The 56,470-nt window shown below is 73.1% G+C and carries 48 protein-coding genes and 1 pseudogene (1 of these 49 running past the window's edge); 23 read left to right on the plus strand and 26 right to left on the minus strand.

Features of this window, described 5'->3' with window-relative positions:
• The first annotated feature begins 146 nt into the window (after positions 1 to 146).
• The gene (locus ACIGAQ_RS03360) at positions 147 to 596 is read left to right on the plus strand and encodes a hypothetical protein (RefSeq protein ID WP_399778793.1); all 450 of its coding nucleotides are present in this window, start codon (positions 147 to 149) and stop codon (positions 594 to 596) included.
• 193 nt (positions 597 to 789) lie between these two features.
• The gene (locus ACIGAQ_RS03365) at positions 790 to 2,403 is read left to right on the plus strand and encodes a hypothetical protein (protein ID WP_399778795.1); all 1,614 of its coding nucleotides are present in this window, start codon (positions 790 to 792) and stop codon (positions 2,401 to 2,403) included.
• Between the two features lie 278 nt (positions 2,404 to 2,681).
• Here the strand turns inward: ACIGAQ_RS03365 and ACIGAQ_RS03370 are convergent, their stop codons facing one another.
• A complete protein-coding gene (locus tag ACIGAQ_RS03370) occupies positions 2,682 to 3,620 on the minus strand; it encodes an ATP-binding protein (RefSeq protein ID WP_399778797.1) in 939 nt (312 codons plus the stop codon).
• Between the two features lie 140 nt (positions 3,621 to 3,760).
• Between ACIGAQ_RS03370 and ACIGAQ_RS03375 the strand changes: the two genes are divergently transcribed.
• A complete protein-coding gene (locus ACIGAQ_RS03375) occupies positions 3,761 to 5,260 on the plus strand; it encodes an ABC transporter substrate-binding protein (RefSeq protein WP_399778799.1) in 1,500 nt (499 codons plus the stop codon).
• Positions 5,261 to 5,274: 14 nt separating this feature from the next.
• Here the strand turns inward: ACIGAQ_RS03375 and ACIGAQ_RS03380 are convergent, their stop codons facing one another.
• Positions 5,275 to 5,676 carry a RidA family protein gene (locus ACIGAQ_RS03380; protein WP_311681058.1) on the minus strand — a complete coding sequence of 134 codons (402 nt, stop codon included), beginning with the start codon at positions 5,674 to 5,676 and terminating at the stop codon, positions 5,275 to 5,277.
• Between the two features lie 117 nt (positions 5,677 to 5,793).
• On the opposite strand from ACIGAQ_RS03380, the gene ACIGAQ_RS03385 reads away from it, so the two are divergent.
• Positions 5,794 to 6,174 (plus strand): winged helix-turn-helix transcriptional regulator, encoded by a 381-nt coding sequence (locus ACIGAQ_RS03385; RefSeq protein ID WP_399778801.1) that lies wholly within the window; start codon positions 5,794 to 5,796, stop codon positions 6,172 to 6,174.
• Between the two features lie 12 nt (positions 6,175 to 6,186).
• On the opposite strand, the gene ACIGAQ_RS03390 is transcribed toward ACIGAQ_RS03385, so the two are convergent.
• A complete protein-coding gene (locus tag ACIGAQ_RS03390; protein WP_362279196.1) occupies positions 6,187 to 6,948 on the minus strand; it encodes a CDP-alcohol phosphatidyltransferase family protein in 762 nt (253 codons plus the stop codon).
• A 108-nt stretch (positions 6,949 to 7,056) separates the two neighbouring features.
• On the opposite strand from ACIGAQ_RS03390, the gene ACIGAQ_RS03395 reads away from it, so the two are divergent.
• The 5 genes from ACIGAQ_RS03395 to ACIGAQ_RS03415 all read left to right on the plus strand — a co-directional run bounded on the left by ACIGAQ_RS03395 (position 7,057) and on the right by ACIGAQ_RS03415 (position 12,598).
• Positions 7,057 to 8,037, plus strand: coding sequence for a zinc-binding alcohol dehydrogenase (locus tag ACIGAQ_RS03395; RefSeq protein WP_399778803.1), 981 nt, complete (start codon positions 7,057 to 7,059; stop codon positions 8,035 to 8,037).
• A 172-nt stretch (positions 8,038 to 8,209) separates the two neighbouring features.
• Positions 8,210 to 8,608, plus strand: a complete 399-nt coding sequence (locus tag ACIGAQ_RS03400; protein ID WP_010043117.1) for a 6-carboxytetrahydropterin synthase — start codon at positions 8,210 to 8,212, stop codon at positions 8,606 to 8,608.
• Positions 8,605 to 9,840, plus strand: coding sequence for a glycosyltransferase family 4 protein (locus ACIGAQ_RS03405; RefSeq protein ID WP_399778805.1), 1,236 nt, complete (start codon positions 8,605 to 8,607; stop codon positions 9,838 to 9,840). Before ACIGAQ_RS03400 ends, ACIGAQ_RS03405 begins: the two co-directional genes overlap by 4 nt.
• On the plus strand, positions 9,837 to 11,057 hold the full coding sequence (locus ACIGAQ_RS03410) for an SAM-dependent methyltransferase (RefSeq protein ID WP_399778807.1): 1,221 nt from the start codon (positions 9,837 to 9,839) through the stop codon (positions 11,055 to 11,057). The genes ACIGAQ_RS03405 and ACIGAQ_RS03410 overlap by 4 nt, the downstream gene beginning before the upstream one ends.
• Positions 11,054 to 12,598: a lysylphosphatidylglycerol synthase transmembrane domain-containing protein gene (locus ACIGAQ_RS03415; RefSeq protein ID WP_399778809.1), complete on the plus strand. Its 1,545-nt coding sequence runs from the start codon at positions 11,054 to 11,056 to the stop codon at positions 12,596 to 12,598. Before ACIGAQ_RS03410 ends, ACIGAQ_RS03415 begins: the two co-directional genes overlap by 4 nt.
• Here ACIGAQ_RS03415 and ACIGAQ_RS03420 read toward each other — a convergent pair.
• Positions 12,481 to 13,203, minus strand: a pseudogene (locus ACIGAQ_RS03420) (creatininase family protein); the annotation flags it as partial. The gene ACIGAQ_RS03415 and the pseudogene ACIGAQ_RS03420 overlap by 118 nt on opposite strands.
• 41 nt (positions 13,204 to 13,244) lie before the next feature.
• On the opposite strand from ACIGAQ_RS03420, the gene ribA reads away from it, so the two are divergent.
• From ribA to ACIGAQ_RS03435, 3 genes are all read left to right on the plus strand, one after another.
• Positions 13,245 to 13,904 (plus strand): GTP cyclohydrolase II, encoded by a 660-nt coding sequence (gene ribA, locus ACIGAQ_RS03425; protein WP_311681071.1) that lies wholly within the window; start codon positions 13,245 to 13,247, stop codon positions 13,902 to 13,904.
• Positions 13,905 to 14,052: 148 nt separating this feature from the next.
• On the plus strand, positions 14,053 to 15,114 hold the full coding sequence (locus tag ACIGAQ_RS03430) for a saccharopine dehydrogenase (protein ID WP_399778811.1): 1,062 nt from the start codon (positions 14,053 to 14,055) through the stop codon (positions 15,112 to 15,114).
• A complete protein-coding gene (locus ACIGAQ_RS03435; RefSeq protein ID WP_399778813.1) occupies positions 15,104 to 16,261 on the plus strand; it encodes a saccharopine dehydrogenase family protein in 1,158 nt (385 codons plus the stop codon). Before ACIGAQ_RS03430 ends, ACIGAQ_RS03435 begins: the two co-directional genes overlap by 11 nt.
• Here ACIGAQ_RS03435 and ACIGAQ_RS03440 read toward each other — a convergent pair.
• From ACIGAQ_RS03440 to ACIGAQ_RS03450, 3 genes are all read right to left on the minus strand, one after another.
• On the minus strand, positions 16,258 to 17,499 hold the full coding sequence (locus tag ACIGAQ_RS03440) for a serine hydrolase domain-containing protein (protein WP_362279192.1): 1,242 nt from the start codon (positions 17,497 to 17,499) through the stop codon (positions 16,258 to 16,260). The genes ACIGAQ_RS03435 and ACIGAQ_RS03440 overlap by 4 nt on opposite strands.
• A gap of 180 nt (positions 17,500 to 17,679) precedes the next feature.
• Positions 17,680 to 19,038 carry an MFS transporter gene (locus ACIGAQ_RS03445; RefSeq protein WP_399778815.1) on the minus strand — a complete coding sequence of 453 codons (1,359 nt, stop codon included), beginning with the start codon at positions 19,036 to 19,038 and terminating at the stop codon, positions 17,680 to 17,682.
• Positions 19,039 to 19,219: 181 nt separating this feature from the next.
• Positions 19,220 to 19,885, minus strand: coding sequence for a TetR/AcrR family transcriptional regulator (locus tag ACIGAQ_RS03450; RefSeq protein WP_311681077.1), 666 nt, complete (start codon positions 19,883 to 19,885; stop codon positions 19,220 to 19,222).
• A gap of 141 nt (positions 19,886 to 20,026) precedes the next feature.
• On the opposite strand from ACIGAQ_RS03450, the gene ACIGAQ_RS03455 reads away from it, so the two are divergent.
• Positions 20,027 to 20,902, plus strand: a complete 876-nt coding sequence (locus ACIGAQ_RS03455; RefSeq protein WP_399778818.1) for a shikimate dehydrogenase — start codon at positions 20,027 to 20,029, stop codon at positions 20,900 to 20,902.
• Between the two features lie 21 nt (positions 20,903 to 20,923).
• On the plus strand, positions 20,924 to 22,720 hold the full coding sequence (locus ACIGAQ_RS03460) for a bifunctional sugar phosphate isomerase/epimerase/4-hydroxyphenylpyruvate dioxygenase family protein (protein ID WP_399778820.1): 1,797 nt from the start codon (positions 20,924 to 20,926) through the stop codon (positions 22,718 to 22,720).
• On the opposite strand, the gene ACIGAQ_RS03465 is transcribed toward ACIGAQ_RS03460, so the two are convergent.
• Genes ACIGAQ_RS03465 through tkt form a run of 8 tightly spaced genes read right to left on the minus strand, consistent with a single transcriptional unit; the run spans position 22,707 to position 33,342 of the window.
• The gene (locus ACIGAQ_RS03465; protein ID WP_399778822.1) at positions 22,707 to 24,173 is read right to left on the minus strand and encodes a membrane-associated oxidoreductase; all 1,467 of its coding nucleotides are present in this window, start codon (positions 24,171 to 24,173) and stop codon (positions 22,707 to 22,709) included. The genes ACIGAQ_RS03460 and ACIGAQ_RS03465 overlap by 14 nt on opposite strands.
• A 59-nt stretch (positions 24,174 to 24,232) precedes the next feature.
• Positions 24,233 to 24,817, minus strand: coding sequence for a histidine phosphatase family protein (locus ACIGAQ_RS03470; protein WP_311681081.1), 585 nt, complete (start codon positions 24,815 to 24,817; stop codon positions 24,233 to 24,235).
• A gap of 4 nt (positions 24,818 to 24,821) precedes the next feature.
• Positions 24,822 to 25,706, minus strand: a complete 885-nt coding sequence (gene gnd, locus ACIGAQ_RS03475; protein ID WP_362279186.1) for a phosphogluconate dehydrogenase (NAD(+)-dependent, decarboxylating) — start codon at positions 25,704 to 25,706, stop codon at positions 24,822 to 24,824.
• 1 nt (position 25,707) lies between these two features.
• The gene (pgi, locus tag ACIGAQ_RS03480; RefSeq protein WP_399778824.1) at positions 25,708 to 27,372 is read right to left on the minus strand and encodes a glucose-6-phosphate isomerase; all 1,665 of its coding nucleotides are present in this window, start codon (positions 27,370 to 27,372) and stop codon (positions 25,708 to 25,710) included.
• Positions 27,365 to 28,300 carry a glucose-6-phosphate dehydrogenase assembly protein OpcA gene (gene opcA / locus ACIGAQ_RS03485; RefSeq protein WP_399778826.1) on the minus strand — a complete coding sequence of 312 codons (936 nt, stop codon included), beginning with the start codon at positions 28,298 to 28,300 and terminating at the stop codon, positions 27,365 to 27,367. The genes pgi and opcA overlap by 8 nt, the downstream gene beginning before the upstream one ends.
• Positions 28,297 to 30,105: a glucose-6-phosphate dehydrogenase gene (gene zwf, locus ACIGAQ_RS03490; protein WP_399778828.1), complete on the minus strand. Its 1,809-nt coding sequence runs from the start codon at positions 30,103 to 30,105 to the stop codon at positions 28,297 to 28,299. Before zwf ends, opcA begins: the two co-directional genes overlap by 4 nt.
• Positions 30,102 to 31,247 (minus strand): transaldolase, encoded by a 1,146-nt coding sequence (gene tal / locus ACIGAQ_RS03495; protein ID WP_399778830.1) that lies wholly within the window; start codon positions 31,245 to 31,247, stop codon positions 30,102 to 30,104. The genes zwf and tal overlap by 4 nt, the downstream gene beginning before the upstream one ends.
• A gap of 19 nt (positions 31,248 to 31,266) precedes the next feature.
• Positions 31,267 to 33,342: a transketolase gene (gene tkt, locus ACIGAQ_RS03500; protein ID WP_399778832.1), complete on the minus strand. Its 2,076-nt coding sequence runs from the start codon at positions 33,340 to 33,342 to the stop codon at positions 31,267 to 31,269.
• 145 nt (positions 33,343 to 33,487) lie between these two features.
• Between tkt and ACIGAQ_RS03505 the strand changes: the two genes are divergently transcribed.
• The gene (locus tag ACIGAQ_RS03505) at positions 33,488 to 34,375 is read left to right on the plus strand and encodes an AraC family transcriptional regulator (protein ID WP_311681089.1); all 888 of its coding nucleotides are present in this window, start codon (positions 33,488 to 33,490) and stop codon (positions 34,373 to 34,375) included.
• Between the two features lie 51 nt (positions 34,376 to 34,426).
• On the opposite strand, the gene ACIGAQ_RS03510 is transcribed toward ACIGAQ_RS03505, so the two are convergent.
• The gene (locus ACIGAQ_RS03510; RefSeq protein ID WP_399778834.1) at positions 34,427 to 35,824 is read right to left on the minus strand and encodes a glycoside hydrolase family 16 protein; all 1,398 of its coding nucleotides are present in this window, start codon (positions 35,822 to 35,824) and stop codon (positions 34,427 to 34,429) included.
• Between the two features lie 144 nt (positions 35,825 to 35,968).
• Positions 35,969 to 36,226 (minus strand): hypothetical protein, encoded by a 258-nt coding sequence (locus ACIGAQ_RS03515; RefSeq protein ID WP_399778835.1) that lies wholly within the window; start codon positions 36,224 to 36,226, stop codon positions 35,969 to 35,971.
• Between the two features lie 134 nt (positions 36,227 to 36,360).
• Here ACIGAQ_RS03515 and ACIGAQ_RS03520 point away from each other — a divergent pair, with 134 nt between their 5' ends.
• From ACIGAQ_RS03520 to ACIGAQ_RS03535, 4 genes are all read left to right on the plus strand, one after another.
• Positions 36,361 to 36,876 carry an SRPBCC family protein gene (locus ACIGAQ_RS03520; RefSeq protein ID WP_311681093.1) on the plus strand — a complete coding sequence of 172 codons (516 nt, stop codon included), beginning with the start codon at positions 36,361 to 36,363 and terminating at the stop codon, positions 36,874 to 36,876.
• Positions 36,869 to 38,488 carry a phytoene desaturase family protein gene (locus ACIGAQ_RS03525; protein WP_399778837.1) on the plus strand — a complete coding sequence of 540 codons (1,620 nt, stop codon included), beginning with the start codon at positions 36,869 to 36,871 and terminating at the stop codon, positions 38,486 to 38,488. Before ACIGAQ_RS03520 ends, ACIGAQ_RS03525 begins: the two co-directional genes overlap by 8 nt.
• Before the next feature lie 37 nt (positions 38,489 to 38,525).
• A complete protein-coding gene (locus tag ACIGAQ_RS03530; protein ID WP_399778839.1) occupies positions 38,526 to 39,428 on the plus strand; it encodes an SDR family oxidoreductase in 903 nt (300 codons plus the stop codon).
• Between the two features lie 64 nt (positions 39,429 to 39,492).
• Entirely contained in the window at positions 39,493 to 40,368 is an 876-nt protein-coding gene (locus tag ACIGAQ_RS03535) for an oxygenase MpaB family protein (protein ID WP_399778841.1), read from the plus strand.
• Here the strand turns inward: ACIGAQ_RS03535 and ACIGAQ_RS03540 are convergent.
• The 4 genes from ACIGAQ_RS03540 to ACIGAQ_RS03555 form a co-directional block, all read right to left on the minus strand.
• Complete coding sequence (locus ACIGAQ_RS03540; RefSeq protein ID WP_399778843.1) at positions 40,342 to 41,085, minus strand: IclR family transcriptional regulator; 744 nt, start codon at positions 41,083 to 41,085, stop codon at positions 40,342 to 40,344. The genes ACIGAQ_RS03535 and ACIGAQ_RS03540 overlap by 27 nt on opposite strands.
• Positions 41,082 to 42,455: an alpha/beta hydrolase family protein gene (locus tag ACIGAQ_RS03545; protein WP_399778845.1), complete on the minus strand. Its 1,374-nt coding sequence runs from the start codon at positions 42,453 to 42,455 to the stop codon at positions 41,082 to 41,084. Before ACIGAQ_RS03545 ends, ACIGAQ_RS03540 begins: the two co-directional genes overlap by 4 nt.
• Positions 42,452 to 43,741, minus strand: a complete 1,290-nt coding sequence (locus ACIGAQ_RS03550) for an MFS transporter (RefSeq protein WP_399778847.1) — start codon at positions 43,739 to 43,741, stop codon at positions 42,452 to 42,454. Before ACIGAQ_RS03550 ends, ACIGAQ_RS03545 begins: the two co-directional genes overlap by 4 nt.
• A gap of 160 nt (positions 43,742 to 43,901) precedes the next feature.
• Entirely contained in the window at positions 43,902 to 44,327 is a 426-nt protein-coding gene (locus tag ACIGAQ_RS03555) for a MarR family transcriptional regulator (protein WP_311681192.1), read from the minus strand.
• 206 nt (positions 44,328 to 44,533) lie between these two features.
• Here ACIGAQ_RS03555 and ACIGAQ_RS03560 point away from each other — a divergent pair, with 206 nt between their 5' ends.
• From ACIGAQ_RS03560 to ACIGAQ_RS03575, 4 genes are read left to right on the plus strand one after another with little or no spacing between them, the layout of a single operon-like run.
• Positions 44,534 to 45,451 (plus strand): SDR family NAD(P)-dependent oxidoreductase, encoded by a 918-nt coding sequence (locus ACIGAQ_RS03560; protein WP_399778849.1) that lies wholly within the window; start codon positions 44,534 to 44,536, stop codon positions 45,449 to 45,451.
• A gap of 11 nt (positions 45,452 to 45,462) precedes the next feature.
• Positions 45,463 to 46,338, plus strand: a complete 876-nt coding sequence (locus ACIGAQ_RS03565; protein ID WP_362279474.1) for an amidohydrolase family protein — start codon at positions 45,463 to 45,465, stop codon at positions 46,336 to 46,338.
• Positions 46,339 to 46,348: 10 nt separating this feature from the next.
• Positions 46,349 to 47,851, plus strand: a complete 1,503-nt coding sequence (locus ACIGAQ_RS03570; RefSeq protein ID WP_399778851.1) for a long-chain fatty acid--CoA ligase — start codon at positions 46,349 to 46,351, stop codon at positions 47,849 to 47,851.
• 8 nt (positions 47,852 to 47,859) lie between these two features.
• The gene (locus ACIGAQ_RS03575) at positions 47,860 to 48,315 is read left to right on the plus strand and encodes a MaoC family dehydratase (protein ID WP_399778853.1); all 456 of its coding nucleotides are present in this window, start codon (positions 47,860 to 47,862) and stop codon (positions 48,313 to 48,315) included.
• On the opposite strand, the gene ACIGAQ_RS03580 is transcribed toward ACIGAQ_RS03575, so the two are convergent.
• The 5 genes from ACIGAQ_RS03580 to ACIGAQ_RS03600 all read right to left on the minus strand — a co-directional run.
• Complete coding sequence (locus ACIGAQ_RS03580) at positions 48,306 to 49,133, minus strand: PaaX family transcriptional regulator C-terminal domain-containing protein (RefSeq protein WP_311681104.1); 828 nt, start codon at positions 49,131 to 49,133, stop codon at positions 48,306 to 48,308. The genes ACIGAQ_RS03575 and ACIGAQ_RS03580 overlap by 10 nt on opposite strands.
• 25 nt (positions 49,134 to 49,158) lie before the next feature.
• Positions 49,159 to 50,892: a PHP domain-containing protein gene (locus ACIGAQ_RS03585; RefSeq protein WP_399778855.1), complete on the minus strand. Its 1,734-nt coding sequence runs from the start codon at positions 50,890 to 50,892 to the stop codon at positions 49,159 to 49,161.
• Between the two features lie 16 nt (positions 50,893 to 50,908).
• Positions 50,909 to 52,735: a LamG-like jellyroll fold domain-containing protein gene (locus ACIGAQ_RS03590; RefSeq protein WP_399778857.1), complete on the minus strand. Its 1,827-nt coding sequence runs from the start codon at positions 52,733 to 52,735 to the stop codon at positions 50,909 to 50,911.
• A gap of 63 nt (positions 52,736 to 52,798) precedes the next feature.
• Positions 52,799 to 55,723: a glycoside hydrolase family 2 TIM barrel-domain containing protein gene (locus ACIGAQ_RS03595; protein WP_399778859.1), complete on the minus strand. Its 2,925-nt coding sequence runs from the start codon at positions 55,721 to 55,723 to the stop codon at positions 52,799 to 52,801.
• Positions 55,720 to 56,470, minus strand: the 3' portion of a protein-coding gene (locus ACIGAQ_RS03600) for a carbohydrate ABC transporter permease (RefSeq protein ID WP_399778861.1). Its footprint extends 89 nt past the window's final position; only the last 751 of its 840 coding nucleotides appear in the window; the start codon falls outside the window, past its right edge; its stop codon occupies positions 55,720 to 55,722. The genes ACIGAQ_RS03595 and ACIGAQ_RS03600 overlap by 4 nt, the downstream gene beginning before the upstream one ends.

Below are 56,470 nucleotides of genomic sequence, written 5' to 3' on the forward strand. Positions count from 1 at the left end.
TGGGGCCCAACAACGTTTTCTTTTAAATCTCGGGGGGGGGGGGGGGCCGGGCCCCCCCCCCCCCCCCCGGGGGGGGGCCCCCCCCCCCCCCCCGGGCCCCCCCCCCCCGACGCCCCCCCCTGTCCTCCCACCTTTAGGATGAAGCCGTGCTCAAGCCCTCGTCGAGGCCCGCCCGCTGGATCGGCGCCACCCTTGCTCCGCTCCTGCTGTTGACGGCGTGCGCGACCGAAGAGACAGCCAAGGTCCCTGTCGATCGCGTCGTCGGGAATTGGAAGGGGCCCGACGGAGAGCGGCTCTCGTTCTCGGCGGACCGGAAGTTCACCGCCGTCGGTCTGGATTCCGAGATGCTCGCCGAGACCGACTGCCCGGGCGGCGAATCGGCCGGCAGCTGGGGCTTCATGGTCGTCAAGGACAATGGCAGCAGTTTCCGATCTGGCACGGCGACGTCGGGCTCATGGATCGGCCTCGGGTTCGAGCGCCGGCATTTCGGCTGCATGCTGGAACTGGCCGTCGTCGAAGGGGGCGACACCCTGTGCGCCACCGACGACCCCGATGTGCCCTGCGGTCTGGATGTCCGCTTCACTCGCGAGAAGTGATCTTCAACAGTCCGACCCACCGGGCGACGGTATCCGCTGCACCATGTGAGGGACCGGCTGCACACGGCGCACGGTCGTTGAGCGCGCTTGTCGGGGAGGAGAGCGAATGCAGGTCCCTTCGGAGTCCTCGGAGCCCACGGAGAGTGCCGGGTCCGCGCCGAGTGGCAGGAGCGACACCGCCGAACCTCCCGCGGTGGACGGTTCGGCATCGGACCGGCAGGTCGGTCCGGCGACGACGCCGGCCGTTCTGGCAGAGGTGCTGCCGGGGGTCGCCGTCGTACTCGGTGAGGTCCCCGTGGAGCTCCGGCCCGATCTGATCGACTTCGGACTCGTGCCGTCCGCCGACCGCGAGAAGATCTCCACGGTCCTCGCCTCGCTCGGCAACACGGCGACCGCGGCCGGTGGCCTCGCCCACGTGTTCGCCGGTGCGCAAGGGCTCTACAGGATCAGCAGCGCGACGCAGGCGCTGCTGAAGGCCGGCGGGACCCTCGCCGTCAAGGACGGCGCGAACCTCGGAGCAGTGTTCGCCCACGGCAGGATCGTCGCTCAGGCCCGCTTCCTCCCCTTGACGACCGTGAGCACGGCGCAGACCGTGGCCACGCTCGGGCCGGCCCTGGCCATGATCGCGCTTCAGATGCAGCTGAGTGAGATCACGGGCCTCGTGAGGACCAACGTCGCGCTGACGAGCCAGGTGCTCACGACTCTCCGCAACGAGCAGTGGGCCGAACTCACGGGACTCGTCAACACAGTGGCGCGAGCGGTCGACCAGGCGCGAGCGGTCGGGTCCGTCCCCGCGTCCCTGTGGGAGAACGTCGCGGGCCATGAGGCCCCGCTGAGCAAGCAGCTCGACCTGTACCGACGGAACGTCAGGTGCCACGTCGGTCAGCTCGACCAGCCCGGCACACGGGAGCTGCGCGAGTACCTCCAGGCGAACGGCGAGGCGATCCTCTTCGACACCCACGCGCTGCTGTCCTCCCTCCAGGCGTGGACCGGCTATCAGGCACTCCGCGCCGGGAAGGCGAGGAATGCGGGACGCGAAGACGCCGACGAGGCCCGGCTCGTCGGCGTCATCGCGAGCGACACCCGTACGGAGCTGGACTCCTCACTCACCGAGGCGACGCGGCTCGTCGGCGCGCTGACGAGGGAACTGCGCATCATCGCCGAACTTCCCGGACGGGAGACGCTGTCTGCGTCACTGCCGGGGAAACGGAGGGACGCGAAGGCGGTCCGCCACGCCTCCGCCCGTCTGCTGGAGGCGATCGAGCCTCTCGCCGACGCCCTCCGGCCGCCGACTCCTCCGCTGGAGGCGCCGGAGGTCGTCTGTGCACCCGGATCGCTGGACCTGGACCCGTACCTTCGCATCCTGCGCTGGCACGTCGAGGACGGTGAGACCCTGCGCATCCTCGGCTTCGCCGACCAGCTCGACGCCCTGGGCCCGGTGACCGCGATCTTCGGCGGGGCGAAGGAGAAGCTGGCGGCGGCGAGGGACAAGGCCGTGGCCAGGACCCTGATCGCGGTCACGGACCGCCGTGTCATCACCACCGGAACGAACGCGCTCCTCGAGCAGGGCGAGGTCCGTCGGGAGATCCCGATCGACCAGGTGCGCTACGTCCGCGCAGCGACACGGGACGAGGGTGAGCGCCCGACGATCGATCTCATCACGCGGGACGAGAGCATCCGTTGGCTGTTCCGCGCCGACACCGACCGCACCCGGGTGGACGCGCTCGCCGCGGTGCTCGCCGAGTCGATGAGGATTCCGGACGAGGAGCGCGAGGCGCTTCTCGGGCGGCGTCCCGCTGCCGGTTGAGTCCATCGACTCCGCCCCAGGCCCTCGTCGGGGGAGAGGACGCCGACGGCCTGGACTTGGTGTGGAACCTGTCCGCGTACATCACCAGCCTCTCTTCCGACCTGGCGTGTGAGGCCCGCTCCGATGCGGTGGGAGCAGAAAGCGGCGGAGGGTTGTCGGGGAGGTCCTCCGCCTCCAGGCGGTAGACGCCGATGTCGTGGAGCGAGCGTAACGACCGGCGATGCCGCCCGGTCGGGTCAGGCCGGCGTGGGTGCCTTCGCGCGGTGCCCCGCGCCGCGTCAGCGGGCCGCCGGTCCCGGTACGTAATCCGGATCCACCTGTGCCGCCAGGTCCTCGCCCATGCGGTCGTTCGCCCAGGCGTGGGCGTTGCGCAGGTGGAACTCGACCGCGTGACGGTGGAGCCGGGTCCAGTCGCGGACCTGGGCGTCGACCGTCTCGCGCAGGACGTTCAGCGCGTGGTGGTTGTGGGGTTCCAACTCGCCCGCCGCCCGGCCCTGTTCCGCCGCGCGGACCCAGGGGGAGTGCACCAGGTGCGTCAGCAGGTCGTCGCCCACCTGTTCCTTGAGGAAGAGCAGGTCGTCCTCGCACGTGACCTTGTTGCCGACGACCGCGACGCGGATGCCGAACTGCTCGGCGTGGTCGCGGTACTGGCGGTAGACCGACACGCTCTTGCGGGTCGGCTCCGCCACCAGGAACGTGAGGTCGAAGCGGGTGAACAGGCCCGACGCGAAGGCGTCCGCGCCCGCTGTCATGTCGACCACGACGTACTCGCCGGGGCCGTCCAGCAGGTGGCCCAGGTACAGCTCGACCGCGCCGAGTTTGGAGTGGTAGCAGGCCACCCCCAGGTCGGACTCGTCGAACTCGCCCGTCACCATCAGGGGTACGCCGCCGGCCCGGCCCACGTGGCGGGCGTGCAGCGCGTCGTCGCCCAGAGGGCGCAGGAGGCGGGAGCCGCGACCCGGCGGGGTGGTCTTGAGCATCGACCCGGCCGAAGTGATGCGCGGGTTGTCGCCCCGGAGGAAGTCCTTGATGCCGGTGAGGTGCGGGCCCAGCGGGACGGCGGGCCGTTCCTCGGGGCCCAGCGCCTCGGCCAGGTGCTGGTTGATGTCGCCGTCGACGGCGAGGACCGGGGCGCCGGAGCGCGCCAGGTGGCGGGAGAAGAGCGCAGACAGCGTGGTCTTGCCGCTGCCGCCCTTGCCGACGAACGCGACCCTCATGACCGGCCCGGCAATTTGAAAATGGATGTCATGTGACTAGGTTTTAGGGAGTGACCGTCGCCACTGTCAAATCCCGTGCGGCGATCGGGGGTGCCGGTCGGCGGCCGATGCTTGATGCGTAGGGTGTGCAGGTGCGTTACATGAGCAGTAAGGGTCCTTGCCGGTTCCTCGCCGTCCTCGTCCTCCTGCCGGGACTGGCCGGCTGTTTCGTCTCCCCCGACGGGCAGTCGTCGCCGGACGGGGGGCCATCCGGCTCCCGGCTGCGCGTCGCCCTCGCCTTCCCGCCCGCCGAGAACTTCTCGCCGTACGGGGCCGACGCCACGCTGCTCAGCCGTCTCGGTGTCACCGAAGGGCTGACCGCCCTGGACGCCAACGGCGCCGCGACCCCCGCACTCGCCCGGTCCTGGAGCCGCGAGGACGACCGCACCTGGCACTTCACCCTGCGCGAGGCCACCTTCCACGACGGCACCGAGGTCACCCCGTCGGCCGTGGCCGGGGCACTGACCCGGGCCACGAAGGCGAAGCCCGTGCCCGCCCCCCTCGCGGGCGTCACGCTCAGCGCGCGGCCCGACGGGGACGACGGCGTGCGCGTCACCACCGCCGAGCCCGACCCCGTCCTGCCCATGCGCCTGGCCGGCCCGAGCCTGGCCGTCCTGTCCCCGAAGGCGTACGCGAAGCGCGGCAACCCCACGCCGGTCGGCACGGCCACGGGCCCCTTCGAACTCACCCGCGTCGACGGCGGCACCTCCGCGACCCTCGACCGCTACGACGACCACTGGGGCGGCCGCGCCCAGGCCTCCGGCATCGACGCGCGTTTCGTCACGGACGGCACCGCGCGCGCCAACGCCGTCCGCACCGGCGACGTCGACATCGCCGAGGCCGTCCCGGTCGCCCAGGCCGCCACGCTCGACGCGGACACCCGCCGGGAAGCCGGCACCACCCGGACCACCAGCCTGCACCTCAACACCAGGACCGGCCCCTTCAAGGACCCGGAGCTGCGTGCCGCCGCCCGTGCGGCCGTCGACTCCTCCGCCCTCGTCGAGGGCGTCTTCGAAGGACACGCCGACCCCGGCGCCGGAATCTACGGCCCCGCCGTCACCTGGGCCGAGGGCAGGAGGGTGAAGCCGTCGGGGCGCGCGAAGGCCGCCCGGCCCGACGGGACTCCGCTCACCCTCGCCACCTACGACAACCGGCCCGAACTCCCCGAAGTCGCCCAGGTCGTGCAGCAGCAGCTCGAACAGGCCGGATTCGAGGTCCGGTTGCAGGTGCGCGAGTACGCGCGGCTGGAGAGCGACGCGCTGGCGGGGAGGTTCGACGCCTTCATCGGCGCCCGCAACAGCCTCCTGGACACCGGCGACCCCGTCGGCATCCTGGCCGCTGACTACACCTGCGACGGCGGTTACAACCTCGCCCTGCTGTGCGACCCGAAGGTCGACCGGGCCGTCGAGCGGGCCGACCGGGCCGACGGCACCGGGGAGCGGCAGGACGCCGCCCTGGCCGCCGAGGCAGTGATCCTCGGCACGGACGCGGTCGTGCCGCTCGCCCACCAGCGGATCGTCCTCGGCGTCTCCGCGAAGGTCCGGGGCGTGCTCCTCGACCCGTACGAGCGGACCCTGGTGGGGCCCGGCACGCGCCGCTGAATGCACCTCCTGCGTCAGGCCGGCAGCCGCGTGTCGACCACGCAGCTGATCTCGACCGCCTGCCCGGGGAAGGTCAGTTCGGTGACGCCCAGGGCCGTGCTGACCGGGCGGTGGGCACCGAAGTAGGCCCGGTTGGCCTCCGCCACCACCTCCGCGTTGCGCACCAGGTCCACCACGTACAGCGTCTGCGAGACGATCTGGTCGCGGGTGGCGCCGTAGTGGGCCAGGACCTTGTCGAGGTTGACGTAGGTGCGCGCGAGCTGCGCGGCCACGTCGTCCTCGGGGCTGAAGTCGCCCGCGTCGTCGAAGGAGAGCTGGCCGGAGACGTGGATCAGCTCGCCGGACCTGATCGCCTGCGTGTAGCCGAAGTGCTTCTCGGCCGGGATGCCGTGGTCGTAGAGGTCGAGGGTGGTCATGGTTCCCGTCCTTCCGTCGAGCCCGGATCCGTCCGTGCTCTCTTGTGGTTACTCAGGAACCGTAGGAGAGTGAACGCCGGCCTGGAAGAACGCACTTTTCGGTGACAGGGGAACCAGATGGTGACCAAGCAGCTCAGGGACGTGCCGGAGAACGCGGACCTCCGGCGGGCGGACTCGCTGGCGCGGGAGATCTTCTCCGACGTCGCCAACAAGTGGGCGCTGCTGATCATCGAGGCCCTCGGCGAACGCACGCTCCGCTTCAGCGAGTTGCGCGACGAGGTCGAGGGCGTCAGCCACAAGATGCTGACCCGGAACCTGCGGATGCTGGAGCGCAACGGCCTGGTCGACCGCAAGGTCCACCCCACCGTTCCGCCCAAGGTCGAGTACACGCTCACCGAACCGGGCCGGGCCCTGCGCGCCACGGTCGACCTGATCTGCGGCTGGACCCATGAGCACCTCGGTCACATCGAGGCGGCCCGGGGGCGGTTCGGCACCTGACCGGGCCGGGCGTCAGCCCGCGACGAGTTCCCGGACGGGGCGCGGCGCCGGGGCCTCCTCGACCCGCGAGGTCCGGTACAGCCACAGCACGTCCCGGCCGAACGACCACACCAGCAGACCCAGGGCCAGGGCGGCCACGGCGAAATTGGCCGCGTACGGCAGCAGACCGGAGCCCGCCAGCAGCAGCAGCACGCCCTGCAGCGCGGCGACCGTCTTGCGGGCCGTGCTGGGCGGAAGCGCCGCGGTCAGCCAGGGCCACACCCGGGCCGCGGCGACGAAGACGTACCGCATGCCGCCGATCAGCAGCACCCACGGGCCCAGTTCCGTCGAGACGTACACACTGAGCACCAGGATCAGGAACGCGTCGACCTCCATGTCGAAGCGCGCGCCCAGCGGGGTGGAGGTGCCGGTGCGGCGGGCGACCTTGCCGTCGACGCCGTCGAGGATCAGTGCCACCGCCGTCAGCCCGACGAACAGCGACACCGGCGGCGAGCTCTGGAAGGAGTCCGCGACCAGCGCGGTGACACCGCCGACGAGCGTGGCCCGGCCGAGGGTGACCCGGTTCGCCGCGCCGAAGGAGCGCAACCGGGAGCGGTGCAGAGCCCGGGAGAGCACCGCCCAGGTGGCGATCGCGAACGCGAGGCCGCTCAGCCAGCCCGCCGGGCCCATCCCGATCGCCGTGCCGATCAGGGCCAGCAGCAGGACCTGCACCCCCGCCCCCACGGCGGTCTCCTGCTGTACGAGCCTCGCGTCGTAAGTGTTGTTCAGGGCCACCGAACACCCTCCGGCCGTGTGACAGAGTCGATCAACGCCGCTACCTTGTGCGCGGCCTGTGCACCCCTCGGTACGCAAGCAGCTTCCCGATCGTTCAGGAGGACTTCGATGAAGCACACCGGACGCGCTTTCTGGATCGACTCGCCTGGCCGAGGCGTGATCCGGGACGTCGCCCTGCGCGCACCCGCTGAGGACGAGGTGCTGGTGCGTACGCTGTTCTCCGGTGTCAGCCGCGGCACCGAGACACTCGTCTTCCGCGGCGGCGTGCCCGAGAGCCAGCACTCGGTCATGCGGGCCCCCTTCCAGGAAGGCGACTTCCCGGGCCCCGTGAAGTACGGCTACCTCAACGTCGGCGTGGTGGAGGAGGGACCCGAAGCGCTCGCCGGCCGGACGGTGTTCTGCCTCTACCCGCACCAGACGCGGTACGTCGTGCCGGCGAGCGCCGTGACGCCCGTCCCGGACAGCGTGCCCGCCGAACGGGCCGTGCTCGCCGGGACGGTGGAGACCGCCGTCAACGCCCTGTGGGACGCCGCGCCCCTGATCGGCGACCGGATCGCCGTGGTCGGCGGCGGCATGGTCGGCTGCTCCGTCGCCGCCCTGCTCGCCCGCTTCCCCGGCGTGCGCGTCCAGCTGGTCGACGCCGACCCGTCCCGCGCGAAGACGGCCGAGGCACTCGGAGTGTCCTTCGCCACCCCGCAGGACGCCGACGGCGACCGCGACCTGGTCGTCCACGCCAGCGCCACCGAACAGGGCCTCGCCCGGTCGCTGGAACTCCTCTCCGCCGAGGGCACCGTCGTCGAACTGAGCTGGTACGGCGACCGCAAGGTGAGCCTGCCGCTCGGCGAGGCCTTCCACTCCCGGCGTCTGACCATCCGCTCCAGCCAGGTCGGCACCGTCTCCCCGGCCCGCCCCGGCCGCAGCCACGCCGACCGCCTCGCCGTCGCCCTCGACCTGCTCGCCGACCCGGCGCTCGACGCCCTCGTCACGGGCGAGTCGGCCTTCGAGGACCTGCCCGGCGTGCTGCCGGGACTCGCCTCGGGCGAGGTCCCCGCCCTGTGCCACCGCGTCCGTTACGACGAGAGCGATTGACGCATCGGCTGACGATTCGTTCCATCCGGTACGACATCGGCGGAGCAAGAGCGCCTGACCTGAGAAAAGACGTAGCCGACACTGAACGGGGGAAGGGAAGCAGCCGTACTACTCGGCATCCCCGGCAGCCATCAGCGGGGGAGCAGACGCGCCGCACCTGGAGGGTCGTCCGTTGTTCAGCATCACCGTCCGCGATCACATCATGATCGCCCACAGCTTCCGCGGCGAGGTCTTCGGACCGGCGCAGCGCCTGCACGGCGCCACGTTCCTGGTGGACGCCACGTTCCGGCGCGAACAGCTGGACGAGGACAACATCGTCGTCGACATCGGGCTGGCCACCCAGGAACTCGGGGCCGTCGTCAGCGAGCTGAACTACCGCAACCTCGACAACGAGCCCGATTTCGCCGGAGTCAACACGTCCACGGAGTTCCTGGCCAAGGTCATCGCCGACCGGCTCGCCGAGCGCATCCACAAGGGCGCGCTGGGCGAGGGCGCCAAGGGCATCGCGGGCCTCACCGTCACCCTGCACGAGTCGCACATCGCCTGGGCGAGTTACGAGCGTGCGCTGTGACCGACACGACCATCGAGCGGCCCGGACCGGCCGGAGCGGTACCCGCGCCGCCCGGGCCGGCCGGAGCGGCACCCGCGCGCCTCGACTACGTGCCCGTGCAGCACGCCGCCCTGAAGAACGCCGAGATCATCCCCATGTCCCTGCGCACCGTGCACTTCGTGCTGCCGGGCGGCGTCGACGACCCGGCGACCCCCAGCGGCGGCAACGCCTACGACCGGCGGGTCTGCCTGGACCTGCCGGGCTTCGGCTGGCAGGTGAACAAGCACGCGGTGGCCGGCGTGTGGCCCCGGCCCGCGGCGGCCGCCCGGACGGAACTCGCCCGCACGCTGGCCGCGTTGCCCGACGGCGCCGTCGTCCTGCTCGACGGGCTCGTCGCCTGCGGCGTGCCGGAGATCGTGGTGCCGGAGGCGGAACGGCTGCGCATGGCCGTGCTCGTCCACCTCCCGCTCGGCGACGAGACCGGGCTCGACGCCGCGGTCGCCGCCGAACTCGACGCCAGGGAGCGGGCGGTGCTGCGGGCGGTGCCCGCGGTGATCGCCACCAGCGACTGGGCGGTCCGCCGTCTCGTCGCCCACCACGGCCTGCCCCCGGAGCGGGTGCACGTCGCCGCTCCCGGCGCCGACATCGCACCCCTCGCGCCCGGCACCGACGGTGTGTCGCGGCTGCTGTGCGTGGCCGCCGTGACCCCGCGCAAGGGGCAGCACCGGCTGGTGGAGGCGCTGGCCACGGTGACCGACCTGCCGTGGAGCTGCGTGTGCGTCGGCGCCCTCACCCAGGACCCCGAGTACGTCGCCCATCTGCGGTCCCTCATCGCACGGCACGGCCTGCGGGACCGGCTGGAGCTGGCCGGACCGCAGTCCGGCGCCGCCCTGGACGCCAGTTACGCCACCGCCGACCTGATGGTCCTCACCTCCTACGCCGAGACGTACGGCATGGCCGTGACCGAGGCACTGGCCCGGGGCATCCCGGTGCTGGCGACGGACGTCGGCGGGCTTCCCGAGGCGGTCGGCCGCGCGCCCGACGGCGGGGTGCCCGGCATCCTCGTGCCGCCGGAGAACCCCGCCGCCATCGCCGCCGAACTGCGCGGCTGGTTCGGCGAGGCGGATGTACGACGCCGGCTGAAGGCCGCCGCCCGCGGCCGTCGCGCCGCCCTCGACGGCTGGGCGACGACCGCACAGAGCCTGGCGGCTGTTCTGCGCCGGCTCCCGACCGAACCCCGGAGGGCCGCATGACGAACCCGGCGACGACGAAGCCGAGCGGAGCGATCCCGGCCCGGCCCGGGCCCGCCCGCGCCGCGGAGTCCACGGGCGGCGTGCTTCCCGGGCCCGTGCCCGGCGGCGCCGCGGGCCCCACGGACCCCGCGGGCGTGAGGGCCGGCGGCAACACCGGAGCGGGCCGGGCGCCGGCCACGGGTACCGGGTCCGTGACAGGCCGGCCCGCCGGCGGGGTGGACGCGAGTGCCGGTCCGGGCGGCCTCGCCGGCACGGTCCCCGCGCGGACCGGTCCCGGCGGCCCGTCCGGACCCGCCCACGCCCCCGGCGCGGTCATCCCCGGCGCGGGCCCCACCGCCGCACCCGGCTCCCGGCCCACGGTGAAACTGCGGGAGGCCGCTCCCGACGACCCGCCCCGGTACGCGCCGGAATGGCTGGAGCTGCGGGAACCGGCCGATGCCGCCGCGCGGGCGCACGACCTGCTCGACCCCTTGCGGATCCGGCTCGCCAACCTGCCCGGAAAGTCGGGTGTCGTCATCCACGACCTGGGCTGCGGCACGGGTTCGATGGGCCGCTGGCTCGCCGCCCGACTGGACGGCGCGCAGCACTGGATCCTGCACGACCGCGACCCCTACCTGCTGCACTTCGCCGCCGTGGCCTCCCCCCGCTCGGCCGCCGACGGCAGCCGGGTCAGCGTGGAGACGCGGCGCGGTGACGTCGCCCGGCTCACCGCGGACGCCCTGCACGGTGCCTCCCTGGTGACGGCGTCCGCCCTGCTGGACGTCCTCACCCGGGAGGAGATCGACACCCTGGCCGCCGCCTGCGCAGGAGCCGGCTGCCCCGCTCTGCTGACGCTGTCCGTCGCCGGACGCGTGGAACTGACCCCGTCCCACCCGCTCGACGCGGAGATCACGCGGGCGTTCAACGACCATCAGCGCCGCGACGGCCTCCTCGGCCCCGACGCGGTCACGGTGGCGGCCGAGGCGTTCTCGGCGCACGGCGCGACCGTACGGTTGCACCCGAGTCCCTGGCGGCTCGGGCCCGAGCAGGCCGCGCTCACCGAGCAGTGGCTGCGCGGCTGGGTCGGCGCCGCAGTCGAGCAGCGTCCCGAGCTGCGGGCCGAAGCGGAGGTCTACCTGAACAACCGCCTGCGCCAGTGCGCGGAAGGCGAGTTGCGCGTCACGGTCCACCACACCGACCTCCTGGCCCTGTGCCACCCGGTGGACGGAGCGTCATGACCCCCCAGGCGACGGGCACCCGCCCCCGACCCCACGGCACACCGGACGCCCCGCCCCCGCCCCCGGCGCCGGCGGCTCCGGTCACGGGGGCCCAGGCGGTCCCGGTGATTGCCGCGACCGCCGCGGCATCCGGGCCGACGCACCGCCGCCCCGCCGACCGGGCCGGGGCTCCGGCGGCCGCCGCCACGCCTGTCCCGGCCGCGCCCGGCATCGGGGACCGCGACTCGCAGTCCGGGGTCGTGGCCGAGCTTCCCGGCGTCCCGTCGCCCACGGCCGCCACGGAGACACCCGGTGACCGCACCGGCGCCCCCGCGCCCGGCCGTCCGCGTCCGCTGCTCGCCAGGCTCGGTTCCCGCAAGGCCCGTACGCGCCTCGGGACCGTCGTCGGTGCCGCCATCGTCGGGGTGCTGTTCTGGCGGTTGGGTACGGGTGCCTTCCTTGACGGGCTGCGCCGGATCGACGCCGTGACGCTGCTGCTCGCGCTCGGGATCGGCGCCGTCACGACCGTGTTCAGCGCGTGGCGGTGGGCGCTCGTCGCCCGCGGCCTGCGCATCCGGCTGCCGTTCGGGCCCGCCGTCGCCGACTACTACCGCGCGCTGTTCCTCAACGCGGCCCTGCCCGGCGGCGTCCTCGGCGACGTCCACCGGGCGGTACGGCACGGACGGAGCGAGGGGGACCTGCGGCGCGGCGTGAAGGCCGTCGTCCTCGAACGGACCGCCGGGCAGCTCGCACTGTTCGCCGCGGCCGCGGTCGTCCTGCTGACCATGCCGTCCCCGGTGCTCGCCGAGGCCCGGCACCTCGCCCCGCTCGCGGCCCTGGCCGGACTCGGCGCCCTCGCCGTCGTCCTCGCCCTGCGCATGAACCGGGCCACGCCCGCGCGCCGGGGCGGGAGGGTCCGCGCGCTGCTCGCCGAGGCCCGGGAAGGGCTGCTGTCCCGGCGCAACGGACCCGGAGTGCTTGCCTCCTCCGTGGTCGTCCTGGCAGGTTACGTCGCCATGTTCGTCCTCGCCGCCCGTGTCGCCGGGACCACCGCCTCCGTGGCCGTCCTGGTGCCGCTCGCCGTCCTCGCCCTGCTGGCGATGGGACTGCCCCTGAACGTCGGCGGCTGGGGCCCCAGGGAGGGCGTCACCGCCTGGGCCTTCGGCGCCGCCGGTCTGGGCGCCGGCCGGGGACTCGCCGTCGCGGTCGTCTACGGGGTGCTCAGCCTCGTGGCGAGCCTGCCCGGCCTGATCGTGCTCGTCGCCCGCTGGTACACGGGCCTGCGCGCTGCCGACGGCGCCCGGGCCACCGACGGCGCCCGGGCCACCGACGGCGCCCGGGCCACCGACGGCGCCGGGGCGACCGACCGGACCGGCGCCGCCGACCGCACCCGCGCCGCGGGCGCGGACCCGGGCGCCGGCCCCGCGCCCCGGACGACCTACGCCTCGGAGGTCAGCATCGAGAAATACGCCCCGAAGGAATCCGCGAGGCTCGCCAGGAGTTCCTTCCCCTTTTCCGCCGATCCCAGCGAAGGACGGCCGATGACACCCGAATCGGTATAGCCGGACATGCCGAGGGTGAGCAAATGACGCCGGTCGTCAGCGACGAAATCGGAGGTCTCATAACCGGGTCGGAGCATTTCGGGATGAGCGTGCAGAAGGATGGAGGTTTCTATTTCCCCCGCGTGCATGTCGGTGAGCAGCGAGGTGACCACACCCGCCCGCTCCCGCGCCGCCTCCCAGTCCTCCGCGGCCGGGAAGAGCGCCATCCGCTCGCCGCGGGCGGAGGACTCCTGAACGACGTTGCCCAGCACGTAGTTCCCGCCGTGCCCGTTGACCACCACCAGGGCGTCGACCCCGGACCGGCGCAGCGAGGCCGCTATGTCCCGTACCACCGCATGAAGGGTCACCGAGGAGATGCTGACGGTCCCCGGCCAGGCCGCGTGCTCGTGCGAGCACGAGATCGTCACCGGAGGAAGGAGGTGCACCGGGTACGCGCCGGCTATCTCCCGCGCGACGGCACAGGCGACGAGCGTGTCGGTCGCCAGGGGAAGATACGGACCGTGCTGCTCGAAGCTCCCCACGGGAAGCACCGCGACCTGCCGTGAGACATCGGCGCCCCGCGTCCGTACGTCTTCCGTGGTGTCCGCCGGCACCAGATCATTCATCACGTCACGGCCTTTCGTCTCTGCTTAGGAACTCGAGAATCATGACAGAAAAAATAGGCGTACTCGGCAAGAAGTCACCGCAGCGCACCGGCGTGGAACGCGTCGTGAATGCACCCTTGCCCACCGTGTACGGCGCATTCCAGGCGATCGGCTACATGGACCACGACCGCGGTGACGAACAGGTCGCGCTGGTCCACGGCGAACTCGCCACCGACGACGTTCTCGTCCGGCTGCACTCGGAGTGCCTCACCGGGGACTCCTTCGGCTCCCAGCACTGCGAGTGCGGCGACCAACTGGACGCCGCCCTGCGCGCGGTGGTCGCCGAGGGCGCCGGTGTCGTCGTCTACCTCAGAGGGCACGAGGGCCGCGGCATCGGCCTGCTCGCCAAGCTGCGCGCGATGGCGCTGCAGGCGGAGGGCCTGGACACCGTGGAGGCCAACCTCGCGCTCGGCCTGCCGGTCGACGCCCGCGACTACGGCGTGGCCGCCCGCATCCTGGACGACCTGGGCGTGCGCTCCGTGCGCCTGATGTCCAACAACCCGCGCAAGCGCGAGGCACTGGTGGACCACGGCATCCGCGTCGCCGAGCAGGTGCCGCTGCTGATCCCGCCGTGCGAGAGCAACATCACCTATCTGCGCACCAAGCGGGAGCGCCTCGACCACCATCTGCCCCATCTCGACGCGGTGGTCAGCTCCTCCTGAGACGCCCGGCCCGGTGCCGGTGCCCCACGACGTGACCTGGGCGAATCCGTACGCGACCCGTGGTCGGGCCGCGTACGCTTCGTGAACGTCCGCCCCTTGAGCGCCGGCCCGAGACGGCCGACGCCTCACGTCCGGAGGCTCACCCGGTATGACCGAGCTCCATCTGTGGCTGCGCCACGAGGCCCGAACGACCGAGCGCCGCACGCCCGTCGTGCCCGACGACGCCCGGCGCCTCGTCGAGAACGGAGTGGAACTGACCGTCGAGGAGTCCCCGCAGCGGGTCTTCCCGATCGAGGAGTACGAGGCGGCCGGCTGCCGCGTCGCCCCCGCGGGCTCCTGGGTGTCGGCCCCGCGGGACGCCGTCGTGCTCGGCCTGAAGGAACTGCCCGGGGAACCGGCCGCGCTGACGCATCGGCACGTCTTCTTCGGCCACGCCTACAAGGGCCAGCCGGGAGCGGCGGAATTGCTGGGCCGCTTCGCCGCCGGCGGCGGGGCGCTGTTCGACCTGGAGTACCTGGTGGACGACTCCGGGCGGCGCCTGGCCGCCTTCGGTTTCTGGGCCGGCTACCTGGGCGCCGCCCTGGCGGTGCTGCGGCACCGGGACCGGCTGCGGGCGCCGCTCGTGCCCACGACCAAGGCCGAACTGGACGAGGCCCTCAAGCCCGCCGACGCCGACCCCGACTTCACGGGCCTGGTCGTCGGCGCGCTGGGACGCAGCGGCCGCGGCGCCCGTGTGGCCTTCGCCGCCGCCGGGGTGGACCCGACCTGCTGGGACCTGGCCGAGACCCGCGACCTGGACCGCGCCGCCCTGCTGCGGCACGACGTGATGGTGAACGCGGTCCTCGCCACCAGCCCCGTCCCGCCCTTCCTGCGCGAGCAGGACCTCGACGCGCCCGGCCGCCGCCTGCGCACCCTGTGCGACGTGACGTGCGACGTCGGCTCGCCGCTCAACGTCCTGCCGGTGTACGACGAGACCACCAGCTGGGACGAGCCGGCGCGGCGGCTGCGCGCGCAGCCGCCGCTTGATCTGATCGCCATCGACAACCTGCCCTCCCTGCTGCCGCTGGAGTCCAGCGCCGACTTCTCGGCCGCCCTGCTGCCCCACCTCCTCGACTTCGGCGTCACCGGGCCCTGGGGGCGCTGCCTGGACCGGTTCCGCCAGGCCAACCGCGAGCACGGCTTCGACAAAGGGGATCTCCGTGACCACTGATCCGGTACCCGCGAGCGGCACCGTCCACTGGATCGGCGCGGGCCTGTCCACCGGCAGCGGACTGGCCGCGCTGTGCGACAGCGCCGAGCACGTACGGCTGTGGCACCGCACCGAGGGCCGTGCCGCCGACGCCCTCGGCCGGCTGGGCCTGGCCGGACGGGTCGAGCCCCGCGCCTACACGCTGTCCGCGCTCACCGCCGAACTGGCGCCCGGCGACGTGGTGGTGTCCATGCTGCCGGCGCCGGAGCACGCGCCGCTGCTGGCGGAGTGCGTGCGGCTGGGGGCGCACTTCGCCTGCTCCAGCTATGTGTCCGAGGCGGTGCTTGAGCAGGTGCCCGCCGCCGAGAAGGCCGGGGTCGTCGTGCTCACCGAGGCCGGGCTCGATCCGGGCATCGACCACCTCTTCGCGCACGACCTCGTCGCCCGGGCCCGCGAGGCGATCGGCGACGGAACTCCCGCCTCGTACGCCCTCACGTCGTACTGCGGCGGTGTCCCCGCCGAGCCGAACGACTTCACCTACCGTTTCAGCTGGGCACCCGCCGGCGTCCTCAACGCCCTGCGCTCACCGGCCCGTTACATCGACGACGGCGCCGAGACGGTCGCCGAGCGCCCCTGGGAGGCGACCCGGCGGCACGTCGTCGACGGGGAGACGTTCGAGGTCTACCCCAACCGCGACAGCGTGCCCTTCGTCGCGCAGTACGGACTGCCGGACACCTGGTCGCCGCGGACGTTCGTCCGCGGCACCCTGCGTCTGGAGGGCTGGCTGCGGGCCTGGGACGCCGTGTTCGAGGAACTGAGGCGGGGTGACGACGAGCGGATCGCCGAGCTGGCCCGGGAACTGGCCGCCCGGTACCCGACCACGGAGGACGACCGGGACCGGGTCGTCCTCGCCGTCTCCCTGGACGTACGGTCCGAGGCGGGGCAGAGCTGGTCCGGCGGCTACCTGCTGGACCTGGTGGGGGACGCCGGGGAGAGCGCGATGGCCCGCTGCGTCTCGCGCACCCTCGCCCTGGGCGTCCGCCACGTCCTGGACGGCTCCCTGCCGCCGGGCCTGAACCGCGCGGCCGAGACGGCGGCCCGGTCACAGCAGTGGCTGAGCGAACTCGCCCGCGACGGAGTGGAGTTCACGCTCCGCGTCGACCGCTAGCCGGGAACGGGGCCCGTCAGGGCCTCGTGCACCAGCCGCTTGAGGTCCTTGAAGACCGTGTGCGAGGTCCTGGGCCGCACCTGCGTCATGAACTGCACCGTCAGGTCGCGGCCCGGGTCCACCCAGAACGTCGTCGTCGCCACCCCGCTCCAGCCGAACGCACCGAGCCCGGACGGCACCTGCGTCCGGTCCGGGTCGATCACCACCGAGCAGTTGAAGCCGAAGCCCATCCCCTCGTTGCCGGGCTCGTCGTGGGCGGGGCGGCTGCCGAAGGAGCGCAGGTCGGCGCCGCCCGGCAGGTGGTTGCGGCTCATCAGGTCCACGCTCCGCGCAGTGAGCAGCCGGACGCCGTCCAGTTCGCCGCGGCGCCGCAGCAGCTCCATGAAGCGGTGGTAGTCGTGGGCCGAGCACACCATGCCGCCGCTGCCCGACAGGAACCGCGGCCGCCCGCGCAGCGGCAGCCCGGGGATCGGCTCGATGCCGCCGCCCTCCTTCTCGCCGTACATCTCGGACAGCCGCGGCGCCTGTTCGTCCGTGACGTGGAAGCCCGCGTCGGTCATGCCGAGGGGCCCGAAGATCCGCTCGGCACAGAACGCGTCCAGCGGCCGGCCGGAGACGACCTCGATGAGGCGGCCCAGGACGTTGCTGGCCACCGAGTAGTTCCACTCGGTGCCGGGTTCGAACTGCAGGGGCAGGCTCGCGTACACCTCGATGGTCTCGGCCAGGTCCGCGCCCGGCGGCACGGACGATTCCAGACCGGCCCGGCGGTACAGAGCGTCGACGGGGTGGGAGTGGTAGAAGCCGAAGGTGAGACCCGCGGTGTGGGTCAGCAGGTGCCGGACGAGTATGGGGCCCGCCGCCGGGCGGGTCCGCACGTCCTCGCCCGAGCCGCCGGCGTACACCCGCGGCTCGGCGAAGGCCGGCAGATGGTCGGCGACCGGGTCGTCCAGCGACAACCGGCCCTCCTCCACGAGCAGCAGCGTGGCGACGGCGGTGACCGGTTTCGTCATGGAGTAGACCCGCCACAGGGTGTCGGGCTCGACGGGGAGCCCGGCCGCGATGTCGCGTGAGCCGTGGGTGGCGAGGTGGGCGACGCGTCCGCCGCGGGCGATCGAGACGAGGAAGCCGGGCAGCCGCCCCTCGTCGACGAACCGGGCGAAGTGCCGGTCCAGGCGTTCCAGCACGCGCGGGTCCAGCCCCGCCTCGGCCGGTTCGATCTCTTCTCGCAGTGGTGCCATGGCTCGTCCTCCGTCGCGCTCGTCGAGGTGAGATCCGGCATACCCCGCCGCCTCCGATCCCATCCTGCTGCAGGAACGCTTCATGATCGCGCAGGGACGGGTGCGCGCACGCGACGACGGTGCCAGGGGGCGTGGGAGCCGCGCTCACGGCCCCCACGCCCCACCCGGCGGCACAGGCCGTCAGACGGTCACCTTGCCGGGACGGGGCGCCGGACGCACGGCGCGCTCGCCCAGTGCCTCGGTCGGCACCCGGTGCGTCTCCCGCGCCGTCACCGCCGCGACGACCGGCGGCACGCACAGCGCCGCCGTGAACAGAGCCACCGCCGACCAGTCGTCCCCGTCCGGCCCGGCGATCCGCGCCGCGAACGTCACCGCGAAGCCGGCCGCCGCGAACCCGATCTGCGTGCCGATGGCCACACCGGACAGCCGCACGCGGGTCGCGAACATCTCGCCGTAGAAGGCGGGCCACACGCCGTTCGCCGCGCTGTAGACCACGCCGAAGCAGAGGACGCCCGTCAGGAAGGTCAGCGGGTAGGAGCCGGTGGAGAGCGCCCACAGGTACAGGAACATCGTCACCGCGCTGCCGGCCGCGCCGATCAGGAACACCGGACGGCGGCCGATCCGGTCGGAGAGCGTGGCCCACAGCGGGATCGCGGCCAGCGCGACCACGTTGGCCAGGGCACCCACCCACAGCATGGCCGTACGGGACATGCCGACCGCGTCGCTCGTGGCGTACGCCAGCGCCCACACGGTGAAGATCGTGCTGACGGAGGCGATGAGCGCCCCCGCGATCACCCGCAGCACGTCCGCCCAGTGCTCGCGCACCAGCACCAGCAGCGGCATCCTCACGACACCCTCCCGGGCCGCCTGCCGGGCGAACGCCGGCGTCTCGTCCAGCTTGCGCCGGATGACCCAGCCGGCGACGGCGACCGCGACGCTCAGCCAGAACGGCACCCGCCAGCCCCAGGACAGCAGCTGCTCCTCGGGCAGCGTGGCGACCGGGATGAAGACCAGCGTGGCCAGCAGCTGTCCGCCCTGGGTGCCGCTGAGGGTGAAGCTGGTGAAGAAGCCGCGCCGGTGCGGCGGCGCGTGTTCCAGCGTCATGGAGTTGGCGCTGGCCTGCTCGCCCGCGGCCGAGATCCCTTGCAGCACCCGGCACAGCACCAGCAGCACGGGGGCGAGGGTGCCGACCTGGTCCCGGGTCGGCAGACAGCCGATCAGGAACGTCGACAGGCCCATCAGCACCAGCGTGAACACCATGATCTTCTTGCGGCCGAGCCGGTCACCGACGTGACCGAGCACCAGTGCGCCGACCGGGCGGGCCGCGTAGGCGACGCCGAAGGTGGCCAGCGACAGCAAGGTCGCGGTGGCCGGGTCGGACTCGTCGAAGAACACCTCGGGGAAGATCAGCGCGGCGGCGCTGCCGTAGATGAAGAAATCGTAGTACTCCAGCGCGCTGCCGATCCAGGCGGCGGTGGCGGCCTTCTTCGGCTGGCCGGGTGGGGCGGCGGACCCTCGGGGCATGGCGGGGACGGACACGGCGGCTCCTTAGGGGGCTCCACCTCGGGCGGAGCGGAAACATCGACGAGCACGGACGAGCACGGACGAGCAGAGGGGGACGTGCCGGATCGCGGCTATTTAACCCACTGGGTAGTTAGTAGGGATGGCCAGTGATGCTGCGCCCGCGTGCCGCCGGTGTCAAGGGTCGTGTGCGGGGCGTTCAGTCCGCCGTGCGCTCCGCCGTCAGGTAGGCGATCACCATGTCGCCGAGCATGGCCCGGTAGTGGGCGCGCTGCGCCTCGTCGAGCAGGTCGCGGCCGAACAGGGCGCCGAAGGTGTGCCGGTTGGAGACCCGGAAGAAGCAGAACGAGGAGATCATCGCGTGCAGGTCGACGGCGTCCACGTCGGCCGTGAACAGGCCGGACTCCCGGCCCGACGCCAGGATGCGGCGGATCACGTCCAGGGCCGGTGAGCCGATCCTGCCGAGCTTTTCGGAGCCGGCGATGTGGTGCGCCTCGTGGATGTTCTCGATGCTGACCAGGCGGATGAAGTCGGGATGCTGCTCGTGGTGGTCGAAGGTCAGCTCGGCCAGGCGCCGGATCGCCGCCACGGGGTCGAGGTGGTCGACGTCGAGTCGCTGCTCGGCCTCCCGGATCACGCCGTACGCCCGCTCCAGCACCGCGGTGAACAGCTGCTCCTTGCCGCCGAAGTAGTAGTAGATCATCCGCTTCGTGGTGCGGGTGCGGGCGGCGATCTCGTCGACCCGGGCCCCGTCGTACCCGGCCCGGGCGAACTCCTGCGTGGCGACGTCGAGGATCTCGGCCCGGGTGCGGGCGGCGTCACGGATGCGCTCGCCGGGACGTGCCGGTTCTTCGACGCTGGTCATCAGGTTCCTTCGGGCGGAGGGTCCGGTGCCGGTGATTGTAGAAGCAGGGGTCCCGCCGGCCGCTGGGTCTTCCCGGGCCTGTGCTCGGCTGATATAGCTAACGTACTGGTTCGTACATCAGGAGCCGCTCGGGAGGCGCGCGTGCCCAAGCAGTCGTATCTGGCCGGACTGATCGGTTCCGGGATCGGCCCGTCGCTCAGCCCGGCGCTGCACGAGCGGGAGGCCGACCGTCAGGGGCTGCGTCTGGTGTACCGGCTCATCGACCTCGATCCCCTCGGGATGCCGCCCGAGGCCGTGGGCGACCTGGTGCGGGCCGCCCGCGACCTGGGGTTCGACGGCCTCAACATCACCCATCCCTGCAAGCAGCTCGTCCTGGAACACCTGGACGCGCTCGCCCCGCAGGCCGAGGCGCTCGGCGCGGTCAACACCGTGGTCTTCGAGGACGGCCGGGCCGTCGGCCACAACACGGACGTCACCGGCTTCGCCGCCTCCTTCGCCCGCGGCCTGCCCGACGCGCCGCTGGAGCGGGTCGTGCAGCTCGGCGCCGGCGGCGCGGGCGCGGCCGTCGCGCACGCCCTGCTCACCCTCGGCGCCGGGCACGTCACCGTCGTCGACGCCCTGCCCGATCGGGCCGCGGCCCTCGCCGGCGCCCTGAACCGCGCCTTCGGCGAGGGCCGGGCCGCCGCCGCGCCCCCGGACCGGCAGGCGCGACTGCTCGCGCAGGCCGACGGCATCGTCCACGCCACCCCCACCGGCATGGCCGCCCACCCCGGCCTGCCCCTGCCCGCCGGACTGCTCCACCCCGGACTGTGGGTCGCGGAGGTGGTCTACCGCCCGCTGGAGACCGAACTGCTGCGCACGGCCCGCGCGCTGGGGTGCGCCACCCTCGACGGCGGCGGCATGGCCGCCTTCCAGGCCGCCGACGCGTTCCGCCTGTTCACGGGCCGGGAACCCGACGCCCCGCGGATGCTGGAGGACCTGACCGAACTGGCCGGCGCCGTCGGCGCACCCCACTAGTCCTCAGAAGGGACACCGACGTTGCGTACGTCCATCGCCACCGTCTCCCTCAGCGGATCCCTCACCGAGAAGCTCGACGCCGCCGCCCGGGCCGGTTTCGACGGGGTGGAGATCTTCGAGAACGACCTGCTGGCCAGCCCCCTCACTCCCGAGGAGATCCGGGCCCGCTGCGCCGACCTGGGCCTGGGCATCGACCTGTACCAGCCGATGCGGGACGTCGAGGCCGTCCCCGAGGCCGAGTTCGCCCGCAATCTGCGGCGCGCACGGCACAAGTTCGAGCTGATGCGCAGGCTCGGCGCCGGCACGGTCCTCGTCTGCTCCAGCGTCTCCCCGCACGCGGTGGACGACGACGCCCTCGCCGCCGAGCAGCTCAGCCGGCTCGCCGACACCGCCCGGGAGTGCGGGGTCCGGGTGGCCTACGAGGCCCTGGCGTGGGGCCGGCACGTCAGCACCTACGACCACGCCTGGCGCATCGTCGAGACGGCCGGGCACCCGGCGCTCGGCACCTGCCTCGACAGCTTCCACATCCTCTCCCGCGGTTCGGACCCCCGGGGCATCGAGGACATTCCCGGCGAGAAGATCTTCTTCCTGCAGCTCGCCGACGCCCCACTGCTCGCCATGGACGTCCTGCAGTGGAGCCGCCACTACCGCTGCTTCCCCGGCCAGGGCGGCTTCGACGTCGCGGGCCTGGTACGGCACGTCCTGGCCACCGGTTACGACGGGCCGCTGTCCCTGGAGGTCTTCAACGACGTGTTCCGGCAGGCCGAGGCCGGACCCACCGCGGTGGACGCCCGGCGCTCCCTGCTGCTGCTCCAGGAGACGGTGGGGCGCGCGTCCCTGCCCGGGCCCGTCGTCCCCACCGGCGTCGCCTTCGCCGAACTGGTCACGCCCGACGCGGAGCCCCTCACCGCCCTGCTCGGGGCCCTGGGCTTCACCCGTACCGCGCGGCACCGCGGCAAGCCCGTCACCCTGTGGGAGCAGGGCGACGCCCGGATCCTCGTCAACACCGGCCCGGCCGGCCGCCGCGAGGGCGCCCGGCTCGCCGCGATCGGGCTGGAGTCACCGGACCCGGCCGGGGCGGCCCGGCGGGCCGAGGCGCTGCTCGCGCCCGTGCTGCCGCGCCGCCGGGCGGCCGGGGACGCGGCGCTGGAGGCGGTCGCCGCCCCGGACGGCACGGAGCTGTTCCTCTGCGCCACCGGCCGGCCCGAACCGGCCGGGTGGCGCGCCGACTTCGCGGAGGCCGGCCGGCCCGCCCCCGGCGTGGGCGTCCGGGGCATCGACCACCTCGCCCTCACCCAGCCCTGGCACCACTTCGACGAGGCGGTCCTCTTCCACCGCGGCGTGCTCGGCCTGGACGCGCGGGAGAGCGTGGACGTCGCCGACCCCTACGGGCTGCTGCGCAGCCGGGCCGTCACCAGCGCCGACGGCGGCGTCCGGATCGTCCTCACCGTCGGTGCCGCGCCGGCCGACGACACCGTCCACGCCCAGCACATCGCCCTGGCCACCGACGACGTGGTCGCGGCGGCCCGTGCCTTCCGCGCGGCGGGCGGCGCTCTGCTGCCCGTCCCGGCCAACTACCACGACGACCTCGCCGCCCGCTTCGAGTTCGCCGACGGTGAGCTGGAGACCTACCGCGACCTCGGCATCCTCTACGACCGCGACGCCGGGGGCGTGTTCCGGCACTGCTACACGCGCACGGTGGGCCGGGTCTTCTTCGAACTGGTCCAGCGCGACGGCGGTTACCGGGGCTACGGCGCCGCGAACGCGCCGGTGCGGCTGGCGGCGCAGCACGCGGTGCGAGGGCTCACTGGCGGCTGACGGTCCGGGTGACGCCGGTGACGACGGTGGTGGCGAGGATCCAGCCGGTGAGGACGAGGGCGTAGGAGAGCCACTGGTACCAGCCGGTGGGGGCGAACGCGCCCTCCTGGCCGAAGGAGATCACCGGCAGCAGCAGGTCGAGGGTGTAGAAGACCGGGTTGAACTCGGGTGCCTCGCCCGGCTTCAGCGGCTCGGGGTGGTGCAGGGCATAGGCGACGGAGCCCGTCAGCAGCAGTGACACCAGCCAGCCCGCCGCGCGCAGCGGGCGGAAGCCGTAGCCGAAGGTGGCGTCCTGCACGCGGCCCCACAGCCTGCCGTACCAGGGCAGGGTGGCGCGCCGGCGGCGCTGTTTGGCGAGCTGGACGAGGCGGGCTGCGTCGTCGTCGCCGATCCGGCGGTAGGCCGCGGTCAACTGCTCGTAGGCGTGCGGGACATAGCCCTCACGGTCCCGTTCCAGCATCGCCAGGCGCCGCTCGGCGGGTTCGTGCGGGGTGAGGGAGGTGTAGACGAGGCTGTCGAGGAGGACCTCCCCGGGCACCACGTCCGGGTCCAGGAACAGCACGTCCACGTGGGCACGGCGCAGGTTGAGCGCGCCCGACACCGGCGGGCCGCCGCGCAGCCACAGCTCCCCGATCGTGCAACTGCTCGCCCGCAGCGCGGTGTCACCGGGATGGGCCAGGCGGGCGCGGGAGAAGTCCAGCCGGCCCGCTATACGGGCGCCGCGCAGGCCGATCCAGCCGTGCACGTCCGCCTCGCGCAGCAGGACGTCGCCCTCCACCGTGAGGGTGACCGCGTCGAGCGCGGCCGTGTCCGGCCCGGAGTCCAGCCGCGCCCCGCTGAGGTCGACGGTGCCGGCGGTCGACGTGCCGGTGAGGCGGATCTCCCCGCGTGTGCGCAGGCCCGGCGCGGACAGACCGTCGCCGATGGTGACGTGGTTGAGCTGGAGCGCGGGCTGCCCCGCGGGCGGTGCGCCCACGTCGGCCCCGTCCAGGAACAGCGCCCCGGCGATCTGCGCCCCGCCGAGCCGGACGGGCCCCTCGAACCGGCAGTCCGTCAGGCGCAGGACGCCGTCCACACGCAGGTTCTCGGCGCTCAAGCCGGGCAGCGCCGAGCCGCGCAGATTGAGCTGACGCAGCCGCGCCGCGTACAGCAGGGGCGGGTCCTCGAAGAAGCAGTCGCTCAGACGCACCGCGTGGTCGATGTCCGCGTACTGCAGGCGGAGTTCGCCGGTGATCCGCGCCCCCGCCAGCCGCAGCGCGGCCGTCTCCCCGTCCTCCTGCGGGGCGCTCAGCAGCAGGGCCCGCAGCACGGACGCCCGTACGGTCCGGTCGGGTCCCCGGCCGGCGCCCCGCGCCGGGTCCTCGTGCGCCGCCGCGCGGAAGTCCACGTCCTCCCCGCGCGGGAAGGCGTCCCATACCCGCTGCTCGGCGGGTGTCATGTCGTCGATCTGCATCGACGGGGACTCTGGTGGTCCCGGCCGGAGGCTGTCAACTCACCTCCGGCCGGGGCCGGTCACGCCCTGATGTTCCACTCCTGGATCACCGGCCGGCCGTGCTCGGTCGACAACCGGGAGACCGTGCCCGTCTCCAGCCGGAACAGCCGCCCCTCCGACGGCGGCAGGCCCAGCCGGCGGGCGGTCAGGACGCGCAGGAAGTGGCCGTGCGCCACCAGCGCCACGTCGCCCTCGGGCAGCGCCCCGGCCACCCGGGCCAGCACCCGGTCGGCGCGCTTGCCGACCTCCTCGGGGGACTCCCCGGGCCCGTCCGGACCGGGCGGGGCCCCGTCGGTCCACAGGTCCCAGCCGGGACGGGTGCGGTGTATCTCCTCGGTGGTGACGCCCTCGTAGGCGCCGTAGTGCCACTCGTGCAGATCGGGGTCCTCCCCGCTCGCCCTCAGGCCCGCGAGCGCGGCGGTGCGCACCGCGCGGGCGAGAGGGCTGGTGAGGACCAGGGCGAAGGGACGGTCCGCCAGGAGCGGAGCCAGCGACCCGGCCTGCTCCTCACCGCGCGGGGTGAGGGGCAGGTCGGTGAAGCTGGTGTGCTGTCCGCTCCGGCTCCACTCCGTCTCGCCGTGGCGGACCAGCAGCAGATCACCCACAGTGCTACGCCTTCTTCGCGGACTCGACGGCGTGACCGCCGAACTGGTTGCGCAGCGCCGCGATCATCTTCATCTGCGGCGAGTCGTCCTGCCGGGAGGCGAACCGGGAGTACAGGGAGGCGGTGATGGCGGGCAGCGGCACGGAGTTGTCGATCGCCGCCTCCACCGTCCAGCGTCCCTCGCCCGAGTCCTGGGCGTAGCCGCGCAGGTTCTCCAGGTGCTCGTCCTCGTCTAGGGCGTTCACCGCGAGGTCGAGCAGCCACGAGCGGATGACGGTGCCCTCCTGCCAGGAGCGGAACACCTCGCGGACGTTGTCCACCGAGTCCACGGCCTCCAGCAGCTCCCAGCCCTCGGCGTAGGCCTGCATCATGGCGTACTCGATGCCGTTGTGGACCATCTTGGCGAAGTGCCCGGCGCCCACCCGGCCCGCGTGGACGAAGCCGTACGGGCCCTCCGGCTTGAGCGCGTCGAAGATGGGCCGCAGCCGGTCGACGTACTCCTTCTCGCCGCCGACCATCAGGGCGTAGCCGTTCTTCAGGCCCCACACGCCGCCGGAGACGCCCGCGTCGACGAAGCCGATGCCGCGCTTGCTCAGCTCCTCGGCGTGCTTCTCGTCGTCCGTCCAGCGCGAGTTGCCGCCGTCGACCACCGTGTCGTACGGCTTGAGGAGGTCCGCCAGACGGTCGATGACGTGCTGGGTGGGGTCGCCGGCCGGGACCATGACCCAGACCGTGCGGGGCGCCTCCAGCTCGTTGACCAGGTCGGCCAGGCTGGCGACGTCCGACTTCTCGGGGTCGGTGTCGTAGCCGATGACCGTGTGGCCGGCGTTGCGCAGGCGCTCGCGCATGTTGCCGCCCATCTTGCCGAGACCCACAAGACCGATCTGCATGTCAGCTCACTTCCCGAAGATTGCGGTAGGCGGCCACCAGCGCGGCCGTGGACGGGTCGAGACCGGGGACGTCCGCGCCCTCGGTCAGGGCGGGCTCGACGCGCTTGGCGAGGACCTTGCCGAGTTCGACGCCCCACTGGTCGAAGGAGTCGATGTTCCACACCGCGCCCTGCACGAACACCTTGTGCTCGTAGAGGGCGACGAGCTGGCCGAGGACCGACGGGGTCAGTTCGGTGGCCAGGATCGTCGTAGTCGGGTGGTTGCCGCGGAAGGTGCGGTGCGGCACCTGCTCCTCGGGCACGCCCTCGGCGCGCACCTCGTCGGCGGTCTTGCCGAAGGCGAGCGCCTGGCCCTGCGCGAACAGGTTGGCCATCAACAGGTCGTGCTGGGCCTTCAGGTCGTCGCTCAGCTCGGCGACCGGCCGGGCGAAGCCGATCAGGTCGGCCGGGATGAGCTTGGTGCCCTGGTGGATCAACTGGTAGTAGGCGTGCTGGCCGTTGGTGCCGGGCGTGCCCCACACCACCGGCCCGGTCTCCCACTCCACCGCGTTCCCGTCGCGGTCCACCGACTTGCCGTTGGACTCCATGTCGAGCTGCTGGAGATAGGCGGTGAACTTGGACAGGTAGTGGCTGTAGGGCAGGACGGCGTGCGACTGGGCGTCGTGGAAGTTGCCGTACCAGATGCCCAGCAGGCCCATGATCAGCGGGGCGTTGGCCTCGGCGGGGGCGTTGCGGAAGTGCTCGTCGACGATGCGGAAGCCGTCGAGCATCTCCCGGAAGCGGTCCGGGCCGATCGCGATCATCAGGGACAGGCCGATCGCGGAGTCGTACGAGTAGCGGCCGCCGACCCAGTCCCAGAACTCGAACATGTTGGCCGTGTCGATGCCGAACCCGGCGACCTTCTCGGCGTTGGTCGACAGCGCCACGAAGTGCCGGGCCACCGCCTTCTCGTCACCGCCGAGCCCCGCCAGCAGCCAGGAGCGCGCGGACGTGGCGTTGGTGATGGTCTCGATGGTGGTGAAGGTCTTCGACGCGACGATGAACAGTGTCTCCGCCGGGTCCAGGTCGCGCACGGCCTCGTGCAGGTCGGAGCCGTCCACGTTCGACACGAAGCGGAACGTCAGCGAGCGGTCCGTGAAGGGCCGCAGCGCCTCGTAGGCCATCGCGGGGCCCAGGTCGGAGCCGCCGATGCCGATGTTGACCACGTTGCGGATGCGCTTGCCGGTGTGGCCGGTCCACTCGCCCGAGCGGACCCGGTCGGCGAAGGCGGCCATCCTGTCGAGCACGGCGTGCACGCCCGGCACGACGTTCTCCCCGTCGACCTCGACCACCGCGTCCCGCGGGGCCCGCAGCGCGGTGTGCAGCACGGCCCGGTTCTCGGTGGTGTTGATCCGCTCGCCGCGGAACATGGCGTCCCGCAGCCCGAACACGTCGGTGGCGGCCGCCAGCTCCTGGAGCAGGGCCAGCGTCTCGTCGGTGACCAGGTGCTTGGAGTAGTCGATGCGCAGGTCACCGACGCGCACGACGTAGCGTTCGGCGCGGCCCGGGTCCGCCTCGAACAGCCGGCGCAGGTCCGGCTGCGGCAGCGCGTCCGTGCGGTGGTCCTCCAGGGCGGCCCATTCGGGCCGCCGGGTGAGCCGGGGCGAGCCGGCGGGGGAGTCAGACATGAGCGGGGGTCTCCTCGGTTGCCTCGCCGTTCAGGGCGATGGCGTACATCTCGTCCGCGTCGAGGCGCCGCAGCTCCTCGGCGATGAGTTCTGAGGTGGCACGGACCTTCAGTGCCAGGGTCCGGGGCGGCTGGCCCGGCAGGGTCAGCGTGGCCAGCGGGCCCTCGGGGCGGTCGATGACGATCTCGCCGTTCCCGGTGCCCAGGCGCACGGCCGTCACGACCGGCCCGGCGGTGACCACGCGGTCCACCCGGACGTGCAGCCGGGCCTCCAGCCAGCGGGCCAGCAGCTCGGCGGCCGGGTTCTCGGCCTCCGCCTCCACGGCCGCCGAGGTCACCTTCACCCGGGCCTGGTCCAGCGCCGCCGCCAGCATCGAACGCCAGGGCGTCAGCCGGGTCCAGGCCAGGTCCGTGTCGCCGGGGGCGTAGGAGCGGACCCGCCGCTCCAGGGTCCCCAGCGGGTCCTCGACGGCGTACAGGTCGGTGATCCGCCGCTGGGCCAGGGCCCCGAGCGGGTCCTTCGAGGGCACGTCGGGGGCGTCCACCGGCCACCACACCACCACCGGCGCGTCCGGCAGCAGCAGGGGCAGCACGACCGAGTCGGCGTGGTCGGACACCTCGCCGTAGGTCCGCAGGATCACCGTCTCGCCGGTGCCCGCGTCCGCGCCCACCCGTACCTCGGCGTCCAGCCGGGAGGACTGGCGGTCGCGCGGGGTGCGGGCGTGCCGCTTGATGACCACCAGGGTGCGCGAGGGGTGCTCGTGCGAGGCCTCCTCGGCGGCCTTGATCGCGTCGTAGGCGTTCTCCTCGTCCGTGACGATCACCATCGTCAGGACCATGCCCACGGCGGGCGTGCCGATGGCGCGGCGGCCCTGCACCAGCGCCTTGTTGATCTTGCTTGCCGTGGTGTCGGTCAGGTCGATCTTCATGGCCTGCGCCAGCTCCGTCCGTCTCGTGCGAGCATCTCGTCGGCTTCCGCGGGTCCCCAGCTGCCCGAGGCGTACTGCGCGGGCCGGCCGTTCGTGGCCCAGTACCGCTCGATCGGGTCGAGGATCTTCCAGGACTCTTCCACTTCCTGGTGACGCGGGAACAGGTTGGCGTCGCCCAGGAGGACGTCCAGGATCAGCCGTTCGTACGCCTCGGGGCTCGATTCGGTGAACGACTCGCCGTAGGCGAAGTCCATCGTCACGTCCCGGATCTCCATCGACGTGCCCGGCACCTTGGAGCCGAAGCGGACCGTCATGCCCTCGTCCGGCTGGACGCGGATGACGATGGCGTTGGCGCCCAGCTCCTCGGTCGCCGTGGAGTCGAAGGGGGAGTGCGGGGCGCGCTGGAAGACGACGGCGATCTCCGTCACCCGGCGGCCCAGCCGCTTGCCGGTGCGCAGGTAGAACGGCACGCCGGCCCAGCGGCGGTTGTCCACCTGGAGCCGGACCGCGGCGTAGGTGTCGGTCGTGGAGGACGGGTCGATGCCGTCCTCCTCCAGATAGCCGCGCACCTTGGCGCCGCCCTGCCAGGCCGCCGCGTACTGCCCGCGCACGGTGCCCTGCCCCAGGTCCTGCGGCAGCCGCACGGCCTTGAGGACCTTCAGCTTCTCGGTGAGCAGCGACGGGGCGTCGAAGGCGGCGGGCTCCTCCATGGCCGTCAGGGCCATCAGCTGGAGCAGGTGGTTCTGGATGACGTCGCGGGCGGCGCCGATGCCGTCGTAGTAGCCGGCACGGCCGCCGATGCCGATGTCCTCGGCCATGGTGATCTGCACGTGGTCGACGAAGGACCGGTTCCAGATCGGTTCGAACATCTGGTTGGCGAAGCGCAGCGCCAGGAGGTTCTGGACGGTCTCCTTGCCCAGGTAGTGGTCGATGCGGAAGACCTGCTCCGGGTCGAACACGTCGTGCACGATCCGGTTGAGCTCCTCGGCCGACTCCAGGTCGTGCCCGAACGGCTTCTCGATGACCGCGCGGCGCCAGGAGCCCTCCGGGGCGTCGGCCAGCTTGTGCTTCTTCAGCTGCTGGACGACCTTCGGGAAGAACTTCGGCGGCACCGAGAGGTAGAAGGCGTAGTTGCCGCTGGTGCCCCGGGAGGCGTCCAGCTCCTCCACGGCGGAGCGCAGCTGCTTGAACGCCGTGTCGTCGTCGAAGTCGCCCGGGATGAACCGCATGCCCTCGGCGAGCTGCTGCCAGACCTCCTCGCGGAACGGGGTCCGGGCGTGCTCGCGCACCGCGTCGTGGACGACCTGCGCGAAGTCCTGGTCCTCCCAGTCCCGGCGGGCGAAGCCCACCAGGGAGAAGCCCGGCGGCAGCAGGCCCCGGTTGGCCAGGTCGTACACGGCCGGCATCAGCTTCTTGCGGGACAGGTCGCCGGTCACGCCGAAGATGACCAGCCCGGAGGGGCCCGCGATCCTGGGCAGCCGGCGGTCGCGCGCGTCGCGCAGCGGGTTGTCGAATTCGGCGTCCCCGCGGTTCCCACGCGCGGCGGCGTCCGCCGAGCCGCCGTCCCCGGCCTGCTCGCCTCCGGCCGCCTGGCCCGTGCCGGCGTCGCCGGTCCGCTCGCTCCCGGCGGCCTCGGCCGCGCCGGCGTCGCCGGGCTGGTCGCTGTCTGCCGCCCCGGCCGTGCCGTCGACCCCGGTCTGCTCCACCGCGGCCGCCTCCTGCGCCGTCCGGGCCTCCTTGTCCTCCTTGGTCTCCTTGGTCTCCTTCGTCTCCTGCTCGGCCGTCCGGTGGATGCCCTCGCTCATTCCGCGTCAACTCCCTCGCTGTTCAAGGACTTGGTGACCGCGTCCAGCAGGTCCTGCCAGGCCACCTCGAACTTGGCCACTCCCTCGTCCTCCAGTTGCCGCACCACCTCGTCGTACCCGATGCCGAGCCGTTCCACGGCCGCCAGGTCCGCCCGGGCCCGGTCGTACCCGCCGGTGACCGTGTCGCCCCGGACGTCGCCGTGGTCGGCGACGGCGTTCAGCGTGGCCTCCGGCATGGTGTTGACCGTGCCGGGGGCGACCAGTCCGTCCACGTACAGGGTGTCCTCGTAGGCGGAGTCCTTCACACCGGTGGAGGCCCAAAGGGGGCGCTGGCGGTTCGCCCCGGCCTCCTCCAGGGACTGCCAGCGCGGCCCGGCGAAGACCCGCTCGTACGCCTCGTAGGCGAGCCGCGCGTTGGCCAGGGCCGCCCGGCCCCTCAGCGCGAGGGCCTCGTCCGTGCCCAGCAGCGTCAGCCGCTTGTCGATCTCGGCGTCGACCCGGGAGACGAAGAAGGACGCAACCGAGTGGACCGCCGACAGGTCCAGGCCCGCCGCCCGCGCCCGCTCCAGGCCGGCGAGGTAGGCGTCCATCACCTCGCGGTAGCGCTCCAGGGAGAAGATCAGGGTCACGTTGACACTGATACCCGCGCCGATCACCTGCGTGATCGCGGGCAGGCCCGCCTTCGTCGCCGGGATCTTGATCATCACGTTGGGGCGGTCCACCAGCCAGGCCAGCTGCCGGGCCTCGGCGACGGTCGCCGCCGTGTCGTGGGCCAGCCGGGGGTCGACCTCGATGGAGACCCGGCCGTCGCGGCCGCCCGTCGCCTCGTACACCGGCCGCAGCACGTCGGCGGCGGCCCGGACGTCGGCCGTCGTCATCATCCGGACGGCCTCGTCGACGGTCACGCCCCGCACGGCCAGGTCGGCGAGCTGCTCCTCGTAGCCCTCGCCGGAGCCGATGGCGGCCTGGAAGATCGACGGGTTGGTGGTGACGCCGACGACGCCCTTGGTCCGGACGAGCGCGGCCAGGCCGCCGGACTCGATCCGCCGGCGCGACAGGTCGTCCAGCCAGATGGACACGCCCTCGTCGGACAGGCGCCTCAGTGCTCCCGCGCTCGCGGTTGCTTCGGTCACAGTGATCATCTTCCTTCGTGCGGTCGGATCAACCGCGTGCGGCGGTGAGGGATTCCCGGGCGGCCGCGACGACGTTCCCGGGCGTGAAGCCGTACTCGGCGAACAGGGTCTCGGCGTCGGCGGAGGCGCCGAAGTGCTCCAGGGAGACGATGCGTCCGGCGTCACCCACGAAGCGGTGCCAGGTCAGGCCGATCCCGGCCTCGACCGCGACCCGGGCCTTCACGGCCGGCGGGAGCACGCTGTCGCGGTAGGCCCGCGGCTGCTGCTCGAACCACTCCACCGACGGCATGGACACCACCCGCGTGCCCGTGCCCTCGGCCTCCAGCGCCTCGCGCGCGGCGACGGCGAGTTGCACCTCGCTGCCCGTGGCGACGATGACCACCTCCGGCACCTCCGTGGAGGAGTCCGCGAGGACGTAGCCGCCGCGGGCCGCGTCGGGATTCACCTCGTAGGTGGGCACGCCCTGACGGGTCAGCGCCAGGCCGTGCGGGGCCGGGTCGGTGGTGTGCCGGCGCAGGATCTCGGCCCAGACGACCGCGGTCTCGTTGGCGTCGGCGGGCCGTACGACGTTCAGGCCGGGGATGGCGCGCAGCGCGGCCAGGTGCTCCACCGGCTGGTGGGTGGGACCGTCCTCGCCGAGTCCGATGGAGTCGTGCGTCCACACGTACGTCACCGGCAGCTGCATCAGGGCCGACATGCGTACGGCGTTGCGCATGTAGTCGGAGAACACCAGGAAGGTGCCGCCGTAGACGCGCGTGTTGCCGTGCAGGGCGATGCCGTTCATCTCCGCTGCCATGGAGAACTCGCGAATGCCGAAGTGCACCGTCCGGCCGTACGGGTCCGCCTCCGGCAGCGGGTTGCCCTGCGGCAGGAACGACGACGTCTTGTCGATGGTGGTGTTGTTCGAACCGGCCAGGTCGGCGGAGCCGCCCCACAGCTCGGGCAGGACCGCGCCGAGCGCCTGGAGCACCTTGCCGGAGGCGGCACGGGTGGCGACGGCCTTGCCCGGCTCGAACACCGGCAGGGCGTCCTCCCAGCCCTCGGGCAGTTCGCCCTTGCTGACACGGTCGAAGGTCGCGGCCCGCTCCGGGTGCTCGCCGCGCCAGGCGGCGATCCGCTTGTCCCAGGCGGCGTGCGCCTCGGCGCCCCGGTCCAGAGCCCTGCGGGTGTGGGCCAGCACCTCGTCGGCGACCTCGAAGCTCCGCTCCGGGTCGAAGCCGAGGAGGCGCTTGGTGGCGGCGACCTCCTCCTCGCCGAGCGCCGAGCCGTGGGAGGCCTCGGTGTTCCGCGCGTTCGGGGCGGGCCAGGCGATGATCGTGCGCATCGCGATGATCGAGGGGCGCCCGGTCTCGGCCCGCGCCGCCCGCAGCGCCGTGTACAGGGCGCGCACGTCGATGTCGCCGTCCTCGCGCGGGGCGATCCGCTGCACGTGCCAGCCGTAGGCCTCGTACCGCTGCAGCACGTCCTCGGAGAACGCGGTCGCGGTGTCGCCCTCGATGGAGATGTGGTTGTCGTCGTAGAGGAAGACCAGGTTGCCGAGCTTCTGGTGGCCGGCGAGGGAGGAGGCCTCGGCGGAGACGCCCTCCTGGAGGTCGCCGTCGGAGACGATCGCCCAGATGGTGTGGTCGAAGGGCGACTCGCCCTCGGGGGTCTCCGGGTCGAACAGGCCGCGCTCGTAGCGGGCGGCCATCGCCATGCCGACCGCGTTGGCCACGCCCTGGCCCAGCGGGCCGGTGGTGGTCTCCACGCCGGCGGTGTGACCGTACTCGGGGTGCCCGGGCGTCTTCGAACCGTGCGTGCGGAACGCCTTCAGGTCGTCCAGTTCCAGCTCGTAGCCCGCGAGGTACAGCTGCGTGTAAAGAGTCAGCGAGGTGTGGCCGGGGGAGAGGACGAAACGGTCACGGCCCGTCCACTCCGGGTCGGCGGGGTCGTGCCGCATCACCTTCTGAAAGAGCGTGTAGGCGGCCGGCGCCAGGCTCATCGCGGTGCCGGGATGCCCGTTGCCGACCCGCTGGACGGCGTCGGCCGCCAGGATCCGGGCGGTGTCGACGGCACGCCGGTCGAGTTCGGTCCATTCGAAGCGGTCCGCTGTCTGCGTGCTCATCTTCAAGAAGTCCTCGATAGGAACGAAGGGGCTGGTCTGACGCGTTCAAAATTAAAAGTCTGACTTTTTCTTCGGAAGGTCACCGTGTGCCAGCCTGTGGTGAAAGTGGGACACCGACAGGGGGCGCGAGGCGGACATGGCGGGCATGGCGGACAGAAGCATCCGAGGCGGCGACGGGATCAGAACGTTCCCCTTCCCGGTCGAGTTGAGCGTCGGCGGTGTCGGCATGCAGATCGGCCCGATGGGGACCGGCCGCACCTGGCACGCCGACGCGCCGCTGGAGCGTGTGCACCGCATCGACTTCCACGTCGTGATGCTGTTCGGCGAGGGCCCGGTCCGGCACATGGTCGACTTCACCGAGTACGAGGCCGGCGCCGGGGACCTGCTGTGGATCCGCCCGGGGCAGGTCCACCGCTTCTCGCGGACGAGCGAGTACCGCGGAACGGTGCTCACCATGCAACCGGGCTTCCTGCCCCGCTCCACCGTGGAGGCCACCGGCCTGTACCGCTACGACCTGCCGCCGCTGCTGCACCCCGACCCCGCCCGGCTCGCCGGACTGCGCGACGCCCTCGGCCAGTTGCGGCGCGAGTACGAGGACACGGCCACACTGCCGCTCAGCCTGCACACCGCTGTCCTGCGTCACACCCTGACGGCGTTCCTGCTGCGCCTCGCGCATCTGGCGGCCAGTTCGGCCGAGGCGCAGCGCCAGCGCGCCGACTCCACGTTCACCCTCTTCCGGGACGCCGTGGAGCGGGACTTCGCCACCAACCACAGCGTCAGCGCGTACGCCGACGCGCTCGGCTACTCCCGCCGCACCCTGGTCCGCGCGGTACGCGCCGCCACGGGCGAGACCCCGAAGTCCTTCATCGACAAGCGCGTGGTCCTGGAGGCCAAACGCCTCCTCGCCCACACCGACCTGCCGATCGGCCGGGTGGGCGCGGCGGTCGGCTTCCCGGACGCCGCCAACTTCTCCAAGTTCTTCCACCAGCACACGGACCAGACCCCGGCCGCGTTCCGCGCGGAGTTGCGCTGAGGGCGGCGAAAAGGGGCTCCACGCGCGCGTGGAGCCCCTTCCCGGGACGGGTCAGCGCCCGAAGGTGAACCAGTTGACGTTCACGAAGTCCGCCGGCTGCCCGCTGGTGAAGGTGAGATAGACGTCGTGCGTGCCCGTCACCGAGGCGATGTCGGCGGGGATCGTCCGCCACGACTGCCAGCCGCCGGTGTTGCCCACCGCGAAGCTGCCGACGGGCGCGTTGCTCCGGCTGTCCAGCCGCACCTCGACCAGCCCGCTGACGCCGTTCGCCGCGCCGCTCGCGACCCGGGCGCTGAACTGCCGGACCGCCGTGGAGCCGAAGTTCACGCCCTTGAACTGCAGCCAGTCGCCGTTGGCCAGCGCGCCGACGTTCCGGCCGCCGCCCGAGTCGGTGGTCGTCTCGGTCATGGCGCCGGACTGACCGTCGAACGACTCGGCCTGGATGGTGCCGTAGGCGTCACGGTCGCCGGTGGGCGGGGGCGTGGTGCCGCCGCCTCCCGAGGACAGCACCTGCACGTAGTCGACGACCATCGCGTGGCCGGGCTGGGTGCCCGCGTCCGGGCCGCCGCCGAACGCGTCCGGGAAGCCGCCGCCCATCGCCACGTTCAGGATGATGAAGAAGCCGTGGTCGGTGGCGTTGCGCCAGGTCGTCGCGTCGACCTGGTTGGCGCGTACGGTGTGGAAGTTGACGCCGTCGAGGTAGAAGCGGATCTCCTCGACGCCGGTCGAGCGGTCCCACTCCATCCGGTAGGTGTGGAAGCCGGCCTGACAGGTGGTGCCCTGACACGTGGTGGAACCGCCGATGCCGCTGGTCTCGTTGCAGGGCCCGCCCGGCGAGGTGCCGCAGTGCATCGTCGCGAACACCGTGTTCATGCCCTGGGTGTTCTCCATGATGTCCAGCTCGCCGACCGCCGGCCAGTTCCAGTAGTTGCCGCGGTAGGGCGCGCCCAGCATCCAGAACGCCGGCCAGTAGCCCTTGGCGGCGGCACCGGTGACGTTCGGCACCTGGATGCGTGACTCGACCCGCAGCTTGCCGCCGGCCGGGGGCTGGAAGTCGGTGCGGTTGGTCTCGACGCGGCCGGAGGTCCAGTTGCCGGCGGCGTCCCGGCGGGGCGTGATGCGCAGGTTGCCGTTGCCGTCGAGCGAGACGTTGTCCCTGCTGTTCGTCATGGTCTCGATCTCGCCGGTGCCCCAGTTGGCGGGGCCGCCCGGGTAGCCCTTGCCGGTGGCGTACTGCCAGTTCGAGGTGTTGACGCCGCTGCCGGCGGGGCCGTCGAAGTCGTCCAGGAAGACCTGCGTCCAGCCGGACGGGGGAGGCGGGGCCGAGGCGTCGGCCGACGGGGCGACGACCGCGGCGGCCGCCGCAGCGAGCCCGAGCGTGCTCACGACGGCGACGAACGCCCGCCGCAGCGGGCGGGGTCTGCGGGAGGTGCTTGAGGTGTCGCTCATGTGGGGGCCTCTCGGGGAAAGGGGTGAGAGCGCTCTCAAAGTGCCGCCAATGTGCTCCACCGCACCCGGGCCGTCAAGGGACGAAGCCAGGAAAGGTACGTCGGGAGCCGGTGGTTGCGGAGGGTGAAAGCGGCGGGCCGGGCGTCAGCCGGAGGACCGCTCGCCGCCCGGCCGGTCCGGTGCGGCGGACCAGCGCTTCACGTACCAGGCCATGCCGTCGTCCATGGCGAGCCCGAGAACGATGCCGATCCCGAGCGTCCACTCGGGGAGGCCGGCGAAGTGGGCAAGGGTGACGACGATCATCATGACGACGGCAATGATCAACCACCGCAACACGTGCTGCCACACCCGGTGCGCCGCCAGCCACCGAGCCCACCGCCGCGCCCTGTCCGACTGTGCCATCCCGGTCTCCCCCCGTTGAGCACCTCACAGGGTTCGACTCCCGCCCGGCCGTGACGGTTGCCCTCCGCGTTGTTGAAACGGGCCCGGCGGGGCACTCGGGACGCATTACCCGGTCGAGGCAGCAGGAGGCATCCGTGGCCGTACGCCATCACCTGATCCGAGTCCCGCCGAGCGCGGTGTGGGACGTCCTCGCCGACGGCAACCGCTACGCGGAGTGGGTGGTGGGGACCTCCGAGTCCCACCCGGTGCGCGGGCACTGGCCGCACAAGGACGCCGCGATCCGCTATCAGGTCCGGATCGGGCCGGTGCAGCTGGACAACGAGACGACCGTCCGCCTCTGCGAGGAGGGCAGCCGACTGGAGCTCGAGGCCCACGCCGGCGCGCTCGGCACCGCACGCATCGCCATCGAGCTGCGGCCCTGGGGCGAGCACTGCCTGGTGATCGTCGACGAGCATCCCCTGCGCGGGGCCGGCGGGCGGTTGCACAACGTCGGTTTCGAGGCGCTGATCCAGCTCCGCCACCGCGCCATGCTGGCCCGGCTGGCCCGCCTGTGCGAGGGCGAGGCCGGAGCGGGGAACGCGCGGGGCGGTCACCGCCCCCTGGGCCACGTCACCGTCGGTTCCGACGCGGACGGTTCCCGCCATGCCTGACGCCGTGGTGATCGGCGCGGGACCCAACGGCCTGGTGGCCGCGAACCTCCTCGCGGACGCCGGGTGGAGCGTGGAGGTGCTGGAGGAACAGCCCGAACCGGGCGGTGCCGTGCGCCACGACCAGGGGGTCGACCCCGCGTTCGTCAACGACCTGTTCAGCTCCTTCTACCCCCTGGCGGCCGCCTCGCCCGTCCTGGCCGGGCTGCGGCTGCAGGACCACGGGCTGCGCTGGAGCCACGCGCCCAGCGTGCTGGCCCACCCCCTCACCGACGGCAGCTGCGCGGTCCTGGACCGTGACGTCGACGCCACCGCCGCGTCCCTCGACGCCTTCGACCCGGCCGACGGCGACGCCTGGCGGAGGCTGCACGAGGTGTGGCAGGGCCTGCGCCCCGACCTCCTGGACGCTCTGTTCACGCCGTTCCCGCCGGTGCGCGCGACGGCCCGGCTGGCGCTGAGGCTGCGGGCGGCGGGCGGTCTGCGCATGGCCCGCTCCCTGGTCCTGCCGGTGCGGCGCCTGGGCGAGGAGGAGTTCCGCGGCCAGGGCGGCCGGTTGCTGCTGGCCGGCAACGCCCTGCACGCCGACCTCGCCCCCGAGTCGTCGGGCAGCGGCGGCTTCGGCTGGCTGATGGCCATGCTGGGGCAGACCTACGGCTTCCCGGTGCCGGCGGGCGGCTCCGGGGCGCTGACCTCGGCCCTGGTGCGCCGTCTGGAGAGCCTGGGCGGACGGGTGCGCTGCGGGCAGCGCGTCGAACGGGTCGTGGTCCGCGGCGGGCGGGCCGTGGGGGTGCGCACGGCGGCCGGTGACGCGGTACGCGCCCGCAGGGCGGTGCTCGCGGACGTCTCGGTGCCGGCCCTGTACGGCGAGCTCGTCGAGCCCGAGCACCTGCCCGCGCAGCTCCTGGAGGACCTGCGGCGCTTCCAGTGGGACTTCGCCACCTTCAAGGTCGACTGGGCGCTGGACGGCCCGGTGCCCTGGCAGGCCGAGCAGGCGTCCCGGGCCGGGACGGTGCACCTGGCGGACGGCATGGACGAGCTCACCCGCTTCGCCGCCCAGATCGCCATGCGGCAGGTCCCGGACCGCCCGTTCACGATCTTCGGCCAGATGACCACCTCGGACGCCACGCGCTCCCCGCAGGGCACCGAGTCGGCCTGGGCCTACACCCACATCCCGCACGACATCCGGGCCGACGCGGGCGACGAGGGCATCACCGGCGACTGGACGGCCAAGGACCAGGAGCTCTTCGCCGACCGGGTCGAGCGCCAGGTGGAACGGTTCGCGCCGGGCTTCCGCGACCTGATCCGGGCCCGCCGCATCCTGGCGCCCCCGATGTTGGAGGCCATGGACGGCAATCTGGCGGGCGGCGCGATCAACGGCGGGACGACCGCGATGCACCAGCAGCTCGTCTTCCGCCCCCTGCCCGGCACCGGCCGCCCGGAGACCCCGGTGCCCGGCCTGTTCCTCGCCTCCTCGGGCGCCCACCCGGGCGGCGGGGTGCACGGCGCGCCCGGGTCCAACGCCGCCCGGGCCGCACTGCGCCGCAACCTGCCGCCCGGCCTCGCCCGGGCGCAACGGCTCCTGGCGCGGCGCGACCGCACCGGGACCAGGCGCTGAACCCCGCGGCCTGCGCGGCCGGGAAGGAGGGCGTCCCATGGGCCGCACCCCGCTCGCCGGCCGCGGCAGTCCGCTCGCCGGCCGCACGGTCGTCATCACCGGAGCCGCCCGCGGCGTGGGCGCCGCGCTGGCCCGCGAGACCGCCCGGCGCGGCGCCCGCGTGGCGCTCCTGGGGCACGAGAAGGCCTCCCTGGAGGCGGTGGCCGCGTCCCTGCCGGGCCCGGCGCTGGCCGTGGAGGCCGACGTCACCGACCTCCCCGCCCTCCAGGCGGCGGCCCGGACCGTGCGCGAGGGCCTGGGCCGGCCCTCGGCGGTGGTGGCGAACGCCGGGATCGCCGAGGGCGGCGCCTTCCTGGACACCGACCCGGACGTCTGGCGGCGGGTGATCGACGTCAACCTGACCGGCAGCGCCCACACCGCCCGGACGTTCCTGCCGGACCTTCTCGACACCGCGGGCTACTTCCTCCAGGTGGCCTCGCTGGCGTCCATCGGAGCCGCCCCGCTGATGAGTGCCTACTGCGCATCCAAGGCGGGCGTCGAGGCTTTCGCGCACGCCCTGCGCGCGGAGGTGGCGCACCGCGGCGTGGGCGTCGGCATCGCCTACATCAACTGGACCGACACCGAGATGATCCGCGACGCCGACCGCTACGCCGTGCTGCGGGAGCTGCGCGCCCACATGCCGCCGCCGGCCCGCCGCGTGCACCCCGTGGACGAGGTCGCCGCCCGCCTGGCCGGATGCCTGGAGCGCCGCCGCACGGCGGTGTACGCGCCCGCCTGGCTGAGGCTGGCCCAGCCGGTCCGCTCGGCCCTGCCGCCCGTGGTGCTGCGCGTGACCCGCCGCGCGCTGCCCCGTCTGGAGGCCGAGGGTCCCCTCCGCCGCACCGGGCCGCTGGGGGCGGGCGGCCGGGCCGACAGCGAGGCGGCGAAGCACCGGACCTGACCCCGGCGGCCCACGACCGCGCTCGCATGACGGACACTGGTCGGCAGGGGAAGGGAGGCCGACCGTGCTGACCGGAGTCCGAGAACACCTGGGCCGGGCCCTGTTCCACCGTGTCGCGGGACCCGGCGGGCCCGAGACCCGGGCCCGCATCCACCACACGCCCGGACCGCGCTGGTTCGGGCCCGACCGGCCGATCCGCGCGGTGCACGGCGACGCGTCGATGTTCATCGGCGGGCTGGCCGCGCTGCTGCTGCAGTCGCTGCACCCCCTCGCGATGGCGGCGGTCGCCGGGCACTCCGGCTACCGCGGCGACCCGTGGGGCCGCCTGCAGCGCACCAGCACCTTCCTGGCCGTGACGACCTACGGAACCGCCGAGGACGCCCGGCAGGCGGTCGACCACGTGCGCGGCATCCACGAACGGATCCGCGGCACCACCACCGAGGGCGAGCCGTACCACGCGGCCGACCCGCACCTGCTCGCCTGGGTGCACGCCGCCGAGACGGACAGCTTCCTGCGCGCCCACGAACGCTACGGTGCCCGGCCGCTGGACGCCGCCGGCTACGACGCCTACGTCGCGGACACCGCCCGCGTCGCCGAGGCGCTGGGCGCCGAGGACCCGCCGCGCGACCGCCGCGAGCTGTCCGAGCGGCTGACCGCCTACCGGCCGGAGCTGCGGGCCACGCCCGAGGCCAGGGCCGCCGCCCGCTTCCTGCTGTTCCAGCCGCCCCTTCCGCTGGCGGCCCGGCCCTTCTACGGAGGGCTGGCCGCCAACGCCGTCACGCTGCTGCCGCCCTGGGCGCGCGGCATGCTGTGGCTGCCCCGGGTGCCGGTCGTCGAGTCCCTGGCCGTCCGCCCCACCGGGCAGGCCCTGACCCGCACCATCCGCTGGGCGATGACCCCGGGCCGGGAGGCGTCAGGGCTGCCATCCCAGCGCACGTGAGATCCCCCGTGCCGCCAGCCGCACCGCCGGGACCAGCACCGGGACCTGGGCGTCCGCGTACGGCACCACCACGGACACGGCGGCGGTGACGGTACCGTCCGCGCCGCGCACCGGCGCGGCCACGGACAGGGCGTCCTCGGTGACCTGACGGTCGCTCACCGCGACATCCGACCGCCGCACCTCGGCCAGCACCCGCCGCAGCCGCACCGGGTCGGTGATCGTGTACGGGGTGAAGGAGGCGAGGTCCCCCGCGCAGTACTCGTCCTGGAGTTCCGCCCCGCCGTGGGCCAGCAGGACGAGTCCGACGCCGGTGGCGTGCAGGGGCCAGCGGGCGCCGACGCGGATGTGCACCCCGACCGCGGACCGCCCGGACAGCCACTCGGTGTAGACGACGTCCCGGCCGTCCCGCACGGCCAGTTGCACGTTCTCGTGCGTCGCCTCGTACAGGTCCTCCAGGTACGGCAGGGCGATCTGCCGCAGGGCGAGTCCGCGCGGGGCCAGCGCGGCGAGCTCCCACAGCCGCAGCCCCACGTGGTAGACCCCGGAGTCGTCCCGTTCCAGGGCGCCCCAGTCGGTGAGCGCCCCGACCAGCCGGTGCGTGGTGGTCAGGGTCAGCCCGGCCCGCCGGCTGATGTCCGTCAGGCTCAGGGCCGGATGCTCGTGGTCGAAGGCCGCGAGCACGGACAGCAGCCGGCCGGACGCGGTCGGGGCGGTCATGGCCGGGCGTCTGACGGGTGCGCGAGGTCGTGGGGACGGGGGTAGGCGGCCGGGCGGTAGGCAACGAAGCGCGGCTCGGCCGCCGGATCCTCCTGCCGGGCGCGGGAGTTGAGCGCGCCGGGCGAGGCGTCCCAGCGGCCGGTGTCCAGGCGGTGTTCCAGGGTGCGCAGGGCGGCCAGCGTCTCGCCCGTGGTGAACGTGCAGTGGCCGGGGCCGTCGACGTACGCCTGCCGGAGCAGGCGCGCGGAGCCCGCCGCACCCGCCGCCCGCCGGTAGGCGCTCTCGGCCTCCACCGGGATCAGCGCGTCGCCGGTGGTGTGGATGTTCAGCTGCGGGTCGGTGAGCCGGCCCGAGAGCGTGCTGGTGTGCCGCATCCACCGCACGGCCGGCGGATCGGCGGAGATCCGGGGAGCCCGGTTCAGGGCCGACAGGTCGGTGCGCAAGGACAGTCCCGCCTCCTTGTAGAGCTCGGTCACCTCTTTGTACAGCGGCGACCGGGCCAGCAGGGCGGTGTAGTCGACGCCGGTGTTCCAGGACGGGTTGCCGCCCGCCCGGGCCTCGGCCTCCTGCCGCCAGCCGAACGCGGGCAGCTGCAGCAGCCCTCGCACGGCGGTGTACTGGTTGGCCTGCCGTGCCTGCCAGTCGGTGGGGCCGGGCTCGGGCTGGGACGGGTCGTTGTGGCCGGGGATGCCGTGCAGGGCGGCGGCGAGGGCGATGCGGGCCCGGCCTTCCGGAGTGTGCTGGGCGGCCTCCACCTTCGAGGTGAGGGACGTGGCCGCGGCGACCGCCTCCGCCTGGTCCGCGAACCCCGCGAGCCGGATGCCCGAGCCGGGCGCGAGCAGGGTGCGCAGCGCGAACACCGGGTCCAGGGTGCTGTTCCAGTTGGCCACGCCGCCCTGCACCAGACCGCACATCGACACCGACCCGTCGAACCGGGCGGCGTGCCGCTCGGCGAGCACGGTGGTGACGAAGCCGCCGTACGACGTGCCCCAGGCGAGGGTCCGCCGGGCCGCCCCGAACCGCTCGGTGAACAGCTCCAGCGTGGCGAGCTGGTCGGGCACGGCCTCGGTGACGGCCCAGCCGGTCGTCGCGTAGGAGGAGCCGATCAGCGCGTACCCCTCGGCGAGCAGGGTGTCGCGCACGGCCGGACCGGGCGTGTTCTGGGCCGGGTTGGGGGCGCCCGCCGGGGTGTAGCCGTGGCTGTAGAGCAGCACCGTGCCGTTCCAGGACGCCGGGACGTCCATCACGTACGCGGCTCCCGAGGGGAGCCTGCCCTCCAGGTGGGTGTCATCGGGGGCCGTGGCCCGTGCGGGCAGGGCGGTCGCCGCGAGGGCCAGGCAGGCGGTCAGCAGGGCGAGGCGGATCCTCAACGGCGCGTCCCTTCCAGGGCGGTGGCGGTGGCGGGGGAGTCCAGGGCGTCCGTGTGCGTCTCGCGCAGCCGCCACACGGTGAGGGCGGTGATCGCTGCGCCCGCGCACAGCAACAGCGACACCGGGGTGCTGCCGCCGCCGGCGGAGGCGACGAGGCTGCCGGCGATCAGCGGGGAGAACCCGGCGCCGATCAGGGTCGCGCCCTGGTAGCCGAGGGAGGCGCCGGTGTAGCGGACGCGGGTGCCGAACATCTCGGTGAGCAGGGCGCCCAGCGGCCCGTACATCGTCGACTGGGCGACGCCGTGGCCGAGGGCGAGCGCGAGGATCAGCAGTCCGGGAGAGCCGGAGTCGACCAACGCCAGCACGGGAAAGGCGAGCGCGGCCGAGGCGACGGCACCGGCGAGGACCACGGGCCGGCGGCCCACCCGGTCCGACAGCGCGGACGCGGCGGGCAGCACGGCGAGGGCCACGCAGGAGGCGACCGTCACCGCGGTCAGCACCTGCGGACGGGTGTACCCCTGGTCGACGGCGTAGGAGATCATGAAGCTGGTCAGCAGCGACTGGGCGGTGAACGCGCCGATGCCGACGCAGGCGGCCAGCAGGACGGGCTTCGGGCGGCGCAGCACCTCCAGGATCGGCGGCCGGTCCACCGGCTCCCTGCGCACCTGTGCGAACAGCGGGCTCTCGGCGACCCTCAGCCGCACGAACAGGCCGACGGCCAGCAGCACGATGCTCAGCAGGAACGGCACGCGCCAGCCCCACGAGCGGAACTGCTCGTCCGGCAGGGCGGCGACGAGGGTGACGACACCGGCCGACAGCACGGACCCGAGCGGGGCGCCGAGCTGGGTGAAGCTCGACCACAGACCGCGCCGGGAGCCCTGCGCGTGCTCGGCGTGCTCCACGACCATGAGCATGGCGCCGCCCCACTCGCCGCCGATCGCCAGGCCCTGCACCACGCGCAGGGCGACCAGCAGCACCGGCGCCCAGACGCCGATCGCGTCGTAGGTCGGCAGCAGGCCGATGAGGAAGCTGCCCGCCCCCATCAGCACCATGGTCAGCAGCATCATCGACTTGCGGCCGAGCCGGTCGCCGAAGTGCCCGAAGACGATGCCGCCGAGGGGACGGGCGAGATAGCCGGCGGCGAAGGTGCCGAAGGCCGCGATCGTGCCGACGGCCGGGTCGGCCCGGGGGAAGAACAGGTCGCCGAAGACGAGCGCGGCGACCGTGCCGTAGACGAGGAAGTCGTAGAACTCGACGGTCGTGCCCAGCAGGCCGGACACGGCCACGCGGCGCAACTGCCGTGGATCGGGAGCGGGTTGGCCGGATCGGGTGGCTGACGGGGATGACTGCACGGTGGGCTCCCTGGGGACGGGGCGCGGTTGGTCCGTGAAGTTATGCATCCGCCGTGCGGCCGTCAATCATTTGCACAACATCAGTTGCGGCCGGTCAGGCCAGGCCGTCCTCCGCGATCCGCAGCAGCAGCGCGTGCAGCGTCTCGCGTTCGGCGGGGTCCAGTGGGCCCAGCAGTTCGCCGGTCACGCGCAGGCCGGCCTCGTCGGTGTCGCGCAGGAACGCGCGTCCGGCCCCGGTCAGGACGACGATCCGGCTGCGGCGGTCGTCGGGGGAAGGGCGGCGCTCGGCGAAGCCCAGCTTCTCCAGGTCGTCGACCAGGCCGACGATCGCGCTCGGGTCGTATCCCAGCCGGGCGCTCAACTCGCGTTGCGGTGCGCCCTCGGTGGTGGCGAGGAAGCGCAGCACCGCGTAGTGGCGCAGGCGCAGCCCCGACTCCTGCAGGCAGGCGTTGAACAGCTGCCCCGAGCGCAGGCCCAGGCGGTACAGCAGGTAGCCCGTGTCGGCGTGCAGTCCCCGCATCCAGGGCTCGTCCGCGTCGATGGGCTTCGGGGTGGCGTTCTGGCGTGTGATGGCGGGCTCCCTGTGCTCGGTGCGTCCTGGAGATTCCAGCATCCCGCACCCGTGGATCACAACAACTATTGACGTCAACAATTATTGCTCTTAGCTTCGACCTCGCACGCCGACCCGTGCGCCCGCACCGACCCCCCCGGGTGAAGGGACCCCCCGTGCCCAGCATCGATCTCTCCGGCAAGGCCGCCGTCGTCACCGGCGGCGGCCGGGGCCTCGGCCTCGCCTACGCCCACGCCCTGGCCGCCCACGGCGCGTCCGTCGTCGTCAACGACATCGACGAGGCGGTGGCCGCGGCGGCCGTGAAGTCCATCGAGGAGGCGGGCGGCAGGGCCGTCGCCGAGGTCGTCCCGGTCGGCACCTCGGAGGCCGCCGAGCGGCTGGTGAACCGCGCCGTCGAGGAGTTCGGCCGGCTGGACGTCCTGGTCACCAACGCGGGCATCCTGCGCGACAAGGTGCTGTGGAAGATGTCCGACGAGGACTTCGACGCGGTGCTCACCACCCACCTCAAGGGCACCTTCACCTGCGCCCGTGCCGCCGCCGTGCGGATGCGCGAGCAGGGCGAGGGCGGCACGCTGATCCTGGTCGGCTCCCCGGCCGGCCAGCGCGGCAACTTCGGCCAGACCAACTACGCCGCCGCCAAGGCCGGCATCGCCGCCATGGCCCGCACCTGGTCGATGGAGCTGGGCCGGGCGGGCATCACCGTCAACGCGATCGTGCCGGTCGCGGCGACCGCGATGACCGAGACCATCCCCGCCTTCGCCCCGTACATCGACGCGATGAGGAACGGCGAGCCACTGCCCGGCTTCCTGCGCAAGGGCGAGGGCTTCGGCACCCCCGAGGACTGCGCGGCCCTGGTGCCCTTCCTCGCCTCCGGGGCCGCGCGCGGCGTGACCGGCCAGTGCATCGGCATCGGCGGCGACAAGGTGGCACTCTGGTCGCATCCGCAGGAGATCAGGGCGGCCTACGCCGACGGCGGCTGGACCCCCGACGCCCTCGCGGACGCCTGGCCCACCTCGGTCGGTGCCGAGCTCCAGTCGGTCGGCATCCCGGCGCCCCGGCTCCCGGAGGCGTGATGTCCCGCTCCATGAAGGTCGAGGACCTGGTCGCGATCGACGTCCACACCCACGCGGAGGTGTCCTCGAAGGGCCACTCCTCCCTGGACGACGACCTGCACGACGCCTCCTCCGCCTACTTCAAGGTCGAGGGCAGGCGGAAGCCGACCCTTCAGGAGACGGCCGCCTACTACCGGGAGCGGAACATGGCCGCCGTGATCTTCACGGTCGACGCCGAGTCCGCCACCGGCACCCCGCCCGTGCCGAATGAGGAGGTCGCCGAGGCGGCCGCCGCCAACGCCGACGTCCTCATCCCCTTCGCCTCCGTCGACCCCTTCCGGGGCAGGGCGGGCGTGCAGCAGGCCCGGCGGCTGGTCGAGGAGTACGGGGTGAAGGGCTTCAAGTTCCACCCCAGCATCCAGGGGTTCTTCCCCAACGACCGCGCGGTGGCCTACGGCCTGTACGAGGTGATCGAGGAGACGGGCGCGATCGCCCTCTTCCACACCGGGCAGACCGGCATCGGCGCCGGCGTCCCCGGCGGGGGCGGCATCCGGCTGAAGTACTCCAACCCGCTCCACGTCGACGACGTGGCGGCCGACTTCCCGCACCTGAAGATCATCCTGGCGCACCCGTCCTTCCCCTGGCAGGACGAGGCGCTGGCCGTCGCCACGCACAAGCCGGGCGTGCACATCGACCTGTCCGGCTGGTCCCCGAAGTACTTCCCGCCCCAGCTCGTGCAGTACGCCAACACCCTGCTGAAGGACAAGGTCCTCTTCGGGTCCGACTTCCCCGTCCTCACCCCCGACCGCTGGCTCGCCGACTTCGGCAAGCTGACGATCAAGGAGGAGGTCCGGCCGAAGATCCTCAAGGAGAACGCCGCCCGCCTGCTCGGGCTGGCCACACCGTAAGGGGCGTGACATGCGCAACGAGGGAATCGGGTCGTGGCCCGCCCGCCGGGCCCGCAAGACCCCGCACCGCACCGCCCTGATCCACGGCGCGCACACCGTCTCCTACGGCACGCTGCACGCCCGCACCACGCGCCTGGCCCACGCCCTGCGCGCCCGGGGCGTGCGCCGCGGCGACCGCGTCGCCTACCTCGGCCCGAACCACCCCTCCTACCTGGAGACCCTGTTCGCGGCCGGCACCCTCGGCGCGGTCTTCGTCCCGCTCAACACCCGCCTCGCCGGGCCGGAGATCGCCTACCAGCTCGCCGACTCCGGAGCGAAGGCCCTGGTCCACGGCCCCTCCCACACCGGCCTGGTCGCGGGCCTGCCCAGCAGCACGGACGTCCGCGTCCACCTGGAAACCGGCGCGGAATACGAGGCGGCCCTCGCCGGGGCGTCCGCCGAGCCGGTCGACGAACCCGTCGGACCCGACGACACCTGCATCATCATGTACACCTCGGGCACGACCGGCCGCCCCAAGGGCGCCATGCTCACCCACGGCAACCTCACCTGGAACGCGGTCAACGTCCTCGTGGACACCGACCTGGTCGCCGACGAACGCGCCCTGGTCTCCGCCCCGTTGTTCCACACCGCCGGGCTGAACATGCTGACCCTGCCGGTCCTGCTGAAGGGCGGCACCTGCGTCCTGGTCGAGGCGTTCGACCCGGAGGCCACCCTCGAGATGATCGAACGGCACCGGATCACCTTCATGTTCGGCGTGCCGACCATGTTCGACCAGGTGGCCAGGCACCCCCGCTGGCCGGACGCCGACCTGTCCTCGCTGCGCATCCTCACCTGCGGCGGCTCCCCGGTCCCGACCCCGCTGATCGCGCGGTACCAGGAGCGCGGCCTGACCTTCCTCCAGGGCTACGGCATGACCGAGGCCGCCCCCGGCACGCTGTTCCTGGACGCCGAGCACGCCGTCGGCAAGGCGGGTTCGGCGGGCGTGCCGCACTTCTTCAGCGACGTCCGCGTCGTCCGGCCGGACCTGACCCCGGTCGGCGTCGGGGAGGTCGGCGAGGTCGTGGTGCGCGGACCGCACGTGATGCCCGGCTACTGGGGACTGCCCGAGGAGACGGCCGCGTCCTTCGCCGACGGCTGGTTCCGCAGCGGCGACGCCGCCCGGGTCGACGAGGACGGCTACGTCCACATCGTCGACCGTCTCAAGGACATGATCATCTCCGGCGGCGAGAACGTCTACCCGGCCGAGATCGAGGACCGGCTCCTCGCCCATCCCGGCATCGCCGAGTGCGCGGTGATCGGCGTGCCCGACGACACGTGGGGCGAGGTGCCGCGCGCGGTCGTCGTCCCCCGCGAGGGCGCCGCCCTCGACCCCGACGAGGTGCTCGCCTCCCTCACCGGGTGCCTCGCCAAGTACAAGATCCCGAAGTCGGTGGTCGTCGCGGACGCACTCCCGCGCACCGCCTCCGGAAAGCTCCTCAAGTCCCGCGTCCGTACCCGCTACGGCAACCCGTAAGGAACCGCATGAGCATCACCGTCAACGGTCTCGGCGAACTGAGGAAGCTCGCCGGCGGCGACCTCGGCACCAGCGAGTGGATCGAGGTCACGCAGGAGCGCATCGACACCTTCGCCGACGCCACGGGCGACCACCAGTGGATCCACGTGGACCCCGTGCGCGCCGAGGAGGGCCCCTTCGGCGCCCCCATCGCGCACGGTTACCTCACGCTCTCCCTGTTCATCCCGCTCTTCACCGAGCTGCTGGACGTCCACGGCGTGACGACCAAGGTCAACTACGGTCTGAACAAGGTGCGTTTCCCGGCCCCCGTGAGGGTGGGCTCCCGCATCCGCCTGACGGCGCGGCTCGCCGAGGTCGAGGACGTGCCGGGCGGTGTGCAGATCACGGTCGAGGGAACCATCGAGATCGAGGGCGGCGGCAAGCCGGCGGCGGTGCTGCAGAGCCTGTCCCGGTTCTACGCCTGAGGCCGCACCGGCACCAGGTCGAGAAGGCGCTCGGAGGCCGCGCGGGCGAGGGGCGACAGCCGTTCGTGCACGGTCCGGAACGTCTTCTCGGCCTGCTCCGCCGGCCAGTCGTCCGGCAGGTGCTTCACGGGCAGCCGCGGGTCCCGCCGGACGATCCGCAGCCACTCCGTCTGCAGGCGCAGGCGCAGCACCAGCGCGTCGTCGGCGTCCGGCAGGTCGTCCTCCCAGGGCTTCCAGCGCCGCACGAACCCCTCGTAGCCCGCGGCCAGGTCCGACAGCTCCCAGGTGTCCTCGATCATCCGGCCGATGTCCATCCCGGCGTCCGCGTGCGCCCGGAAGATCTTCACGTGGGCGGACAGGCCGAGTTCGGCCACCAGCGCCGACACGTCGATCTCGCCCGGCGCGATCCACAGGCCGTTGAACAGCGGACCGAAGCCGCTCCAGGTCAGCCGGGAGCGCAGGTCGTGGCGCTGACGCTGCCAGGACTCGGGCAGCGAGAAGCCGAGCAGCGTCCAGGTGCCGTCCCAGTGCCGGTTGACCGCGCCCGTCTGCCAGATGCGCCGCTCGCCGTCGCGCAGCACCGCCTCCGCGCGCTCGGTCAGCCCGAAGTACATCCGGCGGCCCTCGCGCTGGCGGCGCAGCAGGTCCCGGCCGGCCATGCGGGTCAGCGTGGAACGCGTGGCCTGCTCACCGATGCCGGCCCGGGCGAACACGTCGATGACGCTGCCCGAGTACACGCACACGTCACGGCCGAGCACCTGGTCGCCCAGGAACGTCAGCATGAGGGACTGGGGCCGCAGCGCCTCTTCACCGGTCACGCGGCCCACCGTACCTCCGCCCCGATCAGTCCGTGACCTGCCCGTACGCCGGGGAGGAACCCGCCACGTCGACGAAGACGGGGTTCGAGTAGAACCACGTGTCCGCCCACGGGTCGCCGTCCCCGGGGGCGTGCGGCACCGGGCCGTGCGGGTCGACCGCGGCGCCCAGGTAGCCGGTGCCGTGCCGGTTGCCGTCGCTGCCGCGCAGCCGGACGTAGAACGACTCGGCGCCCGCGGTCAGCGGGACGCGCAGGGTGTAGGTGCCGGTGCGGCCGGAGACGTCGACCGTCCGGACGACCCGGGTGTCGGGGGCCTGCCAGCTGTCGCGGTCGGCTGCCGGGCCGCGCACCGCGCCGCGGATGACGTCGACGTGCGCCAACTCGGGCAGGATGTCCCGCGGGTTGGGCCGGGAGGCGGTCGTCACGGTGATGTGCAGGGTCAGCCGCTCGCCCGCCCGTACGCGCAGCCGGCCGCCGAGCGTCACGCCCCGGCCCCCGTCGCGGTCCCGCTTCAGCCGGACCTCCAGCCCGTCGAGCAGGTGCCCGTGGTCCAGCCAGACCCGGCCCGCGCGCAGCCCGGCCATGACCGCCCGGTAGCCGATGGGGGCACCGCCCACACCGTTCAGGTAGTGGGGGAGGGTGACGCCCACGTGGGTGCGGCTGAACTGGCCGGGCCAGAAGTCGCTGCCGGGCTGCGGGGTGGTGGTGTTCACCGGGTCGGGCAGCCTGCCGGTGGTGTCGAAGGTCTGCCCCGGCTGCCAGTCGCCGTTCTTCCACGTGTCGAAGACGACCCGGTGGGCGTCGGAGTTGGTGGTGACCGAGAACAGCCGGCCCTCGGCGAGCATCGAGTCCCACAGGCCACCGACGGTCGCGGTCGCCCAGTCGAAGCCGCCGTAGGTGAGGTAGGCGTCCTCCGGGTAGCCGGGCCAGGACTGCGCCGAGGGCTTGTTCTCGTACTCGCCGCGGATCGAGTTCGCCCCGCGCCAGCCGGGGATGGCCGCGCCCTGGGCGCCGGGCGCGCCCTCCATGCCGATCACGATCCCGGGCGCGGCGTCCCGCCAGTTGCGCAGCTCGTGCGGGGAGTCGATGCCCAGGCGCATGGGGTGGTTGGCCAGCACCAGCACGTCGTCGACCCGGCCCGAACGGCGTTGCGCGTCCAGCCACTTGAGCGCCTTGACGGCGTGCGCCTCGTTGCGGGCGGTGTCCGCGTCGGCGGGGCCGCCCTTGTCGTAGCCGAGGAGCTTGCCGTCCCAGGCGCGCTCGAAGCGGGTGAGCAGATCCACCTCGTGCCGGCCGGGTGCGGCGAAGACCGTGCAGTGCTCGGCGGCGGGGATGTACCACTCCAGGCCCTGGAAGATCAGCTGCCGTGGGTTGTCGGCACGCGCCTTCAGGATCTCCCGGTGCTCCAGGGCGGCGCCGAGGTCGGCGTGCCCGACGTTCGCGTGCTCGGTGAACACCATCCAGTCCAGGCCGTACCGCGCGCCCGCGGCGGCCAGTTGGGAGAACGTGTACTTGGCGTCATGGCTGTAGACGCTGTGCACGTGGTGGTCGCCGACGAGGTAGGCCAGGCGGGGATCCTCGCCGCCCGGCCGCCGGGCGGCGCCCGCCGCGTGGGCGGGGACGGCCGCCGAGCCCAGGGCGAAGGCGGCGCCGAACAGGCCCGCCCGGCGCAGGAGCCCGCGGCGGGAGACGCCCTGCGGATCGAGATCGGCGGGGGACACGGACGGGTCGGCCCAGGCGGGCAGTTGCTGCTCGGACATGACGGATCCCCGGGAGTCAGTGGTTCATGAAGGAGGTGACGGGCAGCGCCCGGGCGACGATCCGGACGTCGCCGAGCCGGCCGTGCAGGATCTGGTCGATCCTCCCGCCGTACTCGTAGCCGCCGAGCAGCCACGGCAGGCCGACGGAGGTGATGCCGGCCGCGGACGCCCTGGGGTTGCGCACCACCGGGCAGCCCTCGACGTACAGGGTGGTGTGCCGGCCGTCGTTGACGACCGCGAGGTGCCACCAGGTCTCCACCGGGGTCTCCTGGCCCCAGTTGGTGGCGATGCCCTGCTGGTCGAGCGGGCGCATCGCCCACTGCGGTTCACGGTCGTCGGACAGCGACAGCGTGGCGAGCGGCTCGTCGGGGTCGTCGGCGGTCTTGCCGGCGGCGCCGCCCGTGCCCGTGCGGGAGATCAGGCCGGACCACGCGTGGTGGTCGGGGTCCCAGTCGGCGGGCAGACGGTAGAACGCCTCGATGGTGTAGCCGTCCCGGAACCTGGCCCGGTTGAGCGGGGCCCCGTCGACCGTGCGCAGGTAGGCGCCCCTCAGCGGCGACTTGAAGCCCCGGAACTCCAGGCTGCCGTGGCCCGGCTGGTCCGGGTGGTGGTCGGCGGACCAGCCCAGCGTGCCGCCGCCGACCGTGACGAGGGACAGGTCGTTGCCACGACCGGACAGGTCACGGACCGTCTCCCCGGCCGGCTCCTCGAAGCGCCAGTACGCCACCGTGCCCGGCACCAGCATCTTCGGCACCGGCCGGGCCGGGCGCGCGGGCACGGGCGCGAAACCGGAGAAGCGCTCCTCGAAGTCGATCCCGACGGAGAACCGGTCCGCGTCGCCGCTCAGCTCCATCTCCTGCCGCTCCAGTTCGTTGAGCCCCTGCGCGGCGCGGCCCAGGATCCACGGCGAGACCGTCTCGACGTCGATGACGTTCCGGTCCAGGTCGAAGCGGTAGAGGCGGATCATCGCCGCGCCGCCGAAGTAGCGGTTCTGGTAGTTCGTCAGGTGGAGGTGGACGTCGTGCCCGGCCGCGTTCCGGCGCGTGGCGCGGGCGGCGGGCCAGTAGTGCCCGTTGAGGGTGAGGAAGATCTGGTCGTGGTCCTCGATCAGCCGGTCCCACAGCTGCTGCCCGTGGCCGGACAACGTGTCGTCCCCGGCGACCAGTTCGTGCGTCGTCAGGATCACGGGCGTCCTCGGGTGCCGCGCCAGGACGTCCTCCGCCCACGCGTACCCCTGCGGCGACAACCGCCAGTCGAGGGCGAGGACGAGCCACTCCCGGCCGCCGGCGGTGAACCGGTGGAAGGTGTTGTAGCCGTCGGGGGAGGCACCGCCGAAGGTCCGCCGCCCCTCGAACCGCCGTGGCCCGAAGACGTCCAGGTACGGCGTCGCACCGCGCTGGTCGGTCGTCGACGCGCGCACGTCGTGGTTGCCCGCCAGGACGCTGTAGCCGACGCCCCGCCGGTCCAGCAGCCGGAACGCCTCACCGATCGCGGCGCACTCCTCCTGAGTGCCGTTCTGGGTGAGGTCACCCAGGTGTGACAGGAAGACGATGTTCTCCTCCTCGCCGTGCTCCAGCAGCCAGCGCAGCGAGGCCTCGACCGGAGCCCTGTCGATGCTCGGCCCGTCGAAGAGGTACTGGGTGTCCGGCATCACGGCGAGCGTGAAGCGGCGGCTGTCCGGGTCGGGGCGCCGACGCGGTGCCGCCGCCTCGGCGGTGCCGGCGGGCAGGGCGCCCACCGCGGCCGCGGTGGCGCCGAGCAGCGCGGTCGCCCGCAGGAAGCCGCGTCTGCCGGCGCCGGCCCGGGACGTCTCGCCCGGGTCGTGGTCATGCGAAATGCACACGGGTGCTCCAGTGAGGACGGGGGAGACGACGGTGAGAAGGGGAAGGGAGGGGCGGGGAGGAACTCAGAGGACGCGCAGCGTCCAGCTCCAGCGGTGGACCCCGGCCGGGACGAGGTAGGAGGCGAAGGTGTCGGGCCCGCACGAGGCCGTGCCCAGTCCGCGGTGCGCCGCGTCGATGTGCACCACGCAGCCCGGCCGCGGCACCAGTTCGTCGTGGTGCGTCACGGCGGCGAGATCGGCCGCGCGGTGCCGCGTCACCGAGACCTGCCGGGGCCGGTCCAGCCGTACCGTGAGGCCGGTGGCGTCCGGCGCGGAGAGCGTGAAGCGCCGCACACCGTGCCGCCCGCCGCTCTCCTGCGGCCGCAGGTACGGCGTGAACAGCTCGTCCACCGGCAGCGCGTGGTGACCGACGGGCGCGCCCGCGGCCCGGTCCGGGTACGACTCCCAGGGGCCCTGCCCGAACCACTCCCACAGGGTCAGCCCCGGGACCGTCTCGAACACCGACCCGACGCGGGCCACGTCGTACAGGGTCTCGGGCAGTTCGGCGCACTCCTCGACGAGCAGCCCCTCCTCGACCGCCGTGACCACCTGTTCGTGCCGGACGGTCCCGCCCGCGCAGAGGAGGTCGGCGACCACCGTCACCCGGCCCGGGTCACGCCGTACGGACACCACCTTGCGGGTGGGCCGGTCCAGCCCCCAGTCCCGCCAGCGGCCCGCCATGCCGCCCAGTTCGTCGTTGTCGGTGGGCGCCCGCCACAGGGACAGCGCCGGCGCCGCCGTCAGCAGCGGATGGACCAGCAGTCCGTCCTCGTCGACGTCGACCGGGCGGTTCGCGGCCGGAGCGCGCACCACGGGTGACGCCGCCCGCAGCCGCACCTGCGGCAGGCACACGACCGTGCCGCGCGGCGCCCACGGCTCGTCGCCGGCCGTCGTGACCCGCAGCGTCAGCCACGCCTCGCCGCCGTCCTCCGGCAGCGTGAAGGGCAGCGGCACCGCGGCCGTCTCACCCGGCCGCAGATCGGGCAGCTCGGCGGGGGCCGTCAGGGTGGGGCCGTCGGCGAGGGACAGCTCCCACTCGCCGGCCAGCCAGTCCAGGCCCCGGAAGTGCTGGTGGTTGCTCAGCACGACGCCCTCGTGCCGGAAGCTCGCGATGCGCACCGGCGCGGCGAGCTCCCGGTGCTCGTACAGCACGGGCTTGGGGGTGCGGTCGGGGAAGACGACCCCGTCGGCGATGAAGGCGCCGTCGTGGTCCGTCTCCCCGAAGTCGCCGCCGTACGCCCAGCGGTATCCGGGCGCGGCGACACCGTTGCCGTAGAGCCCGGCGCCCCCACGCCCGGCCGGTCTGCCGTCGTTCACACGCTGGAGGATGCCGTGGTCCCAGAACTCCCAGATGAACCCGCCCTGAAGACCCGGGGTGGCCTCGATGGCCGCCCAATGGTCCGCCAGCGTGCCGTTGCTGTTGCCCATGGCGTGCGAGTACTCGCACTGGATGAGCGGCTTGGTCTGCGTCCCCGACATGGCGTGCGCGAGGCACTCCTGCAGCGGCGCGTACATCGGGCAGGCGATGTCGGAGGCCACGTCCGGGTCGGCCCAGCCGAGCCTGGCCGCGCCCTCGTACTGCACCGGCCGGGTCGGGTCGTGCCGGCGCACCCAGCCCGCGGCCGCGTCGTGGTGGGCGCCGTAGTCGGACTCGTTGCCCAGCGACCAGACGATGACGCACGGGTGGTTCTTGTCCCGCAGCACCATCCGCGCGGCCCGGTCGACGAACGCGGCCAGGTAGCGCGGGTCGTCGGCGATCTCGTGCGCGTGGTCGTGGGACTCGATGTCGGCCTCGTCGACCACGTAGAAGCCGAGTTCGTCGGCCAGGTCGTACAGGGCCGGGTCGTTCGGGTAGTGCGCGGTGCGGATCGCGTTGAAGCCGAACCGCTTCAGCAGGACGAGGTCGGCGCGCAGGTCCGCGTGCGACACCGTCCGGCCGGTCAGCGGGTGGAAGTCGTGCCGGTTCACGCCCCGGATGAACACCCGCTCGCCGTTGACCAGCAGGTCCCGGCCGGAGATCTCGACGTCCCGGAAGCCCACCCGGTGCCGGGAGGTGTCGGCGACGGTGCCGTCGGCGCGGTGGAGGCGGACGGTCAGCCCGTACAGCTCGGGCGTCTCGGCGTTCCAGGTCCGCACGTCCGGCACGGTGGTGCGCAGCCGCGCCTCGCCGAGGAAGGCGGAGACCCGCTCGTCCTCGGCGTTGGCCCGGTCGAACTCCGCGTCCTGCGTGAGCGGGTGCCCGTCCAGCTCCCCGCTGACGTACCAGCCCCCGGGCAGCGCCCCGCCCGCGTCCCGCACCCGGCAGTCCACCCGCAGGTCTCCGTCCCGCCGGGCCCGCACGGTCACGTCCGCCAGGTGCAGCGGGTCCGTCGCGTACAGCAGCACCGGGCGGGTGATCCCGCCGTGCCACCACTGGTCCTGGTCCTCCAGGTGCGAGGCGTCGGACCATTTGACGACGGTCAGGCGCAGCACGGTCCGCTCCCCGGGGCGCACCAGCTCCGTCAGGTCGAACTCGGCGGCCAGGTGGGAGTCCTTGGAGATCCCCGCCGGGCGCCCGTCCACGTGCACCAGCAGCACGCTCTCGGCGGCCCCGACCTGGAGCACGATCCGCCGGCCCGCCCACGCGGCCGGCACCTCGACGTCACGCTCGTACACCCCGGTCGGGTTGTCGGCCGGCACGTCCGGCGGGAACTCGGCGAACGGCATGCGGACGTTGAGGTATCGCGGGAGGTCGTCCGTGTCCTGCAGTGTCCACACACCCGGGACGTACGACGAGGACCAGACCTCCCCGAGCGGGGCGCCGGGCGCGGGCAGCAGCTGGAAGCGCCAGTCGCCGTCCAGACGGACGGCACCGGCACGCCGGTCCACCGCGTTCATCGGCAGCCGCCGCCAGGAGGTCACCTCGGGTGCGTGCCAGGGGCGCAGGGCGAGCAGGGGATCGCTCGTCATCCGCGCACGGCTCCCTTCGCGAGGTCCCCGATGATCTGCCGCGCGCCGATGGCGAAGACGATCAGCAGGGGGACGAGCGCGAGCAGCGCGCCGGTCATCACCATGCCGTAGTCGGTCGTGCCGTGGGTGCCGTTGAGCTGGGAGAGCGCGACCTGCAAGGTCACGTTGTCCGGGTCGGTGAGCGCGATCAGCGGCCAGGCGTAGTCGTTCCACTGGCCCATGAACGTGAAGATGCCGAGGAAGGCCAGGCCCGGCCGGACCACCGGCAGCGCCACGTGCCAGTACTGGCGCAGGAACCCGGCCCCGTCGAGCCGGGAGGAGTCGATCAGTTCGTCGTGGACGGCGCTCTTCATGTACTGGCGCATCCAGAAGATGCCGAACGCGTTGGCCGCCGCCGGCACGATCAGTGAGGTCATCGACCCGATCCAGCCCAGCTTCGCCATGATCACGAACTGTGGGATGGCCTGCAGCTGCATCGGCACCATGAAGATGAGCATCAGCAGGGCGAACAGCACGCGCTTGCCGGGAAAGGCGAACTTGGCGAAGACGAACGCCGCGAGCGAGTCGAAGAAGAGCACCAGCGCCGTCACGGACACGGCGACGAGCAGCGAGTTGAACATCGAGCCGAAGAAGTCGATGGTGTCGAACAGGTTGCGCACGTTCTCCAGGAAGTGCGAGCCCGGCAGCAGCTTCGGCGGGTAGGAGAAGATCTCGGTCGACGTGTGCGTCGACATGACGACGGCCCAG

Origin of the sequence: Streptomyces sp. NPDC085932 (genome assembly GCF_044540525.1) — a bacterium.
Classification (GTDB): Bacteria; Actinomycetota; Actinomycetes; order Streptomycetales; family Streptomycetaceae; genus Streptomyces; species Streptomyces levis.

Bases quoted from the DNA above. Each gene is read 5' to 3' on its own strand.
- ACIGAQ_RS03395 (WP_399778803.1), top strand. From the start codon at position 7,057: ATGAAGCACACCGGACGCGCTTTCTGGATCGACTCGCCTGGCCGAGGC.
- ACIGAQ_RS03585 (WP_399778855.1), bottom strand. From the start codon at position 50,892: ATGTCCGAGCAGCAACTGCCCGCCTGGGCCGACCCGTCCGTGTCCCCC.
- ACIGAQ_RS03375 (WP_399778799.1), top strand. From the start codon at position 3,761: ATGAGCAGTAAGGGTCCTTGCCGGTTCCTCGCCGTCCTCGTCCTCCTG.
- ACIGAQ_RS03555 (WP_311681192.1), bottom strand. From the start codon at position 44,327: ATGCGGGGACTGCACGCCGACACGGGCTACCTGCTGTACCGCCTGGGC.
- ACIGAQ_RS03385 (WP_399778801.1), top strand. From the start codon at position 5,794: ATGGTGACCAAGCAGCTCAGGGACGTGCCGGAGAACGCGGACCTCCGG.
- tal (WP_399778830.1), bottom strand. From the start codon at position 31,247: ATGATCACTGTGACCGAAGCAACCGCGAGCGCGGGAGCACTGAGGCGC.
- pgi (WP_399778824.1), bottom strand. From the start codon at position 27,372: ATGTCTGACTCCCCCGCCGGCTCGCCCCGGCTCACCCGGCGGCCCGAA.
- tkt (WP_399778832.1), bottom strand. From the start codon at position 33,342: ATGAGCACGCAGACAGCGGACCGCTTCGAATGGACCGAACTCGACCGG.
- ACIGAQ_RS03440 (WP_362279192.1), bottom strand. From the start codon at position 17,499: ATGGCACCACTGCGAGAAGAGATCGAACCGGCCGAGGCGGGGCTGGAC.
- ACIGAQ_RS03525 (WP_399778837.1), top strand. From the start codon at position 36,869: ATGCCTGACGCCGTGGTGATCGGCGCGGGACCCAACGGCCTGGTGGCC.
- ribA (WP_311681071.1), top strand. From the start codon at position 13,245: ATGACAGAAAAAATAGGCGTACTCGGCAAGAAGTCACCGCAGCGCACC.
- ACIGAQ_RS03450 (WP_311681077.1), bottom strand. From the start codon at position 19,885: ATGACCAGCGTCGAAGAACCGGCACGTCCCGGCGAGCGCATCCGTGAC.
- ACIGAQ_RS03505 (WP_311681089.1), top strand. From the start codon at position 33,488: ATGGCGGACAGAAGCATCCGAGGCGGCGACGGGATCAGAACGTTCCCC.
- ACIGAQ_RS03530 (WP_399778839.1), top strand. From the start codon at position 38,526: ATGGGCCGCACCCCGCTCGCCGGCCGCGGCAGTCCGCTCGCCGGCCGC.
- ACIGAQ_RS03430 (WP_399778811.1), top strand. From the start codon at position 14,053: ATGACCGAGCTCCATCTGTGGCTGCGCCACGAGGCCCGAACGACCGAG.
- gnd (WP_362279186.1), bottom strand. From the start codon at position 25,706: ATGCAGATCGGTCTTGTGGGTCTCGGCAAGATGGGCGGCAACATGCGC.
- ACIGAQ_RS03570 (WP_399778851.1), top strand. From the start codon at position 46,349: ATGCGCAACGAGGGAATCGGGTCGTGGCCCGCCCGCCGGGCCCGCAAG.
- ACIGAQ_RS03515 (WP_399778835.1), bottom strand. From the start codon at position 36,226: ATGGCACAGTCGGACAGGGCGCGGCGGTGGGCTCGGTGGCTGGCGGCG.
- ACIGAQ_RS03380 (WP_311681058.1), bottom strand. From the start codon at position 5,676: ATGACCACCCTCGACCTCTACGACCACGGCATCCCGGCCGAGAAGCAC.
- zwf (WP_399778828.1), bottom strand. From the start codon at position 30,105: ATGAGCGAGGGCATCCACCGGACGGCCGAGCAGGAGACGAAGGAGACC.
- ACIGAQ_RS03565 (WP_362279474.1), top strand. From the start codon at position 45,463: ATGAAGGTCGAGGACCTGGTCGCGATCGACGTCCACACCCACGCGGAG.
- opcA (WP_399778826.1), bottom strand. From the start codon at position 28,300: ATGAAGATCGACCTGACCGACACCACGGCAAGCAAGATCAACAAGGCG.
- ACIGAQ_RS03575 (WP_399778853.1), top strand. From the start codon at position 47,860: ATGAGCATCACCGTCAACGGTCTCGGCGAACTGAGGAAGCTCGCCGGC.
- ACIGAQ_RS03410 (WP_399778807.1), top strand. From the start codon at position 9,837: ATGACGAACCCGGCGACGACGAAGCCGAGCGGAGCGATCCCGGCCCGG.
- ACIGAQ_RS03540 (WP_399778843.1), bottom strand. From the start codon at position 41,085: ATGACCGCCCCGACCGCGTCCGGCCGGCTGCTGTCCGTGCTCGCGGCC.
- ACIGAQ_RS03370 (WP_399778797.1), bottom strand. From the start codon at position 3,620: ATGAGGGTCGCGTTCGTCGGCAAGGGCGGCAGCGGCAAGACCACGCTG.
- ACIGAQ_RS03465 (WP_399778822.1), bottom strand. From the start codon at position 24,173: ATGCAGATCGACGACATGACACCCGCCGAGCAGCGGGTATGGGACGCC.
- ACIGAQ_RS03510 (WP_399778834.1), bottom strand. From the start codon at position 35,824: ATGAGCGACACCTCAAGCACCTCCCGCAGACCCCGCCCGCTGCGGCGG.
- ACIGAQ_RS03415 (WP_399778809.1), top strand. From the start codon at position 11,054: ATGACCCCCCAGGCGACGGGCACCCGCCCCCGACCCCACGGCACACCG.
- ACIGAQ_RS03595 (WP_399778859.1), bottom strand. From the start codon at position 55,723: ATGACGAGCGATCCCCTGCTCGCCCTGCGCCCCTGGCACGCACCCGAG.